Raw genomic sequence first — 53698 nt, 5'->3', positions numbered from 1 at the left:
ACCGTCGCCGGACGCTGCGGTATAGTTGGCCGCCTCTTTCCATTCATTGCCAGAGAGTCCCGATATGAAGGTCCGTACCGCCTTGTCCCTTGCCGCCGCCGTGCTTGCCGTGTCGGCGTGCGCCAACGTCAAAGACGTCCGCCAGCGTGATCCGGTGTTCTACGGCTCGACCCAGCGCACGGCCGAGGACTACACCAACTGCGTGGCCGACGCCTGGAAGAGCCTGGACGTGAATTTCGAACGCAAGACGGTGCGCAACGGCTTCGAGCTGATCCAGTCGGACAGCCTGGGCGTCGAGGCGGTGCTGACCACCACCACCTGGAAGGGCAAGACCGAGGCCCGCCTGTCGACCCGCATCGCGCGGCGCGACCAGACCTTGATCGAACCCGCCAACCTCTGCCTGCAACAGTGATGCCGCAACGCCGAGACATGCTGCGGCTGGGCCTGGCCGCGGCGGCGGTGTGCCTGGCGCTGCCGGCCCGCGCCAGACAGGCGCCCGCCGCGCAGGCGGGCGGCTACATCAGCCGCAAGCTCAATGCGCCGGTGCCGGGCGGCGTGGCCGTGCTGGCGCTGGGCGACGCCGCGACGGCGCCCGAGGTCACCTACCGCGACCGCCGCGTGCTGGTGGTGCGCGAAGACGGCAAGCAATGGATCGCCGTGGTCGGCATCCCGCTGGCGGTCAAGCCCGGCCCGCAGGAGGTCACCGTGCGCGACGCCGGCGGCTCGCGCCAGTTGCCCTTCACGGTGGGCGCCAAGGAATACGTGGCCCAGCACATCACGCTGAAGAACCCGCGCCAGGTCAATCCCGATCCCGACGACATGAAGCGCATCGAGCGCGAAATGGCCGAGCAGAGCGCGGCCAACCGCGCCTACCGCGCTGGCGTCACGCCCAGCAACGTGCTGCTGGACCGGCCGGTCAGCGGCGGCCGCCTGTCCAGTCCGTTCGGCCTGCGCCGCTTCTTCAACGGCGAAGAGCGCAATCCGCATTCCGGGCTGGATTTCGCGGTGCCGGCCGGCACGCCGATCAAGGCGCCGGCCGCGGGCGTGGTGTCGCTGGTGGGGGATTACTTCTTCAACGGCAAGACGGTCTTCCTGGACCATGGCCAGGGCTTCGTCAGCATGTTCTGCCACATGTCGGCGATCGACGTGAAGGTGGGCGATAGCGTCGCGCGCGGCGGCGTGGTCGGCAAGGTCGGGGCCACCGGCCGCGCCACGGGGCCGCACTTGCACTGGAATGTCAGCCTGAACGATGCGCGGGTCGATCCCGCGATCTTCATCGGCGCCTTCAAGCCCTGACGGGGGCGCCGTCCTCAGGCGGGGGCGGCGGCCTGCTCGGGCCGCAGCGCGGCGGCATCCTGCGACTGCTGCAGCGCGATGCGGTGCAGGATGTACTGGTGCATGCGCTCGGCGTAGCGCATCTTTTCCAGCATGTCGTGCAACTGCACTTCCTGGTCATCCAGGCAGTTGTCGTACTTGGTCTTGGCCTCGGCGTAGGTCAGGCCGGTATTGCGCAGGCTGTTGATGAACGCCTCGCGCGACTGATGCAGCAGGCGCAGGCCTTCTTCCCCCTTGGCGAAGCGTCTTCGCGTCAGGGAGAGCTGGTCGGCGGCTTCCTTCAGTTCCTGGGTCAGATCCATCTTGCTGCGTATGCGTTGCCGCCGGGCCGGGCGCCGGGCGGAGCGCCATTCTTTCACGAACCGGGGTCTTGCGCATTACTACGGCAGCGCGCGGGCGGGCTTAAGGCCGCGTGGCGCGCCAGGGCGGGGCGGAAGGCCGGCACATGCCGGCCCCGCGGTTTCTCAGCGGCGATGCTGCTGGGGACGGCTCGGGGCGGGGCCGCGCTCATCCTTGTGGCGGAAGTTGATGCGGCCCTTGGTCAGGTCGTACGGCGACATTTCCAGGGTGACGCGGTCACCGGCCAGGATGCGGATGCGGTGCTTGCGGATGCGGCCGGAGGCGTAGGCGCCCACTTCGATGCCGTTATCCAGGGTGACGCGGTAGCGGCTATCGGGCAGCACTTCGTCAACGATGCCATCCAGTTCGATGAGTTCTTCTTTAGCCATTCTCTACTCCTTGATCAATACGCGCCGCCATGCCGTCGGCATGGCGCGCCACCGGGGCGGCGAGCGCGTCGGACTCTGATAGCCAGGTCCAGCGGTTGAACGTAAAACGTCCGGGCAAGCGCGGGTATGGGCCATGGCATCCCGAGTGGATGTCTGAAATGACGGATACTCGCGCCGCGAGGGCAGTGTGCGCGCGATGCGCAGCTTGGTCGCGGGTTGGCGCTTGTGGCGCGTCGCCGGAAGAAGCGGGTTGGAGTGTCTGCTGCAACGGCGCGCGGCGCGGGTTGCGCCATGGGCCAGGGGCAGGTTTCACCCAAGAAAACCGGTTGCAGAGTCGCAGGTATGCCAGGCGAAAGTCCGGCATGGCCCGTAGTAACTGCGGGTAGGCGCTCGACGTGAACGAAGCCCGGTTTTTGCGGAAAAATCACGCACTTATGTTACTGCAAAGCGCAATGATTAGCCAGTTTTTATCCGGCTTCGTGGCGTGATAGTTGCTATTGAACGACTGACCGGCTTTTCATTGCGCGGGGATGCGCGCCTGGTAGTCGGCTTCCCAGCGCAACAGCGCCGACCAGAAGGGGCCCGGTTCGCGCCCCGCCAGGCGGGCCGACAGTACTCCCAGATGCGTATGCCAGCCGCCGGCCACGTCGATCATGCCGGCACGCGAAGCCAGTTTGCGATGGGTCAGCACCAGGCGGGTGTCGTCCCCTTGTGGGGACAGTTCGAACGTCACTTCGGACGGTTCGCCGGGCGAGCCTCCCCAGGTGAATGCCAACAGCCGCGGCGGCTCGCAACGCGTGATGACGCCGTGGGTGGTGACGCCGTTCTCGTACGGCCTGTATGGCTCGGGCGTGGGCTCGGCCACGGACGACAGGTCGGCATGGACGAAACGCAGCGTAACGCCGCCGCCTTCGCGCAATTCCATGTCGCCGGTCGCCAGCCACAGGCCGCGCTTGTCGGATTCGGTCAGGAAGGCCCAGACCCGTTCGACGCTGGCGGGCAGCACGCGGGTAAAGCAGAGGGACGTGGGGCTGGTGACGACACCGTATTCACTCATGTTGGCTCTCCGGGGGAGTCCGGCCGGGGCGCATGGGCGGCCAGCGCGGCTTCAAGCGCGTCCAGCCTGCCCGACCAGAAATGTTCGTAGAAACGCAGCCATTGCATGGCTTCGGCCATGGGGGCCGGCTCGAGGCTGCACACGTGGCTGCGGCCCTTGACGGTGCGCCGCAGCAGGCCGGCCCGTTCCAGCGCCTGCACGTGCTTGGAGGCGCCGGCGAAACTCATGCGCAGGGGCGCGGCCAGTTCACCGATGGTCCGGTCTCCGCCCGCCAGGCTTTGCAGCATGTCGCGGCGCGTGGGGTCGGCCAGCGCGCGAAAGACGGCATCGAGGGAGGAAGGCATTGATTCAACCATAGGGTTGAATATAGCCTGCCGTTCATATCGAATTCAACTGTTTGGTTGAATTTTATGTAACCGCGTGGGGCAAGGCCGCTTCGGCATCTTCATAGGCCCCCGGATAGCGCGGCAGGTTGTCGGTGATGTCGAACCACGGCGCCTTGCTGGCGACGTGGCAATGCGCGGCCGGCTTGATGCCCGGGTCGTCGTCCAGGGCGCCCAGCGGCAGGCCGTAGATGTCGGGCGTCTGGTCGAAGCGGCTGAGCAGCGGCGTGCCGCAGGCCTCGCAGAAGCCGCGGTAGTTACCGGGCGACGAGCAGTACCAGGTGACATGGTTTTCCCCCTTGGTCCAGGCGAAGTCGGCGGCCTGCACCGTGGCGCGGCTGCGGAACGCGGCGCCGTGCGACTTGCGGCACATGGCGCAATGGCAATTGAGGGCGTCGGTGAGCGGGCCGGTGATCTGGTAGGCAACGCGGCCGCAGAGGCAGGAACCGTTGAGCATGATGACCGCCTGTCGGGAAGAGGGGATGCCTTGAATATACCCGGGGCCCGCGACAGCGGCGCGGCCATATATGACGGATGTCTTTCAGTTGGTTGCCATGGCCCCTATTTTCCGCCAAATGATTCGATCCCCGGGTCATCGCGTTGTCATGCCGCGAAAACAGAATGCGCGAATGAACCAGACCAAGGGGATTCAACGATGACCTACGCCATCGAAGTACAGGGGCTGAGCAAGTCCTTCCATCCCGGCGCGCGGGCGCTGGACAACGTCGACCTGCGCGTGGCCGACGGCGAGATGGTGGCACTGCTGGGCGCCTCGGGCTCCGGCAAGTCCACTCTGCTGCGCCACCTGGCCGGCTTCGTGGTGGGCGACGCCGGGCAGGGCAGCGTTACCGTCAATGGCCAGCTGATCCAGCGCCACGGCCGCCTGTCGCGCAATGTGCGCGGCGCCCGCGCCGGCATCGGCTTCGTGTTCCAGCAATTCAACCTGGTGGGCCGCCTGCCGGTGATCACCAACGTGCTGACCGGCCTGCTGCCGCGCGTGCCGATGTGGCGCAGCCTGACGCGCGTGTTCCTGCGGGCCGAAGTGCGCCAGGGGCTCGACGCGCTTGCCCAGGTTGGTATAGACGACTACGCATTTCAGCGCGCTTCGACGCTGTCCGGCGGCCAGCAGCAGCGCGCCGCCATCGCCCGCACCCTGGTGCAGAACGCCCGCGTGATCCTGGCCGACGAGCCGATCGCCTCGCTCGATCCGGAATCGTCACGTCGCGTGATGGACACGCTGGCGCAGATCAATCGCAGCCGCAAGGTGGCCGTGGTGGTCTCGCTGCACCAGGTCGATGTCGCCCTGCGCTACTGCCCGCGGGTGGTGGCGCTGCGCCATGGCAAGGTGGTCTACGACGGTCCCTCGGCCGAGCTGACGCCGGCCATGCTGCGCGACCTGTACGGCTCGGAATTGAGCGAGCTGCTTCCCGAATACACGCCGCAGGTCCTGCCCATGCCGGGCCTGGCGCCGCTTTCCCGACAGGCCTGCGCGGCCTGACCTTACCCGTTCCCTACCCGGAGCTTTCCATGCTACGCAGAACCTTTGTTGCCCTGATCGCCGCTGCCGCCTTGTCCACGCAAGTCCATGCGCAAGAGGCCAAGCCGTTGAACTTCGGCATCATTTCGACGGAGTCGTCGACCAATCTGAAGTCGGTGTGGCAGCCCGTCATCGACGACCTGAGCCGCGCCATCGGCGTGCCGGTCAAGCCGTTCTTCGCTTCCGACTACGCCGGCATCATCGAAGGCATGCGCTTCAACAAGGTGCAGCTGGCCTGGTACGGCAACAAGTCGGCGATCGAAGCCGTGGACCGCGCCAGCGGCGAAGTGTTCGCCTCGGTGATCGACAAGGACGGCAACCCGGGCTACTGGTCGCTGCTGATCGTCAACAAGGACAGCGACATCAAGAGCCTGGACGACCTGCTCAAGCGCCGCGGCCAGCTGACCTACGGCGCCGGCGATCCCAACTCGACCTCGGGCACCGCCGTGCCCGGCTACTACCTGTGGGCCGCCAACAAGATCGAGCCCAAGACCTTCTTCAAGGCCGTGCGCGTCAGCAACCACGAGACCAACCTGCTGTCGGTGATCAACAAGCAGGTCGACGTGGCCGTGAACAATACCGAGGCGCTGGAGCGCTATCGCCTGAGCACCGGCAAGGACGCCAACGACAGCGTGCGCATCCTGTGGAAGTCGCCGCTGATCCCGGCCGATCCGCTGGTCATGCGCACCGACCTGCCGGCCGACATGAAGGCCAAGATCCGCGACTTCTTCGTCAACTACGGCAAGGGCAAGGACGCCGCGCGCGAGATGGCCAACCTGAAGGCGCTGACCTACCAGGGCTTCCGCGCCTCGGACAACCAGCAGTTGGTGCCGATCCGCCAGATCGAACTGGCGCGTGAAAAGGCCAAGATCGAGGCCGATGCCACCATCGGCCAGGCCGAGAAGCAGAAGCAGCTGGCCGAGCTGGACGCCAAGCTGGCCAGCCTGGGCCAGCCGACCGCCAAGCAGTAACGATGCCACGCGGCGCCAGCGCTTGCCCCTGAAGCGCCGGCGCCGCGTCCATCCGATTTTTCTATTCCGGAATCCCCATGACCCTGGCCGTGCCTTCTTCCCGTTCCCCCGCCGCGCCGCGCTCGTCGCTGCCGGTCCTGCTCGTATGGGCCTTCGTGCTGGCGCTGCTGGTGATGTCCTGGCGCGGCGCCGACATGCGGCCGCTGGACCTGTTGCGGGACTCGGGCAACATGGCCCAGTTCGCGGCCGACTTCTTTCCGCCCAATTTCCGCGACTGGCGCATGTACCTGGACGAGATGATCGTGACGGTGCAGATCGCGGTGTGGGGCACGTTCCTGGCGATCGTGGTGGCCGTGCCGCTGGGGCTGCTGTGTTCGTCGAACATGGTGCCGGCCTGGGTCTACCAGCCGATGCGGCGCCTGATGGACGCCTGCCGCGCCATCAATGAAATGGTGTTCGCGATGCTGTTCATCGTGGCGGTGGGCCTGGGGCCCTTCGCCGGCGTGCTGGCGTTGTGGGTGCACACCACCGGCGTGCTGGCCAAGTTGTTTTCCGAGGCGGTCGAGGCCATCGACCCGCGCCCGGTCGAGGGCGTGCGCGCCACCGGCGCCAACGCGCTCGAAGAGATCGTCTATGGCGTGATCCCGCAGGTGCTGCCGCTGTGGATCTCGTACTCGCTGTACCGCTTCGAGTCGAACGTGCGCTCGGCCTCGGTGGTGGGTATCGTCGGCGCCGGCGGCATCGGCACGGTGCTGTGGGAAATCATCCGCAGCTTCCGCTATGCCGAAACCTGCGCGGTGATGATCATCATCGTCGGCTTCGTGGTCGTGATCGACATGGCGTCGGCCCGCATCCGCCGCGCGTTGATCTGAACCACGGGCGCGCCGCGGCGCGCCCCTTTGGCTCAGTCGGCCGGCGTGAGCGCCAGGAAGGCGGGCAGGGCCAGCAGTCCCGCCAGCCGGGCGGCGGCGATGTCCGCCGGCGCCAGCGCCGCGCGCGGCATCAGGAAGTTGACGGTGCCCAGGCAGGCGCCGTCGAACACCACCGGCACGTTGATCACCGATTGCAGGCCGAGCGCCTGGATGGCGTCGTGATCGTCGAAGAACTCGCGGATCGCGTCGCTGCCCTCGCCGATGAAGACCTTGCGTTCGAGCAGGACGTGGCGGCCCCAGGCGGTGCCGCGCTTGTCCTTGCTGCCGCCGGGCGGATAGGCGGCGGGGTTCGAGCTGTACAGCCGCACCACCCGCATGCGTTCGGCGTCATGGCGGTTGATGGTGCACAGCGTGTGCCCCAGCGTGGCGTGGGCGTGCGCGTCGAGCGCGGCGAAGGCCGCCGGGGCCGAGGCCGCGTCATAGGCTTGCGCGAGGCGCTCGACGGTGTCGGACGTGATGCTCATTCGGCGGTGATTCCCAGTTCCTTGATGAGCTTGCCGTACTTGTCGGCATCGCGCGCCAGCACCTGGCCGAACTGCTCCGGCGTGGTGTCCAGCAGCAGCACGCCCATGTCGCCCATCTTCTTGACGACGTCGGGCCGCTTGAGAATCTTGTTGATCTCCTGGTTCAGCCGCGCCGTCAGTTCCGGCGGCATGCCGGCCGGGCCGAAGGCGCCGTACCAGACCGACAGTTCGTAGCCGGGCAGGGTCTCGGCCACGGTCGGCGCCTCGGGCAGCAGCGGCGAACGCTGTTCCTCGGTGACGGCCAGCAGCTTGAGCTTGCCGGTCTGCACGTGCGGCAGGGTCTGGGTGCCGGCGCTGAACAGCACCTGGGTGCGGCCGGCCACCGTGTCCAGCACCGCCGGCGCGCCGCCGCGGTAGGGAATGTGCATCATCTTCACGCCCGCGGCCTTCTCGAACAGTGCGGCGCTCAGGTGGTTGGTCGAACCCTGGCCGGCCGAGGCGTAGGCCACCTTGTCGGGGTTGGCCTTGACGTAGTCGATGAATTCCTTGACGTTGGCGGCCGGCACCGAGGGATGCACCACCATGGTGTTGGTGACCAGCGCCAGTTCGGCGATCGGCGTGAAGTCCTTGACGCCGTCGAACGGCATGTTGCCGTAGAGCGCCTGGTTCATGGTGTGGGTGCTCATCGAGCCGACCAGCAGCGTGTAGCCGTCGGGCTTGGCGCGCGCGACGAAAGTGCTGCCGATGTTGCCCGAGGCGCCCGAGCGGTTCTCGACGATGACGGGCTGGCCGAGCGATTGTGTCAGGCCTTCGGACAGCACGCGCGCCAGGATGTCGGTGGAGCCGCCGGCGGCCCACGGCACGATCAGCGTGATCGGCTTTTCGGGCCAGGCGGCCTGCGCCAGCGCGGGCGCGGCGCACGCCACGGTGAGGGCGCAGGCGCGCAACAGTCGTCGGATGGTTTTCATGGTGTTTACCCCTTGCGATAAGGCCGGTCTCGTCGCCGGCTGGATGGAAAATCGGTTCATCGGCCGACCGCGTAGCCCTGCATGCCGCGCGGGTTGGCGGCGGCGCGCAGCAGCAGGCCGCCGCCGGCCGCGGGCTCGCGGGTGCAGGCGCTGATGCGGCCTTCGGACCAGTCGGGGCCGACACGCAACTCATGGCCGGCCTCGCGCAGCGCTTGTTGCGTGGCTTCGGCCAGGCGGCCCTCGACCGTCAGGCGGTTCAGCGTCAGCGCGCGCGGCCAGAACGAGCCCGGGAAATGATCGATGTGCCAGGACGGCGCATCGATCGCCTCCTGCAGGTTCAGGCCCATGGCATGGCGCAGGAAGAAGGCCACCGTCCACTGGTCCTGCTGGTCGCCGCCGGGCGTGCCGAAGGCCATGTAGGGTTGGCCGTCGCGCAACACCAGGCCCGGCGACAACGTGGTGCAGGGCCGCTTGCCGGGTTGCAGCTGGCCGGGCACGCCGTCGTCCAGCCAGGTCATCTGCAATCGCGTGGTCAGCGGGAAGCCCAGCGCCGGCACCACCGGGCTGGACGACAGCCAACCGCCGGACGGCGTGGCCGCGACCATGTTGCCGTCGCGGTCGATGACGTCGATCTGGCAGGTATCGCCGACGAAGATCTCGCGCGCGGCCCATTCCGCCACCGGTGGCAGCGCCGCGAAGGTCGGCTCGCCCACGCCGAAGCGCGTGTCCGAGGCAGCCAGCGTGCGGGCGGCGGCCTCCAGGTCGGGCAGGCGCGGCGCCCGGCCCGCGGGAGAGCCGGGTTGCAGCGTGGCGGCGGCGCGGGGGCCGATGCCGCTGGCGCGCGCCCGGGCGTAGTCGTCGCTCAACAATGCGGCCAACGGCACGTCGACGAAATCGGGATCGCCGTACCAGGCGGCGCGGTCGGCGAAGGCCAGCTTGGCGGCTTCGGCCACGCGGTGCACGAACTGCGGCGAGGCCGGGTCCAGGCCGTCCATCTCCAGGTGGCGCAGCAGCGCCAGCTGTTGCAGGTGCACCGGGCCTTGCGACCACACGCCGCACTTGGCCACGGTGTAGCGGCCGTATTGCAGCGTGACGGGATCGTCGTAGCGCGCGCGCCAGTCGGCCAGGTCGGCCTTGCGCAGCAGGCCGCGATTGCGCTGGCCGGTGGTGTCGCGCACCGCTTCATGGGTGTAGTAGGCGTCTATCTCGTCGGCCACGAAACCGCGGTACCAGATGGCCAGCGCGGCGTCGATGCGGCCATTGCGGTCGGTTGCCGCCGCGTGCGCCTCGTCCAGGATGCGGGTGTAGGTGGTGGCGATGGCCGGCGTGCGCAGCAGCGCGCCGGGCGCGGGCACCTTGCCGTCGGGCAGCCAGACGGCGGCCGAGCTGGTCCATTCGTCGCGGAACAGGGCCTGCACCGCCAGGATGGCCTGCGAGATGCGGGGCACCAGCGGGAAGCCGTTGCGGGCGTAGTCGATGGCCGGGCGCAACACGTCGGCCAGTTCCCAGGTGCCGTAGTCGCGCAGCAGGGTCAGCCAGGCGCCGAACGCGCCGGGCACGGTGGCGGGCAACAGGCCGATGCCGGGCACCAGGTCCACGCCCAGCCCGCGAAAGTAGGCCGGCGTCGCCAGCACCGGCGCCGGTCCCTGGCCGCACAGGGCGCGCATGCGGCCTTCGCGTTCGCTCCACAGCAGGATTGGCACTTCGCCGCCGGGGCCGTTCAGGTGCGGCTCGACGATCTGCAGCGTGAAGCCGCCGGCCACCGCGGCGTCGAAGGCATTGCCGCCGCGCTCCAGCACGCCCATGGCGACCTGCGAGGCCAGCCAGTGGGTGGACGAGACGACGCCGAAGGTGCCGCGGATTTCCGGACGGGTGGTGAAGGTGGACATGGACGGTACGGGCAAGGATGGGTTTCGTCGCAGTATAGGAGCCTGAAATAACTCAGGAAGCCATTGTTGGCATAATTGAATAACCAATCAGTTATAGGAATGCGCCCGTGATCTGGGATGCCGCCCGACTTGCCAACCGCCTGCGTCAACGTCACCTGGTGCTGCTGGAAAACATCGCCCGCCACGGCACGCTGACGCGCGTGGCGGCGGCCACCGGCATCAGCCAGCCGGCGGCCACCAAGGCGCTGGCCGAGCTGGAGGCCATTTTCGGCGCGCCGCTGTTCCTGCGCACCGGGCGCGGCATGCAGCCCACGCCGCTGGGCGAACTGGCGCTGGTGCGCGCCCGGCGCATGCAGAGCGACCTGGACCTGTGGGCGCGCGAGGTCGAGGCGCTGCACGATGGCCGGGCCGCCCACCTGCACGTGGGCGTGGTGCCGTATGTATCGAGCGCGCTGCTGACCGCGGCCATTGGCCGGCTGCACCAGCGCCATGGCGTCACCCTGACGCTGCACCGGGCGACGACCGATCACCTGGTGCCGATGCTGCGGCGGCACGAACTCGACTGCATCATCAGCCGCGCCACGTCGACGATGGCGCAAGATGACCTGGACCATCGGGTGCTGTACCGGCAGCGGCCGCGCGTGATCGCGCACAGCCGCCTGGCGCAGCGCCTGGCGCGGCGGGCGCCGGACTGGGCGCAACTGGCGGGGATGGACTGGGTGCTGCCGGCGGTGAACACGCCGACGCGGCAATTGATCGTCGAACACTTCATCCGCGCCGGCCTGCGCTCGCCATCGCCGGTGCTGGAGGCCTATTCCACCGACGTGATCGAAGGCATGCTCAGCGCCAACCCCGCGCTGGTGTCGGTGGTGCCGGAAGACATCGCGCGCGAGCTGTGCCAGCGCGGCAAGCTCGGCATGGTGCCATGGGATTTCGGTTGGGAGCTGCCGCCCATCAACCTGATCCGCCGCCGGCGCGAGCAGGCGCTGGCGGCCGAGGAACGCTTTTCGGACATCCTGCTGGAGTTGTGCGCGGACCTTGGCCAGGACGCGCGGCCGCGGGCTTGAGGCGTGTGGCCGCGTCCGGGCTGCCTGGCGTTCCGCGCGGTCTATGCGATGAGGCGGCCGCGGGCGATATCCAGCAATTCGGCGGCGGCGGCTTCCGGCGCGCCGTTGTTGGCGACGCGCAGCAGGCGGCAACCGTCGGGGACGGGGAAGTCCTGCGCGGCGCGCAACAGGCGCTGGCTGATCTGTTCAGGGGATTCACGGCCGCGCGCCGCCAGCCGCTGCGCTAGCCGCGCGGGATCGACGGTGATCTCCACCGCCGTCAGCGCCGGATAGCGCCGGTGCGCTTCGGCCAGGTGGGCGCGCGAGCCGTTGACGATGACGGCCGCGCCGCCGTCCAGCCAGGTATCGACCTCGATGCCGATGCCGTAATGCAGGCCGTGGCTGGCCCAGCGCAGGGCGAAGCAGCCCAGCGCGGCGCGGCGCGCGAATTCATCGACGCTCAGGCGCAGCGCGTCTTCGCTGGCGCCGCTGTCGCGGGTGATGTAGCGGTGCGCCACCAGCACCGGTTCGTCGCCGCGCAGGCCGGCGCGCAGCAGCCGCAGCAGGGTGTCCTTGCCGCTGCCGGACGCGCCCATCAGGTAGACCAGGCGTTCGCCGCTGGCGGGAACGGGCGGGTTCATGCCGCGGCCGGTCCTTCCAGGTAGGCCGCGCCCGCCGCGTCGACGTGGCCGCCGTCGAAGCGGTAGTGGCGCGCCGCGATGAAGTCGGCGCCCGCTTCCGGCTGTACATACACGCTCACGCCGGGCACCGGCATGGACTGGCCGCGCAATGGGTCGGCGAAGGCGGCGATGCCTGCCCGGGCCTGTTCCAGCGCTTCGCCGTCGAGCTTGCCGGTCAGCGTGATGTGGAAGGTGAAGGTATCGAACACGTAGGGGTAGCCCCAGCGCGCCAGCATGGCCTGCTGTTCGGGCGATAGCGCATGCGCCTGGCGCCGGGCCAGTTCGTCGGCGCCGGGCGCGGCGCGCAGGTCGTCCAGGCCGCGCACGGCGGCGGCGGCCAGGGCGTTGATGCGGGCGCGGCCGTCGGCGTCGGAGGATGCGATGCGCCAGGCCAGGAAGCCGCGCAGCGGCTCGCATTCGAGCTGGATGCCGAAGGCGCTGTCGCCGGCGGCGAGGCGGCGCACGGCGGCGTCCACATCCCGCGGCGTGGCGCCGGCGCGCAGCCGGAAGGGCGGCTTCAGCGTGGCGTGCAGGCCGTAATGGCGCGGCGCCGCGGTCCAGTCGCGCGCGGCCTCGGGCTGGCCGGGCAGTGGCGGCAGGGCCGCGCCGGTGTCGGCGCAACGGCCCAGCCAGCGGCTGCCCAGCTCACGCCAGGGGCCGGTGGGGGCGAGATACAGCGCGTAGCGGTGGGCCGACGGCATGGTCAGGCCGCCATGCGCTGGTGGCGGTCGTCGCCGAAGGCGCGGGTGGCGTAGCGCAGCTCGCCGCCGACGATGGCGGCGCAGACGCGCGGCAGTCCGGGCACCTGGTCGTCGACCACGATGGCGTCGGCGATCAGGCCGGGCGCCAGCATGCCGCGATCCTGCAGGCCGGCGGCGCGCGCCGGGTTCAGCGACACCAGGTTCCAGGCCTGCTCCAGCGGCAGCACGCCGTCGTTCACCAGGCGCAGCGCCGCCGCCAGCGGCGCGGGGTAGTAATAGTCGGAGGCCAGGATGTCGCACAACCCGGCGCGGACCATTTCGGTGGCGCTGGGGGCGTTGGTGTGGCTGCCGCCGCGCACCACGTTGGGCGCGCCGAACACCACCGAGTTGCCCAGGTCGCGGGCCACGCTGGCGGCGTCGCGCGTCAGCGGGAATTCCGCCACGCCGCAACCGAGTTGGTGGTAGTAGCGGCGGGTGGCGGCGTCGGGATCGTCGTGCGAGGCGACCCGCAGTCCGGCCGCCTGCGCGCTGGCGGTCAGCTCGCGCATGGCGTCGGCCACCGAGTCGGCCGCGCCCATGGCGCGGCGGATGCGCTCCTGGAAGGTGTCCAGGTCGCATTCGGCGCGGTCGGCGTATTGCAGCAGCTTGCGGTCGTCGCCCAGGCGGCGCGCCATGCTGGGCAGGTGGTCATTGAGGGCGACGAAGCGCACGCGGCCGTCGCGGATCCATTGCTGGGCGGTCTCGACGCCGCCGACGTGGTGGGTCTCGAAGCGCAGATGCACGTAGTGGCGCGCGCCCATGAGGTGCCGCATGCGTTCGAGCGCGGCGAACATGCGCTCGGCGTAGGCCTCGCCGCGCAGGCCGCCTTCCCACGACAGCGTGACGCCGTGGAATTCGGTGGTGATGCCGTTGGCCAGCAACTGGCGGTCGACGTCGAACAGCGCGCCGTCGTAGGGGAAGGTGACGCTGGGGCGCGGCATGATGGCGCGCTCGAAGGCATCGCCGTGCAGGTCGACGATGCCGGGCAGCACCAGCAGGTCGCCGGCGTCGAACCAGGCCGCGCCGCGCGCGGGCGTGCCGCCGGCGTCGTCGATCAGTCCGGCGTGGAATCGCACGCTGGCGTGCTCGATGCCGCGCGGGGTCAGGATACGTTGGCCTGTGACACCGGCCAGGGGCGAGGGGGCGTGTGCTTGGTTCATGAAGGGAAGTTAGCGGTGTTGCATTACAACCAGATGTCTAGATGAGTGAAATCGCCGTGCCGCCCGCGCGGCCGCCGGAAAGCGGCCGCAGCCGCGCTCAACTGTCGTCCGCCACCATGAGTTGCACCAGGTCGCCCACGAAGCGGGTGATGCTGTATTGCAGCGGCGCGCCGGCCTGGTCGACGTTCAGGGCTTCCACCTGCAGGATCGGGCGTGTCTTGGGTTGGCCCAGGATGCGCGCCACCTCCGGCGACGGCAGGGTGGCGGTGATGCGCGACCACTTGCGGGTGTAGTCGCCGATGCCGTAATGGGCGTAGACCTTGGACACCGAGCGCAGGGTGTTCATGCGCTCGATGAAATCGGGGAAGCGCTTTTCGTCGAAGTAGTGTTCCGAGGCGCTGATGGGGCGGTTCTCGGCCTTGCCGACCATCTGCACCCGCAGCAGCGGGGCGTTGCGCGCCAGGCCCAGGTGCTTGGCGATCTCGGCCGCGCGCAGCGTCTGGCTGCCCAGCGCTTCGAGGTGGCCCAGCATGCCCTGGCTGCGCAGGTTCTCGGAAAAGCGCGTGCGCTTGCCGATGGCGTAGTCGATGGCGTGTTCCTGCACGAAGGTGCCGCGGCCCTGCTCGATGCGCACCAGTCCGCTCTGTTCCAGTTCGCCCATGGCGCGCCGGATGGTGTGGCGGTTGACGGAGAACTTGGCGGCCAGTTCCGGTTCGGAGGGCAGTTGTTCGCCCGCCGTGTACAGCTTGTTGCGGATGTCGTCCGCCAGGGACTCGCCAATCTGTCGCCACACGGCGATGCCGGAACCTCTTTCGACCATGGAATGTGCTCGTGCTGTCATATCAGCTTCATCAGGAATGGCTGTGATTGTGCACCAAGCGGCGGGCGGGGGATAGGCGATGCGTCCCTGCCGCAACTGTCATCAAAAATTCACGCCAGGCTGTTGAACTTGCTTCTGAACGCGATCATACTCCATCCAGTCGTCTAGACGTTTAGAGGAAATAATGGACCATCCACAAACAGCGCAGGGCGGAATCCAGGCGCAACGGACCGCCTGGATGCGGGTGTTGGCGCTGGCCGATCCGGCCATGCTGGAAGGGGCCTTCGGCTCGCTCGGCGGGCTGCCGCCGCACCAGATGCTGCGCCCGGCGCAGACCGGCATGGCCATGGTGCGGGCCCGCAGCGGCGGCACCGGAGCGCGTTTCAACCTGGGTGAAATGACGGTGACACGCTGCGCCGTCAGCCTGGACAACGGCGTGGTCGGCATTGCCTACGTGCAGGGCCGCTCGTTGCGCCATGCCGAGCAGGCCGCGGTGGCCGACGCGCTGCTGCAACTGCCCGACTGGCACGACACGGTGCAGGCGCAGCTGATCCAGCCGCTGGCGCGCGAACGCGCCGAGCGCATCGAGCGCCAGGCGCGCGTGGCGGCGCAGACCAAGGTCGAATTTTTCACGATGGTGCGAGGCGAGGACTGACATGCATCAAGAACTTCTTGGCGCCGCGGCCGCCAGCCGCCGGCTGTTGCCGGGCTTCGCGGATCCGGTGAACGATGCGCAGGCCACCTTCCGCACCGCGCTCGATGCCATGGCGCATCCGGGCCGCGTGTACGACGTGGCCGCCACCTGCGGCGTGCCGGCCGGCCTGTCGCCGGCGCTGACCGCGCTGTTGCTGACGCTGGTGGACGTGGACACGCCGCTGTGGCTGCCGCAGGGCCTGGACGCCGGCGTGCTGGACTTCCTGCGTTTCCATTGCGCCTGCCCGGTGGTGCCGTCGGCCTCGCTGGCGCGCTTTGCCGTGGTGCCGGCCGGTAGCGCGGCGCCGACGCTGGCGTCCTGCCACCCGGGCGACCCGGCCTATCCGGACCTGTCCACCACGCTGCTGATCGAGGTCGCATCGCTGGACGCCGGCGCCGAAGTCTCGCTGGCCGGTCCCGGCATCCAGGGCCGCCAGGCGTTGCGCGCCGCCGGCCTGCCGGAAGGCTTCTGGCGCGACTGGCGCATCAACCATCAACGTTTCCCGCTGGGCGTCGACGTGTTCCTGACGCACGGACGGCAACTGTGCGCGCTGCCCCGCAGCACGCGCGTGGAGAGCTGACATGTACGTGGCCGTCAAAGGTGGCGAACGCGCCATCCTCAATTCCTACCGCATGCTGGACGACTACCGGCGCGGCGACCGGGCCCTGCCCGAACTGAGCCTGGACCAGATCCGCGAACAGATGCCGCTGGCGGTGTCGCGCGTGATGGCGGAAGGCTCGCTCTACGATCCGCAACTGGCGGCGCTGGCGCTGAAACAGGCCGCCGGCGACGCGATCGAGGCGGTGTTCCTGCTGCGCGCCTATCGCACCACGCTGTCGCGCTATGGCTACACCCAGCCCATCGACACCGGCGCCATGCGCCTGCAACGCCGCATCTCGTCGACCTTCAAGGACGTGCCGGGCGGGCAGATTCTGGGGCCGACCTACGACTACACCCAGCGCCTGCTGGACTTCTCGCTGGAAGCCGAGCGCGAGGCCGACGCCCTGCCGGCGGCTGGCGAGCCGCTGGACAGCGCCATGCCGCGCGTGACGGACCTGCTGGCGCACGACGACCTGATCGACGCCGAGCCGGTGCCCGAAGGCGATCCCGAGCCCTTCGATCTGACGCGCCAGCCGCTGGACTTCCCGGCCTCGCGCGCGGCGCGCCTGCAGAACCTGGCGCGCGCCGACGAAGGCTTTCTCTTGTCGATGGGCTATTCCACGCAGCGCGGCTACGGCAACACGCATCCGTTCGCCGCCGAGATCCGCTACGGCTCCCTGGAAGTCGAGATGCACATCGAGGAACTGGGCTTCGCCGTGACGGTGGGCGAGATCGAGATCACCGAATGCCAGATGGTGAGCCAGTTCTCCGGCAATGCCGAGGAAGGCCCCAAGTTCACCCGCGGCTATGGCCTGACCTTCGGCTACGGCGAACGCAAGGCCATGTCGATGGCGCTGGTGGACCGCGCCCTGAAGGCGCGCGACCTGGGTGAACGCGCCGATGCGCCGGCCAACGACCATGAGTTCGTGCTGTACCACAGCGACAACGTCGAGGCCTCCGGCTTCGTGCAGCACTTGAAGCTGCCGCACTACGTGGACTTCCAGGCCAACCTGGAACTGCTGCGCCGCCTGCGCGCCGAACGCGCCGCGCCGGCCCCCGAGACAACCCGCCAGCTGGACGAGGCCGTTGCGCCATGAAAACTTCCCATACTCCCGGCGCCGCGGTCGAACGCGACGACCACTACAACTTCGCCTACCTCGACGAGTCCACCAAGCGCATGCTGCGCCGCGCGCTGCTCAAGGCGGTGGCGATTCCCGGCTACCAGGTGCCGTTCGGCAGCCGCGAGATGCCGCTGCCCTACGGCTGGGGCACGGGCGGCATCCAGGTGACCGCGTCGATCATCGGCCCGGGCGACGTGCTCAAGGTGATCGACCAGGGCTCGGACGACACCACCAACGCCATCAACATCCGCCGCTTCTTCGGCCGCGTGACCGGCGTGGCCACCACCGAATCGACCCGCGACGCCAGCATCGTGCAGACGCGCCACCGCATTCCGGAAACGCCGCTGCGGGCCGACCAGATCATGGTGTTCCAGGTGCCGATCCCCGAGCCGCTGCGCTGGCTCGAACCGAGCGAGACCGAGACCCGCACCATGCACGCGCTGGCCGAATACGGCGGCATGCACGTCAAGCTGTACGAGGACATCGCCCAGCACGGCCACATCGCCACCACCTACGACTATCCCGTGATCGTCAACGACCGCTACATGATGCGGCCGTCGCCGATCCCGAAGTTCGACAATCCCAAGCTCGACAACAGCCCGGCGCTGATGCTGTTCGGCGCGGGCCGCGAGAAGCGGGTCTATGCGGTGCCGCCGTACACCCGGGTCAAGAGCCTGGACTTCGAGGACCATCCCTTCACCGTGGAGAAGTGGTCGGAATGCTGCGACCTGTGCGGCTCGCGCGACAGCTTCCTGGACGAGATCATCCTGGACGACGCCGGCACGCGCCGCTTCGTCTGCTCCGATACCGAATACTGCAACGACCGCCAGGCCGCGCAAGCCGAAAAGGAAGCCACCGCATGAACGCCCAACCCTTGCTTTCCGTGCGCGGCATGACGCGCACCTGGGACGGCGTGCACGGTTGCCGCAACGTCAGTTTCGACCTGTTCCCCGGCGAGGTGCTGTGCGTGGTGGGCGAATCCGGTTCCGGCAAGAGCACGCTGCTGTCGGCCGTGTCGTACCAGACCGCGCCCGACGCCGGCAGCGTCTGGTACGACACCCGCGACCAGGGCTTCACCGACCTGGCCGCGCTGTCCGGCGCGCGCCTGCGGCTGCTGGCCCGCACCGACTGGGGCTTCGTGCGCCAGAACGCCCGCGACGGCCTGCGCATGCAGGTCAGCGCCGGCGCCAACATCGCCGAGCGCCTGATGGCGGTGGGCGACCGCCACTACGGCGAGTTGCGCCAGGCCGCGGGCAGCTGGCTGCAAAAGATGGAGATCGACGCCGGCCGCCTGGACGACGCGCCGGCCTCGTTCTCCGGCGGCATGCAGCAGCGCCTGCAGATCGCCCGCAATCTGGTGACCCATCCGCGCCTGGTGTTCATGGACGAGCCGACCGCGTCGCTCGACGTGTCGGTGCAGGCGCGCCTGCTGGACCTGCTGCGCCAGCTGGTGACCGACCTGGGCCTGGCCGCGATCGTGGTGACGCACGACCTGGCGGTGGCGCGCCTGCTGGCGCATCGCACGCTGGTGATGCGCGGCGGCGAGGTGGTCGAAAGCGGCCTGACCGACCAGATCCTCGACGACCCGCAGCATCCCTACACCCAGTTGCTGGTGTCTTCCATTTTGCAGAGCTGACCATGACCGTTGCGACTCCCATGATCGAGGTGCGGGGCCTCGGAAAGATGTTCACCCTGCACAACCAGGGCGGCATTCGCCTGCCGGTGCTGGAGGCGGTCGATTTCGACGCCGCCGCCGGCGACTGCCTGGTGCTGGCGGGCCCCTCGGGCACCGGCAAGAGCACCTTGCTGCGCTGTCTTTACGGCAACTACCTGGCCACCGAAGGCAGCATCCGCGTGCGCGCCGGGGACGACTGGGTCGAACTGGTCGGCGCGCCCGAGCAGCGCATCCTGGCGCTGCGGCGCGACGTCATCGGCTACGTCAGCCAGTTCCTGCGGGTGATCCCGCGCGTGTCGGCGCTGGACGTGGTGGCCGAGCCGCTGCGCATGGCCGGCATCGACGCCGGCGAGGCGCGCGGGCGCGCCGCCGCCATGCTGCGCCGCCTGAACGTGCCGCAGCGGCTGTGGGGGCTGGCGCCCGCCACCTTCTCGGGCGGCGAACAGCAACGGGTCAACATTGCCCGCGGCTTCATCGCCCGGCATCCCATCCTGCTGCTGGACGAGCCGACCGCGTCGCTGGATCCGGACAACCGCGCGGTGGTGGTGGCGCTGATCCGCGAAGCGCGCGCCGCCGGCCGCTGCCTGCTGGGCATCTTCCACGATGAAGAAGTGCGCGACGCGGTGGCGTCGCGGGTCCTGGCCCTGCGTCCCGCGCAGGCCGCCGTCGAATTGGAGTGAGCATGACCAGCACCTACCTGACCCACGCCCGCGTCGTCTTGCCCGACCGCGTGCTCGAAGACAGCGCCGTCCTGATCGACGACGGCGTCATCGCCGCCATCGCGCCCGATGGCGCCGCGGCCGACCGCGAGATCGACCTGCGCGGCCTGACGCTGGTGCCGGGCCTGGTCGACCTGCATTGCGATGCCATCGAAAAGGAAGCCGAGCCGCGCTCGAAAGTGCTGTTCCCGCTGGATTTCGCGGTGGCGCAGGTGGATCGCCGCAACGCCGCGGCCGGCATCACCACGCCCTACCATGCGCTGTCGTTCGCCAACAGCGAATGGGGCGTGCGCAACAACGACACCGCCGCGCAGGTGGTGCGCAGCGTGCGCGCCTTCCGCCAGCACAGCCTGGTCGACAACCGCGTGCACTGCCGCTACGAAGTGACCGACGCCACCTCGGTGCCGGTGTTGCGGCAGCTGATGGACGAGGGCGCGGTGGACCTGCTTTCGGTGATGGACCATTCGCCGGGCCAGGGCCAGTTCAAGACGCTGGAGTCATACCTGCAATACATGATCGGCAACCACGCCATGAGCCGCGAGCAGGCCGAGGAGGCCGCGCATGCCAAGGCGCGCGCCAAGGATGGCGCGGTGCAGCGTGTGGAAACGCTGCTGGCGCATGCGCGCGACCGGGGCATCCCCACCGCCAGCCATGACGACGATTCGATCCATCGCATCGCCACCATGCGCAACCTGGGCGTGGCGATGAGCGAGTTTCCGATCACGCTCGATACCGCCCGCGCCGCGGTTTCCTGCGGCCTGCCCACCATCCTGGGCGCGCCCAACGTGCTGCGCGGCAAGAGCCAGAGCGGTTCGATGCGCGCCATCGACGCGATCCGCGCGGGCGTGGCCAGCTGCCTGTGCTCGGACTACCAGCCCTCGACCCTGATCGCCGCGGCCTTCGCTGTGACGGCGCAGACCGACCTGACGCTGCCGCAGGCGATTGCGCTGGTGACGGCGAATCCGGCCGACGCCTGCGGCCTGGCCGATCGCGGCCGCATCGCGGTGGGCCAGCGCGCCGACCTGGTGGCCGTGGCGCAGGTTGGCGCGTTGCCGCTCATCAGCCATACCTGGAGCGCCGGCCGCCTGGTGTTCTCGACCCACTATGCGCCGGCGCGCGCGCCGACGCCCGCGCGCGCGGCCGAGGCCGACGGCCTGGTGGCGGCCTGAGGAAACCGCCAGACCTTGTCGCCGGACAAGCGGGCGGCACGCGCATCTGGTTAAATGGGCGGACGAGGACGCCGCCAGCGGGCGAGCGGCCCGTCTGCCTTATTTTCCGGAGCGCGTGATGGCACGATTCAATTTCACCCAGGACCCCGAAGAACCCGATCTCTGGGCCGCCGAAAACGTGCCCGTGGGCGAGGGGCGTCCGCCCATCCACGTCATGGTGCAGACCGACGGCGAGGAGCCCTCCGGCGCGGCGTCCAAGGTGGTCAAGGCCATCATCGACAACCTCGATGAGCAGGTCCTGGCCGCGGCCGACTTCCTGCTGGACAACTACTCGTACGAACACTACAAGAAGCTCGGCATCGAAGACGACCAGCTGCTGGGCGAGGAAACCGCCGAGGCGATGGCCGGGAAGGCCGTGCTGCGCGCCCTCTGGCTGTTCGACGAGGACGGCGACGGCTATGAACTGTGGTTCACGCTGCCCTGGGACCCGGTGCACACCTACGACGTGGAATTCGAGGACGGCGCGCCGGTGTCGTGTTCGGTCAACGACTGAATCCACGCGGCGGCCCCAGGCGGGCCGCGGGATCGGCCGACTCATGAAAAACGGGCCCCGCATTCATCGCGGGGCCCGTGCTTGCGGTTCTGGAACGAGTCGGCGCGCCTGGCTCAGGCCTCGCGAGAGGCCGTGCGCGGCGGCGCTGAAACCGCGCCGGTGGCAGTGTCGGCGGCGGCATCGGCGGCCGCCAGGTCCTCTTCCTTGCCTTCCATCTTGGCGATGACGGCGGTGGCCAGGCTGTTGCCGACGACGTTGGTGGCGGTGCGGCCCATGTCGAAGAACTGGTCGATGCCCATGATCAGCAGCAGGCCGGCCTCGGGCAGGTGGAACATCGGCAGCGTCGCCGCCACCACCACCAGCGAGGCGCGCGCCACGCCCGCCATGCCCTTGCTGGTCACCATCAGCACCAGCAGCAGCGTCAGTTGCTGCGAGAAGCTCATCTCGATGTTGTACGCCTGCGCGATGAACAGCACCGCGAACGACTGGTACATCATCGAGCCGTCCAGGTTGAACGAGTAGCCCAGCGGCAGCACGAAACCCGAAATGCGCTTGGACACGCCGAAACGCTCCAGCGCCTCGATGGTCTTGGGATAGGCCGATTCGCTGCTGGCGGTCGAGAAGGCCAGCAGGGTCGGTTCCTTGATCAGGCCGCCCAGGCGGAAGGTCGAACGGCCCAGGAACAGGTAGCCCACGCCGAACAGGATGGCCCACAGCAGCGCCAGCCCCAGGTAGAACTCGCCGATCAGCTTGCCGTAGCTGACCAGCACGCCCAGGCCCTCGGTGGTGATGGCGGCGGCCATGGCGGCGAACACGCCCAGCGGCGCGAAGCGCATCACGTAGTCGGTGACGCGGAACATGATCTTGGCCAGCTCGTCGATCATGTTGTAGATGGTGTTGTGGCCCTTGCCGCGGATGAACGACAGCGCCGCGCCGAAGAACAGCGAGAACACCAGGATCTGCAGGATCTCGTTGTTGGCCATGGCTTCGGCGATGCTCTTGGGGAACACGTGCGCGATGAAGGCCTTGAGGGTGAAGTCGCCGGTCTTCAGGCCGGCCGTGGCGGCCGCGTCGGGCAGCGCCAGGTTCAGGTGCGCGCCGGGCTGGAAGATGTTGACCAGCGCCAGGCCCAGCAGCAGCGAGATGGCAGAGGCCGCGATGAACCAGAACATGGCACGCAGGCCGATGCGGCCGACGGCGCTGGCATCGCTCATGCTGGCCAGGCCGGACACCAGGGTGGCGAATACCAGGGGCGCGATGATCATCTTGATCATGCGCAGGAAGATGTCGGTGATCAGGCTGAAGTACGAGGCGATTTCCTTGGCCTCTTGCGCGTTCTGCGCGTACTTGTTGCAGAAATAGCCCACCACGACGCCCAGCACCATGGCGATGCCGATGTAACGCGTCAGCTTCTTTGTATTCATCTTCAAAAACAGGAAAACGGGGATCGTCGCGGTCGGCCCGGGGGAAGGCCTTACCCGCCGGCATGGGGCGGGGCGGATCGGTCCAATGACGGATATGCCGGAGGGCAACCGGCGCGGGTTAACCCTTGGGGCGCGATGTTAACGCCGCCAACCTGACAGTTAGTTGTCAGGTTGGGGACGGGTCAACCCCGACTGCCGCCGCGCCGGCCTCATGACAAAATGGCCTGGCCCCGGGACGCCCAGGCGTTGCCCCGGGGCGGGCGCCATCCATACAGATATTGGGCCTGCCAGGCCCGCCGTCACCAATAAGGAGAAAGCCGTGGGAGACAAAGCCATGCCGCAACGCGAATTGTCCGTGCTGGCCTCGGGGTACACCTTCCTGGAGGGACTGCGCTGGCGCGACGGGCGCCTGTGGGCATCGGACTTCTATACAGGCAAGGTCATCGCCGTCGACCTGGAGGGTCGGGCGGAAGTCATCTGCCGGGTCCTGGAGCAGCCGTCCGGCCTGGGGTGGCTGCCGGACGGACGCCTGCTGATTTCCTCCATGAAGGATCGCAAGCTGCTGCGGCGCGAGCCCGACGGCCGGCTGGTCACGCATTGCGACCTGTCCGCCCTGACCGGCGGACCGGTCAACGACATGGTGGTCGACGAGCTGGGCCGCGCCTACGTGGGCAATTTCGGTTTCGACCTGATGGCCGGCGAGCCTTTCGCCACCACCACCCTGGTGCGGGTGGATCCGGACGGGGTGGCCCAGGTGGTGGCGGACGGATTGTGGTTTCCCAACGGTTCCTTCATCACCCCCGACGGCAAGACCCTGATCGTCAACGAGACCTTCGGCAACCGGATCTCGGAATTCGACATCCTGGCGGACGGGGCGCTGGGGCCGCGGCGCGACTGGGCCCACTTCGGCGCCCTGCCGGAGTCGGACGACCTGTCGGTGCTGATCGAAGCGTCGGCCATCGGGCCGGACGGCGGCGCGCTGGACGCCGAGGGCGCGCTGTGGGTGGCCGACGCGATCGGCAAGCGCATCGTGCGGCTGGCGCGCGGCGGCGAGATTCTGGAACAAATCGATACCGGCGAACTGGGCATCTTTGCGGCGGCGCTGGGCGGGCCGGACGGCAAGACGCTGTTCATGGCGGCGGCGCCCGATTTCATCGAGGCCAACCGCCGCGCCCGGCCCGAAGGGCGGATCCTGGTGACGCGGGTGGACGTGCCGCGCGCCGGCCGCCCCTAACGGCTGGCCTGCTTATGGGGGAGGCGCCCGGCCGCGGCTCGGGCGGCCGGTTTAGTCCTGGCGGATAGGGATACCCGTCGTTTCAAGACCTTTCTTCGAATCCCCCGTAAAATCTCACCATTCCGCTTGATTTCAACCATCTTTCAATCGACAGTACCTAAGGAGGACCACTCATGGCCCTAGTCTCCATGCGCCAGTTGCTCGACCACGCCGCCGAGCACGGCTACGGCATCCCGGCATTCAACGTCAACAACCTGGAACAGGTCCAGGCCATCATGGAAGCCGCGGCGGAGACCGACAGCCCGGTGATCATGCAGGCCTCGGCCGGCGCCCGCAAGTACGCCGGCGAAGGCTTCCTGAAGCACCTGATCCAGGCCGCCGTGGAGTCCTACCCGCACATCCCCGTGGTCATGCACCAGGACCACGGCCAGTCGCCCAAGGTCTGCCAGGGCGCCATCGACCTGGGCTTTTCCAGCGTCATGATGGACGGCTCGCTCAAGGAAGACGGCAAGACCATCGCCGACTACGACTACAACGTCGAGGTCACCAAGAAGGTGGTGGACGTGGCCCACAAGCTGGGCGTGACGGTCGAAGGCGAACTGGGCTGCCTGGGCTCGCTCGAAACCATGCAGGGCGACAAGGAAGACGGCCACGGCGCCGACGGCAAGCTGACCATGGACCAGCTGCTGACCGACCCGGAGCAGGCCGCCGACTTCGTGCGCCGCACCCAGCTCGACGCCCTGGCGATCGCCATCGGCACCAGCCACGGCGCCTACAAGTTCACGCGCAAGCCCACCGGCGACATCCTGTCGATCGCCCGCATCAAGGAAATCCACGCCCGCCTGCCCAACACCCACCTGGTGATGCACGGCAGCTCCAGCGTGCCGCAGGAACTGCTGGCCGAGATCCGTGAATTCGGCGGCAACATGAAGGAAACCTACGGCGTGCCGGTCGAGGAAATCCAGGAAGCCATCAAGTACGGCGTGCGCAAGATCAATATCGACACCGATATCCGCCTGGCCATGACCGGCGCCATCCGCCGCTTCTTCGCCGAGAACCCCGAGAAGTTCGACCCGCGCGAATACCTGAAGCCGGCCCGCGCCGCCGCCAAGGCGATCTGTGTGGCTCGCTACACCGAGTTCGGCACCGCCGGCAACGCCAGCAAGATCAAGGCGCTGCCGCTGACCGAGATCGCCGCCCAGTACGCCTCGGGCAAGCTGACCCAGGTGGTGCAGTAAGCCACCGGCCGCCTTCCCCGGGAGGCGGGCAGCAAAAAGGCGGACCCTGGCGGGTCCGCCTTTTTTTCTTTGCGCGCCGGCCCCGTCAGGCGGGCGGCGCGTTGCGGGGGAAATGCGGCACGGTCCTGTCCACGTGGTGCCAGGACGGGGCCGAGTCCGTCCACATGGTGACGCGGGTGTGGAAGGCCTCGGGGTCGTCCAGCGAACCGGCCCGCACCACCTCGTAGCCCATGCCCTCCGTGCCGCCGAACAGCGGCGTGCCGCAGTCGGCACAGAAGCTGCGCATCACGGTGTGGCCGGAATCGCCCTGGTAGCGGTGCTCGCGCGCCTTGCCGCGCAGCAGGGTGACCGAGCCGGCCGGCAGGATCAGCGCGTGGGCCGGCGCGCCGCCGCTGGAATACTGGCAATCGCGGCAATGACAGGTGGCCGCCATGATCGGCTCTTCGGTCACCGCGTAGCGCACCGCGCCGCATTGGCAGCCGCCGGTCAGGTGGACCTGCGCGTCGGCGTGCGGCGGGCGTTTCTGGGTTGCATCCTGCATACGACTCTGTCTCCTCCAGGGGTAAAGGGGGCGCCGTGACGCGGTGCGCGGCCGGCGCATTTTTTGGAATCCGGCCAGACTAACCCGGGGCCCGCCGCGCGGCAAGACGGGGCTATTTGCAGTAACCTATGCGCTTTGCGCGACCCCCATTTTTGCCATAGGCCATTTTTCCGTGACTTCTGCTTTGCATCAATCCAGCATCAAGTCCTTGCCGCTGCTGGGCCGCGGTAAGGTCCGCGACATGTACGCGGTGGGCGACGACAAGTTGCTGATCGTCGCGTCGGACCGCATCTCGGCGTTCGACGTCATCCTCGACGATCCCATTCCCGGCAAGGGGCAGGTGCTGACCGAACTGACCGAGTTCTGGCTGCAGAAGCTGGCCCACATCCTGCCGAACCACTCCACCGGCATCAAGGCCGAAGACGTGGTGGCGCCGGACGAAGTCGACCAGGTGCGCGGCCGCGCCGTGGTGGTCAAGCGCCTCAAGCCGATCCTGGTGGAAGCGGTGGCCCGCGGCTACCTGATCGGTTCCGGCTGGAAGGATTACCAGGCCACCGGCGCCGTCTGCGGCATCAAGCTGCCCGCCGGCCTGCAGCAGGCCAGCCAGCTGCCCGAGCCGATCTTCACGCCGGCGGCCAAGGCCGAATTCGGCATGCACGACGAAAACGTCGATTTCGCGCAGGTGGTCAAGGAAGTCGGCCAGGAAATGGCCGAGCGCATCCGCGACGTCACGCTCAAGCTGTATGCCGAGGCGGCCCGCTTCGCCGCCACCAAGGGCATCATCATCGCCGACACCAAGTTCGAGTTCGGCCTGGACGACGACGGCACGCTGTACCTGATGGACGAAGTGCTGACGCCCGACTCCTCGCGCTTCTGGCCGGCCGACGGCTACCGCGTCGGCATCAGCCCGCCTTCGTTCGACAAGCAGTTCGTGCGCGACTGGCTCGAGACCCAGACCTGGGACAAGACCCCGCCGGCGCCGCGCCTGCCGCAGGACGTGCTGGAAAAGACGGCCGCCAAGTATCGCGAAGCGCTCGACCGCCTGGTGGCCTGACGCGCCGCCCATTCGAAAGACCGCCCGATCGCCGGGCGGTTTTTTTTGCCCGGCGCAGACCGTTCGTCAGGGTAATCCCTGTTTTTCGGTAAGAATTATTGCGTATTGTTACGTTATACTCGCCGGCAACTTGCAACAGGAAGCCGTCGGCGCGCCCGCGCGGCTTTCTCTCTGTCAACTTGCCGGACGCGGCCCGCAGCCGCCGCCTGAGCCTGGCCGCCCACCGGATGCAGAAAGGAGCTGCGCATGATCATGATGTTGCCTTTCCTGACCGGACTGGTCGCCGTCTGGTTCGGCCTGCTGGGCAAGCGCCGTCCCTGCGTCGCTTTCTGGCTGATCACCCTGGCGGTGTTCGCCGCCTGGTGCCAGTTCCACATGACCAGCCCGCTGGCGCTGTCGCTGTAGGCCCCGCCGACATGATCTTTTCCCGCAATCCCGCGCGCGGCTCGCGCGTGCTCAACGCCCTGGCCCTGCTGGGCGTGACCGCCATCCTCGGGCTGGCCTTCGCCTGGCAATTCGCCTACGACGAATTGCCGTGCCCGCTCTGCCTGCTGCAACGCGTGGCCTTCATGCTGGCCGGGGTGGGGCTGCTGCTGAACCTGCGGCTGGGCCCGTCTCCCATGCACTACGCCATGACCATTGCCGCCTCGCTGGGCGGCATGGTGGCGTCGGGCCGCCAGGTGCTGTTGCACATCGCCCCGGGCGATGCCGGCTACGGCACGCCGTTCCTGGGCCTGCACTTCTATACCTGGGCCTTCATCGCCTTCGGCGCCCTGATCGTGTTCTGCGTGCTGATGCTGTCGGTGGACCGCAAATGGGGCGACAACATGCTCAAGCGGCCGGTGTCGGTGCTGGGCGTGGTCATCATGGCCCTGTTTTTCATCATGGTGCTCGCCAACCTGGGCAGCACCACGCTGCAATGCGGTTTCGGGCCCTGCCCGGACAATCCCGCCGGGTATCTCTGGCTGGGTTCGGGCAATACGCCATAGGGGTGGCGCCGGCGCCGGGTAAAATACCGGGTTTCGCGGCACGGCCGCGGCCTTTCAACGACTCGACACCGGTTATGACAGCCAAGACTTCCGCAGCGGCAGACGCCACCCCCGTGGTGGGCGTGATTATGGGTTCTTCCAGCGATTGGGAGGTCATGAAGCACGCCGTCACCATGCTCGAAGACTTCGGCGTGCCGTACGAGGCGCGCGTGATTTCCGCGCACCGCATGCCGCAGGACATGGCCGAGTACGGCGCCGCCGCGTTCGACCGCGGCCTGCGCGGCATCATCGCCGGCGCGGGCGGCGCGGCCCACCTGCCGGGCATGATGGCGGCCTTGACCGAGGTGCCGGTGTTCGGCGTGCCGGTGCCGTCCAAGTACCTGCGCGGCGAGGATTCGCTGCTGTCCATCGTGCAGATGCCCAAGGGCGTGCCGGTGGCCACCTTCGCCATCGGCGAGGCCGGCGCCGCCAACGCCGCGCTGCACCTGATCGCCACGCTGGCGGGCACCGATGCCGGCCTGCGCAAGAAGCTGGTGGCGTTCCGCGCGCGCCAGACGCAGGCCGCGCGCGACATGAAGGTTCCGCCCGAGGCCTGATCCCCATGACGCAATCGACTGCTTTCACCATTGCCCCCGGCGGCTGGCTCGGCCTGCTGGGCGGCGGCCAGCTGGGCCGCATGTTCTGCCACGCGGCGCAAAGCCTGGGCTACAAGGTCGCGGTGCTGGACCCGGCCGCCGAATGCCCGGCGGGCATGGTGGCGGACCTGCACATCCAGGCCGCCTATGACGACGAAGACGGCCTGGCGCGCCTGGCGCAGACCTGTCAGGCCGTCACCACCGAATTCGAGAACGTGCCGGCCGACAGCCTGCGCGCGCTGGCGGCGCGTTGCCGCGTCAGCCCGGCCGCCGACGCGGTCGCCATCGTGCAGGACCGCATCGCCGAGAAGGCCTTCATCGCCAGCCAGGGCATCCCGGTCGCGCCGCACGCCGCCATCCGCAGCGAGGCCGACCTGCGCGCCGCGCCCGACAGCCTGTTCCCCGGCATCCTGAAGGTCGCGCGCCTGGGCTACGACGGCAAGGGCCAGGCCCGCATCGATTCGCGCGAGGCCGCGCTGGCCGCGTTCGCCGAGTTCGGCGGCGTGGCCTGCGTGCTGGAAGCGCTGATGCCGCTGGACTATGAGATCTCGGTCGTGATCGCGCGCGGTTTCGACGGCGCCAGCGTGGTGTTCCCGGTGGCGCGCAACGTGCACCGCGACGGCATCCTGGCCGTGTCGACGGCGGCGCCGGTCAAGCTTGACGCCGCCCACGCCGAACGCCAGGCGCAGGCCACCGCGGCCGCGCAGGCCATCGCGCAGGGCCTGGGCTACCACGGCGTGCTGTGCGTGGAATTCTTCGTGCTCCAGGACGGCAGCCTGATCGTCAACGAGATCGCGCCGCGTCCGCACAACAGCGGCCACTACACCATGGACGCCTGCGTCACCAGCCAGTTCGAGCAGCAGGCGCGCGCCATGGCCGGCCTGCCGCTGGGCAGCACCGACCTGCTGGCGCCGGCCGTGATGCTGAACCTGCTGGGCGACATCTGGTATCCGTCGGCTACCGGCGACACGCAGCGCGAGCCCGACTGGGCCGCCGCGCTGGCGGTGCCCACGGCCAAGCTGCACCTGTACGGCAAGCGCGAGGCGCGCCGCGGCCGCAAGATGGGCCACGTCACCATCGTCGCGCCGACGCTGCAACAGGCCCAGGCCGACGCGGCGCGTGTCGCCGCCGCGCTGGGCATGCAGGCGCCCGAGTAACGCCATGTCCGCTTCGTCCGTCTCCGCCAGCGCCGCGGACATCGCCGACGCCGCCCGGCGCCTGCTGGCCGGCGAGCTGGTCGCGTTCCCGACCGAAACCGTCTACGGCCTGGGCGCGGACGCCGAGAACCCGCGGGCGGTGGGCAGCATCTACGCCGCCAAGGGCCGGCCGTCGAACCACCCGGTGATCGTGCACATCGCGCCGCAGGGCGACCTGTCGTACTGGGCGGCCGAGGTGCCGCCCGAGGCGCGCCTGTTGATCGACGCCTTCTGGCCCGGTCCGCTGACGCTGATCCTCAAGCGCGCGCCGCATATCGCCGACACGGTCAGCGGCGGCCAGGACAGCATCGGCATCCGCTGCCCCTCGCATCCGGTGGCGCAGGCGCTGCTGGCGGCGTTCGCGGCCGGCAAGCCGAACGGGCAGGGCGGCGTGGCCGCGCCGTCGGCCAACAAGTTCGGCCAGGTTTCGCCGACCCGCGCCGACCACGTGCGCGGTGAATTTCCCGACGAGGTCGCGGCCGGCATGCCGGTGCTGGAAGGCGGCGCCTCCGAGGTCGGCATCGAATCCACCATCCTGGACCTGTCGCGCCTGGATCGCGGCGCCGGCCCGGTGCTGCTGCGCCCGGGCCACATCAGCGCGGCGCAGATCGAGGCCGTGCTGGGCGTGCAGGTGTTCGCGCCCGACGCCGCCGCGCCGCGCGCCTCGGGCACGCTGAAGGCGCACTATGCGCCGCGCACCGCGCTGGAACTGGCGTCCGACGCGCGCCTGCAAGCCGCGCTGCAGGGCCGCGGCCTGCCGCCGGGCAAGGTCGTGGTGGTGGCCTACACGCCGCCGCCCGCGGCCTGCGACGCGCGCATCCAGTGGCAGCAGGTGCCGGCCGATCCGGCGCGCTATGCCCAGGCGCTGTATGCCTTGCTGCGCGACCTGGATGGCCAGGGCTTCGCGCGCATCATCGTGCAGGCGCCGCCGGACAGCGAGGCCTGGCACGCGGTCAACGACCGCATCGGCCGCGCGGCCGCCGCGTTCACGCTGGATACGACCGACCTCTAGGACGGGGGGCGGCGGCTCAGGCCGCCAGGAATTCCCCGATCCTGGCCACCGCCTGGCGCATCGGCGCCAGGAACTCCCCCGTCAGCCGCTCCAGCGGCACCCGCGCCGCCTTGACGCTGACGTTGACCGCGCCGCAGGCCTTGCCGCTGGCCGAGCGCACCGGCACCGAGATGGCGCGCACATTCAATTCCAGTTCCTGGTCGACCACCGCGTAGTCCTGCTCGCGGATGCGCGCCAGCTCGGCCCGCAGGCGCGCCTCGGTGGTGATGGTGAACTCGGTGTAGGGCTGCAGTTCGATGGCGGCGAAGTAGCGCGCCAGCGCCGGCTCGGACAGCTGCGCCAGCAGCACGCGGCCGATCGACGTGCAGTAGGCCGGCAGCCGGCTGCCCAGCCCCATCGAGGTGGCCAGCAGCCGGTTCACTTCCGAGCGCGCCAGGTACAGCATCTCGTGCCCTTCCATGATGGCCAGCGCGCAGGTCTCGTTGACCGTGGCGCTCAGTTCCTCCAGCACCGGTTGCGCCAGCGAGACGAACGGCGTCGACGAGAAGTAGGCGTAGCCCAGCCCCAGGATGCGCGGGGTCAGGATGTACTGGCGGCCATGCTGTTCGGCGATGCCCAGCAGGATCAGGGTGTGCAGGCAGCGCTGCACCACCGCGCGCGGCAGGCCGGCGCGGCGCGCCAGCTCGGCCGCCGTCTGCGGATGGCGGCGCGTGCCGAAGGCACGGATCACGTGCAGGCCGCGCGCCAGCGTCAGCATGTAGTCGGGATCACCGCGCAGCTGGTCGGGGTGGTCCTCGGGGGCGAGGGGCGCGGCGTAGCCGGGCGGGGGAAGGTTGGGCAGCATCAGCCTGCGCGCAGCGGCGCGCCGGTGCGCGCCTGCAGCGCTGTCAATGTCATGCCGTCGATCATATCCCGGACCCGCAGGCCGTCGGGCGTGACGTCGATCACGGCCAGGTCGGTGTAGATGCGGTCGACCACGCCGGCGCCGGTCAGCGGATAGGTGCAGCGCTCGACGATCTTGGGCGAGCCGTCCTTGCTGTTGTGTTCCATCAGGATGTAGACGCTGCGCGCGCCCACCGCCAGGTCCATGGCGCCGCCCACGGCCGGCGCTTCGCCCGGCTTGTTGAGGGACCAGTTGGCCAGGTCGCCGTTGGCCGCGACCTGCATGCCGCCCATGACGCAGATGTCCAGGTGGCCGCCGCGCATCATGGCGAAGGAATCGGCGTGGTGGAAATAGGCGCCGCCTTCGAGCAGCGTCACCGGCTGCTTGCCGGCGTTGATCAGGTCCAGGTCGATGTCGTCCTCGGCCGGCGGCGGGCCCATGCCGAGAATGCCGTTTTCACTGTGCAGCACGATTTCGCGGCCGGCGGGCAAATGGGCGGCCACCAGCACCGGCATGCCGATGCCCAGGTTGACGTAGCTGCCGTCGGGAATGTCCTGGGCCAGGCGTCGCGCCATGGCTTCGCGGGTAAGGGGAGTGGGCATGGGAATCCTTCAGCTGGAGAACGCGGAGTGGGCCACCTGGGTGACGCGCTTGACGAAGATGCCCGGCGTCACCACGGCCTCGGGCGACAGCTCGCCCAACGCCACCTTGGCGCGCACCTGCACGATGGTGGTCTTCGCGGCCATGCACATGATGGGGCCGAAGTTGCGGGCGCTCTTGCGGTAGGTCAGGTTGCCCCAGCGGTCGGCCAGATCGGCCTTGACCAGGGCGAAGTCGCCGTGCAGCGGCGTCTCGAATACATGGCCGCGGCCATCGATGATGCGGGTTTCCTTGCCGGCGGCCAGTTCGGTGCCGTAGGCCGTGGGGGTGAAGAAGCCGCCCAGGCCGGCGCCGGCGGCACGCAGCCGTTCGGCGATGGTGCCCTGCGGCACGCATTCCAGCTCGATGCCGCCGCGCCGGTACAGGTCGTCGAAGACCCACGAATGCGAGGCCTTGGGAAACGAGCAGATCACCTTGCGCACCCGGCCGGCCTTTATCAGGGCCGCCAGGCCGGTCTCGTGGTTGCCTGCGTTGTTGCTGACCACGGTGAGTTCGCGCGCGCCCTGCTCGATCAGGGCGTGCAGCAGTTCGGTGGGCATGCCGGCGCCGCCGAAGCCGCTGACCAGCACGGTGGCGCCGTCGTGGATGTCGGCCACGGCGGCCGCGGGAGTGTCGATGAACTTGTCGATCATGGTTGTTGCTTCCGATGGGGCGCGCGCGGCGCGCCCCGTGTTGCTCAATCCACCGTGATGCGGGCCTGCTGGATGATCCCGGCGTAGCGCGCCGAGTCCTGCCTCATCAGTTCGGCGAACTGCGCGGAGGTGCCGCTGGCCGGCAGGAAGCCGGCATCCAGGAATTTCTGGCGCACGTCCGGTTCCTGCACGATTTCGCTGATCTCGCGCGCCATGCGTTCGATGATCGGCCTGGGCGTGTTGGCCGGCGCCATCAGGCCGGCCCAGGAGCCGGTGACGAAGCCCGGCATGCCGGCCTCTTCCATGGTCGGAATCGACGGCTCGGTGGGCCAGCGCTGCTTGCCGGTGAAGCCCAGCGCCTTCAGGCGGTTCTGCTTGACGTACTGCATCGGCACCAGGATCGGGTCGAACACCATCGACACCCGGCCGCCCAGCAGGTCGGTCAGGATCGGCGCGCTGCCCTTGTAGGCCACGTGCGTCATGGTGATCTTGTTGCGCAGCGCGAAGTCGGCGCCGGTCAGGTGCGCGCTGGAACCGTTGCCGCTGGAGGCATAGGTGAGCTTGTCGGGATGCTTGCGGGCGTATTCCACCAGCTCGGCCACGCTGTTGACGGGCAGGTCCTGCGAGACGAACAGGAACAGCGGCAGGTCGGCCATCTGCGCCACCGGCGTCAGGTCCTCGGGCTTGTAGCCCAGCTTGTAGAGGTGGAAGTTGATGATGTAGGCCGGCAGGATCGACAGGAAGGTGTAGCCGTCCGGGTCGGCCTTGGCCGCGATCGCCGAGCCCACGCTGCTGTTGGCGCCCGGGCGGTTTTCGACAATGATGGTCTGCTTCAGGCGCGGGCCGAGCTTTTCCATCACGATGCGGGTGACGATGTCGGTGGAGCCGCCCGGCGTGTAGGGCACGATGATCTTGATGGGTTTGCTGGGCCAGTCATCCGCCTGGGCGGGGCCGGCGGCCAGGCCGAGGGCGGCCAGGGCGGTGCACAACAGGGTCTTGAGGGCGTGGCGGCGATACCTTGCCGCGGGGCTGCGGAGCTGCGGTTTCCTTGCGAGTGCCATGGATTTGTCTCCTCCATGAATCGGCCGAATGCCGGCGCGCGTCCCGCGGTTTTTGTTGTGGCGCGGCCGGTTTTTCTGTGGGTTGGTGATCGCGCCGTCCAGCGGACAGGGCGCGAAAAAAGTATGGCACGCAGGGCCGCGCCAACCGGGGCGCGCAGCTGCCAATAAAGTTCGATCACCGGACTTCCTGCGCTCGTCCGCATCCATTTGCTACTCGGGTTTCCACTAGGCCGGTGTGCGTTGTTCACGCCGTGGACATGGCGTAATCTGGCGGCCGGCCCGCAAAGCATGGGCTTGGTTTCAGCCGCCGCGGGCCTACAGGCCGGCGCGGGCATCTAATTCAGGAGAAGCAATAATGAAGCGGTTGATTTCGTTTGCTGCCGGCGCGCTTGCCCTGGCGTGCGCATCCCAGGCGGCGGTGGCCGGCCCCACGCTGGATGCGGTCAAGAAGAAGGGTTACGTGCAGTGCGGCCTGACCGACGGCGTTTCGGGCTTCTCGGCCACCAACAGCAAGGGCGAATGGGAAGGCATGGACGTGGACATCTGCCGCGCCGTCGCCGCCGCCGTGTTCGGCGACCCGACCAAGTTCAAGGGCACCGCGCTGTCGACCCAGCAACGCTTCACCGCGCTGCAATCGGGCGAAGTCGACGTGCTGCTGCGCACCGTCACCCTGACGCAGACGCGCGACACCTCGCTGGGCCTGTCGGCCGTGGCGGCCAGCTTCTATGACGGCCAGGGCATCCTGGTGAACAAGAAGCTGGGCGTGAAAAGCGCCAAGGAACTGAACGGCGCCACCGTCTGCGTGCAGCCGGGCACCACCACCGAACTGAACCTGGCCGACTGGTTCCGCGCCAACAATATCGAATTCAAGCCGGTCGTGATCGACAAGGTCACCGAAGTCGTGCGCGCCTTCGAATCGGGCCGTTGCGACGCCTTCACCGACGACGCCTCGCAACTGGCCGCGGTGCGCGCCACGCAGGTCGCCAAGCCGGACGACTACGAGATCCTGCCGGAGCGTTTCTCCAAGGAGCCGCTCGGCCCCATGGTGCGCCAGGGCGACGAGAACTGGCTGGGCATCGTCCGCTGGACGCTGTTCGCGCTGCTGGAAGCCGAGGAATACGGCATCACGCAGAAGAACGTGGACGAGATGCTCAAGAGCAACAACCCCAACATCTCGCGCATCCTGGGCGTGACGCCGGGCGCCGGCAAGAACATGGGCCTGGACGAGAAGTGGGCCTACAACGCCATCAAGGCCGTGGGCAACTACAGCGAAGTGTTCGAGCGCAACGTCGGCAAGGACAGCAAGCTGGGCCTGCAACGCGGCACCAACGCGTTGTGGAGCAAGGGCGGCGCGATGTATCCGTGGCCGATCCGCTGAACGTGACGGCATGAGCCCGGAACGGCCCGCGCAAGCGGGCCGTTCTGTTTTCGGCGCTTGCCGGCGCCGCGGGCGCCCTGGAAATTCCGGCTGCCGGAACCCCTGAAATGGTTCCATGCCGGGCGCCGCAAATGGCTCTAGCCGGTTTGCGTTACCCTCCCTATGATTGCCGGGGAAGGGCGCGCAGCCGCTTGCGCCCGCCCGATACAAAACAACCAGGGAAACACGATGAACGGCGCTGATAGTCTTTGCGATACCCTTCTGGCCAATGATGTGGACGTCTGCTTCGCCAACCCGGGCACGTCCGAGATGCACTTCGTCGCGGCGCTGGATCGCAAACCGAAGATGCGCTGCGTGCTGGGCCTGTTCGAAGGCGTGGTGACGGGCGCGGCCGACGGCTATGCGCGCATGGCCGACAAGCCGGCCGCCACGCTGCTGCACCTGGGCCCGGGCCTGGGCAACGGCCTGGCCAACCTGCACAACGCCAAGCGCGCGCGCACGCCGATGGTCAACATCGTCGGCGACCACGCCACCTATCACGTGCAATACGACGCGCCGCTGACCAGCGACGTCGAAGGCGTGGCGCGCCCCATGTCGCATTGGGTCAAGCGCGGCATGTCGGCCGAATCGATGTCGGCCGACGCCGCCGAGGCCATCGCCGTGGCGCGCCGCCATCCGGGCAACATCGCCACCCTGATCCTGCCGGCCAACTCCGCCTGGACCGAGCTGCCGGCCGACACCGCGGTGGCCAAGGTGGTCGACGAGGCCGTGCCGCACACCACCATCGAGGCGGTGCGCGCCGCCGCCAAGGCGATCCGCTCCGGCGAAACCACCACCCTGCTGCTGGGCAGTACCGCCCTGCGCGAACGCGCGCTCAAGGCCGCCGGCCGCATCGCCCGCGCCACCGGCGTGCGGCTGCTGTCCGAAACCTCCAACCGCCGCATCGAGCGCGGCGGCGACCGCACGCCGGTGGACCGGCTGCCCTATCCGATCGACCTGGCCGTGGCCAAGCTCAAGGACGTGCGCCACCTGGTGCTGGTCGGCGCCAAGGCCCCGGTGGGCTTTTTCGCCTATCCCGGCAAGCCCAGCCTGCTGGCGCCCGTGGATTGCGAGAAGATCGTGCTGGCCACCGTCGAGCAGGACCTGGCGCACGCGCTGGAATGGCTGGCCGACGAACTCGGCATCGCCGCCGACGCGCCGCGCCTGGCCGCGCCGGCGCCGGCCTACGAGGTGCCGGCCAGCGGCAAGCTGACCGGCGCCGCCGTCAACATCCTGGTGGCGCACCACCTGCCCGACAACGCCATCGTCTGCGACGAGTCCATCACCCAGGGCCGTGAATTCCCGATCTACAGCGCCAGCAGCGCGCCGCACGACTGGCTGATGCTGACCGGCGGCGCCATCGGCATCGGCCTGCCGCTGGCGGCCGGCGCGGCGGTGGCCTGCCCGGACCGCAAGGTCATCACCCTGCAGGCCGATGGCAGCGGCATGTACACCTTGCAGGCGCTGTGGACGCAGGCGCGCGAAAACCTGGACTGCCTGACGGTGATCCTGGCCAACCGTTCCTACGCCACGCTGCACGGCGAGATGAAGAACGTGGGCGTGCAGGAGCCGGGCCGCAACGCGCGCCGCATGCTCGACCTGGAAGAGCCGTACCTGGACTGGGCTCATCTGGCGCGCGGCATGGGCGTGGAGGCGGTCAGCGTCGATACCGTGGAAGGCTTTGCCCGCGCCTTGCAGGACGGCCTGAAGCGCCGCGGCCCGTTCCTGATCGAAGCGTTGATCTGACGCTTTTGCCCCGTGCTGCAAGGAGCAGGCGCGGGGCGATCAGACGCCCAGGTAGCGCGTCAGTTGTTCCGGCGCGGCGGCCAGCGCCGCGCTGTCGCCGTCCCGCACGATCAATCCCTTTTCCATCACCAGGCAGCGGTCGGTGTGCGCCAGCACGGCGCGGTAGTTGCGGTCGACGATCAGCGTCGACATGCCGGTGGCGCGGATCTGCCGGATGATCTTCCAGATCTCGGCCACGATCAGCGGCGCCAGGCCTTCGGTGGCTTCGTCCAGGATCAGCAGGTCGGGGTTGGTCATCAGCGCCCGGCCGATCGCCAGCATTTGCTGTTCGCCGCCCGACAATTGCTGGCCGCCATGGCCTAGCCGTTCCGTCAGGCGCGGGAAGGTCTCCAGCACCCGCGCATAGGTCCAGTCGCGCCGCCCCTGTTCGCCGGCGCGCGCCGCCACCAGCAGGTTCTCGCGCACGCTCAGGTTGGGGAAGATGCCGCGGCCTTCGGGTACGTAGGCCACGCCCAGTTGCGCGATCGCGTGCGGCCTTGCGCGGGTGCAGTCGGCGCCGCGCACCGCCACGCGGCCCTGCGCGCTGCGCACTTGGCCGACCAGGCTGCGGATCAGGGTGGTCTTGCCCATGCCGTTGCGGCCCACCAGTCCGACGGACTCGCCGGCGCCGATGCGCAGGCCGACGCCGCGCAGCACGTGGCTGGCGCCGTAGTACACGTGCAGGCCGTCGGCCTCGATCAGTGCGCGCATGTGAACTCTCCGTCCAGGTCTTCGCCCAGGTAGGCGGTGCGCACCTCGGCATTGGCGCGGATCCGCGCTGGATCGCCGCTGGCGATGCTGCTGCCGTTGACCATCACGGTGATGGTGTCGGCGATGCGGAACACCGCGTCCATGTCGTGCTCCACCAGCAGGATGGCGTGGCTGGCCTTGAGCGTGCGCAGCAGCGCCAGGATGCGGTCGGTTTCCTCCGGGCCCATGCCGGCCAGCGGTTCGTCCAGCAGCAGCACCTGCGGTTCGCCGGCCAGGCACATGGCGATCTCGAGCTGGCGCTTGCGGCCATGCGGCAGCAGGCCCGCCGGCCGCGCGGCGTCGGCCGCCAGGCCGGTGCGCTCCAGCGCCTGCGCGGCCAGGTCGGCGCTGACCGCGCAGGCCGAGGCCGGCCGCCACCAGTGCCAGAAGCGCTGGCGCCGCGCCTGCGCCGCCAGCCGGCAGTTCTCGAACACGCTCAGTTCGGGAAACAGGGTCGAGCGCTGGTAGCTTCGGCCCACGCCGGCGCGGGCGCGCTCGGGCTGGCCCCAGGCGGTGATGTCGCGCCCGCCCAGCGACACCTGGCCGCTGCTGGGCGCCAGTTCGCCGGACAGGATGTTGATCAGGGTCGACTTGCCCGCGCCATTGGTGCCGATGACGGCATGCACTTCGCCGCGTCGCAACGCCAGCGACACGCCGTTGACGGCGGTCAGGCCGCCGAAGCGCCGGGTGACCGCGTCGGCGGTCAGCAGGGGATCAGGCATGAGGCTCTCCTTGGATCGGCAGGGGCAGCGGTTTGGCGGCGGGCGATGCGGCAGGCGCGTTCGGGGCGTGGCGCGCGCGACGCCGGCGCCACTGCGCCGGCAGGCCGGCCAGGCCGTCGGGCAGCAGCGCCACCAGCGCGATGATGGCCAGGCCCAGCAGCAGATGCCAATGGCGCGCGTAGTCGCCGAACAGCGCCTGCGACTGGAACAGCTCCTGCAACAGCACCAGCGTGGCCGTGCCCAGTACCGCGCCGCCCAGGCTGCCCATGCCGCCCAGGATCACCATCAGCAGCACCAGCCCCGACTGTTCCCAGGCCAGCAGCTCGGGCGTGACGAAGCCGTCCTTGAGCGCGAACAGGAAGCCGGCCAGGCCGGCCAGCGCGGCGCCGATGACGTAGGCCGCCAGTTTGTAGGGATAGGTGGAATAGCCGGCCGCCCGCATGCGCTGTTCGTTGATGCGGATGCCGGCCAGCGCCGCGCCGAACGGCGAGCGCCGCAGCAGGGCCAGGAAGCCCCAGGTCAGCGCCAGGCAGGCCAGCACGAAGAAGTAGTAGGCGTTGCCCTGGTCCAGGTCGAACGGCAGCCAGCCGCCGATCTCGGCCCGCGGCCGGAAATACAGGTAGATGCCGTCGCTGCCGCCGCCGACCTTGGTGTCATGGAACACGTAGTACGCCATCTGGGCGAAGGCCAGCGTCACCATGATGAAGTACACGCCGCGCGTGCGCAGCGCCAGCGCGCCGGTCAGCGCGGCGTAGGCGGCCGCGGCCAGCAGCGCCGCCGGCAGCAGCCACCACAGGCTGGCCGCTTCCGAGGACGGCGACAGCAGCGCGGCGGCATAGGCGCCGATGCCGAAGAACGCCGCATGGCCCAGGCTGACCAGCCCCGCGCCGCCCACCAGCAACTGCAGGCTGAGCGCGAACACCGCGTAGATCATGATCTTCACGGCCAGGCCGGTGTAATAGTCGCTGCCGCTCCAGGCGAAGGCGGCCAGCGCCAGCAGGGTCGCGACAGGCAGGAGTCGATTCACATTCATGGTCAGCCCTGTTTGAACAGCCCTTCGGGCTTGCACAGCAGAATCGCGGCCATCAGCACGTACACCAGCACGCCGGCGGCGGCGGGGAACAGCACCTGGCCGAAGGTCTCGACCACGCCCACCAGCATCGCCGCCAGGAACGCGCCGCGGATCGAGCCGATGCCGCCGATCACCACCACCACGAAACAGATGATCAGCACGCCGTTGCCCATGCCCGGATACACCGACGACACCGGCGCGGCGATGCTGCCGGCCAGCGCCGCCAGCGCCACGCCGGCGGCGAACACCAGCCGGTACAGCTTGTTGACGTCGATGCCCAGCGACCCGGTCATCTCGCGGTTGCTGGCGCCGGCGCGCAGCATCATGCCCAGCCGCGTGCGCGCGATGACCCAGTACAGCAGCAGCGCCACCGCGATGCCCACCGCCGAGATGAACAGCCGGTACACCGGGTAGGTCATCACGTCGCCCAGCGCGATGCTGCCCTGCAGCCAGGACGGCAGCGGCACGCCGTGCACGTCGTTGCCCACCAGGATGCTGCGCAGTTCCTCGAACACCAGGATCAGGCCGTAGGTCATCAACACCTGCTGCAGGTGGTTGCGGCGATACAGGTAGCTGAAGAACGCCGCCTCCAGCAGGTAGCCGAGCGCTGCGGCGGCCAGCACGCACACCGCCAGGGTGGCGACGAAGCCGCCGCCGAGCCAGCGGTCCACCGCCGGCCCCAGCGCGAACGCCATGTAGGCGCCGATCATGTAGAAGCTGCCGTGCGCCAGGTTGATGATCCCCATGATGCCGAAGATCAGCGTGAGCCCGCTGGCCACCAGGAACAGCAACAAGCCGTACTGGAAGGCGTTCAGGCTCTGGATGAGCAGGATGCCGAGGTCCATGGGGACTCTCCGGTCCTAGAGCTTGCAGCCGCGGGCCGGGTCGGCCAGCTTGCGCACGGCCACGTCGACCACCTTGTTCTCCAGGCCGTCGACGCGGCGCAGGTAGATGTCCTGCACCGGGTTGCCGGCCTTGGACAGCGTGAATGCGCCGCGCGGGCTGTCGACCGTGGCGCCGCGCATGGCTTCGCGGAATTCGGCCTTCTTGCCGAAGTCGCCCTTGACCGCCGCCAGCCCCGACTGCATCAGTTGCGCGGCGTCGTAGCCTTGCACCGCGTAGACGTCAGGCTGCATGTTGTAGGTCTTGCCGTAGTCGGCGCGGAAGGCGTTGTCGCGCGGCGTGTTCAGGCCGTCGGCATAGTGCAGCGTGGTCAGCAGCCCCTGTGCCGTCGCGCCCTGCGCCTGCAGCGTGCCGTCGGTGAGAAAGCCCGAGCCGTACAGCGGGATGGTCTTGTCCAGTCCCGCGGCGTGATAGTCCTGCACGAATTTCACCGCGCCGCCGCCGGCGAAGAAAGTGAACACCATATCGGGCTTGAGCGCGGCGATCTCGGTCAGGAGCGACTGGAATTCGACGTTGGGGAAGGGCAGGCTCAGTTCCTTGACCACCTTGCCGCCGGCCTGCTCGAAGCCTTCCTTGAAGCCGCCGATGGCCTCGTCGCCGGCCGCGTACTTCCAGGTGATGGTGACCGCCGTCTTGTGGCCGCGCGCCTTGGCCACCGGGCCCATGGCGTAGGCCGGCTGCCAGTTGGTGAACGAGGTGCGGAAGATGCCGGGGCCGCACAGCGGGCCGGTGATGGCGTTGGCGCCGGCGTTGGTCACGATCAGGGTGGTGTCGGCGTCCTTGGCGGCCTTGGCCAGCGCCATCGCCACGCCCGAGTGCACGGTGCCGATCAGCACGTCGACCTGGTCGCGCTTGATCAGGCGGTTGGCGTTCTCGGCGGCCTTGGACGGATTGGATTCGTCGTCCACCTTGAAGTATTCGATTTCGCGCCCGCCGAGCTTGCCGCCCTGCTCGGCCACATACAGCTTGAAGCCGTTCTCGATGGCGTTGCCGAGCGCGGCGTAGGTGCCGCTGTAGGGCAGCATGAAACCGACTTTGAGCTTGTCGGCGGCCAGGGCGCCGCTTGCGGCCAGCATCAGCGCCGCGCTCAGCGCGGCCCGGGTCAGGGCGTGGGTCATGGTGGTGTCTCCGTGCTTGTCATGGGCTGCCGCTGGGGCGGCCGGGTTGGTCCAGCGCGCCGACGAAGCCGGCGATGGCCTGGATTACGGTGGCGGGCTGGTCCTTGTGCGGCGAATGGCGGCAGTCGGGAATTTCCAGCAGCCGCGTCTGCGGCGCGGCGCGCCGGATACCGCGTATCTGTTCGAGCGTGCCGTACTCATCGTCCACGCCCTGCATCGCCAGCACCGGGCAGGCGATGGCGCGCAGGTGATCCTCGATGTTCCAGCTGCGGAAGGCGGGGTCCAGCCAGACGTCGTTCCAGCCACGGAAGGCCGAGTCGACGTCGTCGTGATGGCGCGCCAGTCGCGCGCGCAGGTCGGTGTCGCGGTAGGCCTGGCGCGCCTGTTCGATATGCGCCACGGTGCGGTCCTCGACGAAGATGTGCGGCGCGGCCACCACCACGCCCGCGACTGCGTCCGGCTGCATGGCGGCGTAAAGCAGGGCGATGGAGCCGCCATCGCTGTGGCCGAACAGGATGGGGCGATCCCGCTTGGCATCGATACCGAGCGCGGCGAGCAGCGCCGGCAGCGCGTCGGCGGCCTCGCGGTGCATGAAGTCGACCGCACGCCTTTCGCCGGTGGCCAGCGGCGTGGAGCGGCCATAGCCGTAACGCGAATAGACCAGCCCGCGGCAGCCAGCGGCTTCACAAGCTTGCCTTGGCCAGTCCTTCCACATCGACACCGAGCCCAGGCCTTCGTGCAGGAACACCAGCAATGGCGCGCCCTGGCGCGACGCCGCGATCCACTGGTATTCCAGGCGCAGGTCGCGGCCCGCCGCGCGCACGTCGGCCAGGGCAGCGGGCTCGGGAGCGGGCACGGCGCTCATGGCGTGACCTGTTCCAGCTGGCGCAGGCGGAATCGCTGGATCTTGCCGGTGGCGGTCTTGGGCAGTTCATCGGTGAAGTCGATCTGGCGCGGATACTTGAAGGGCGCCAGGTGCTGCTTCACATAGCGCTGCAGGTCGGCGCCGGTGTTCGCGTCCGGCGCGTAGCCCGGGCGCAGCACCACGTAGGCCTTGGTCTTGACCAGGCCGTCGTGGTCCGGCACGCCGATCACGGCGGCTTCGAGCACCGCCTCGTGCTGCACCAGCACGTTCTCCACTTCCACCGGCGACACGTACTGGCCGCTGACCTTGATCATGTCGTCGCTGCGGCCGGCATAGGTGTAGTAGCCGTCAGCGTCGCAGATGTACTTGTCGCCGCTCTTGAGCCAGTCGCCCAGGAAGCACTGGCGCGTCTTGTCGCGGTTGTTCCAGTACATCAGCGCGGCGCTCGGGCCCTTGATGTAGAGGTCGCCAATCGTGCCAGCGGCCACCGGCGCGCCATTGTCATCGCGCAGTTGCACCTCGTAGCCGGGCACCGGCTTGCCGGTGGTGCCGTAGCGCAACTGGCCGGCGCGGTTCGACAGGAAGATGTGCAGCATCTCGGTCGAACCGATGCCGTCCAGGATGTCACAGCCGAAATGGCGCTGGAAGCGTTCGCCGATGTCGCGCGGCAGGGCCTCGCCGGCCGAGGTGCACACGCGCATCGCCACCTGTTCGCGCGGCGGCAGGTCGGGCGCGGCCAGCATGCTGGCGTACAGCGTCGGCACGCCGTAGAACACGGTCGGGCGGTGCAGCACCAGGCGCTGGAACACGGCCTGCGGCGTCGGCCGCTCGGCCATCAGCACGACGGTGGCGCCCACCGACAGCGGAAAGGTCAGGCCGTTGCCCAGCCCGTAGGCGAAGAACAGCTTGGCGGCGGAGAATGCAATATCGTCCTCGCGGATGCCCAGCACCGGCTTGGCGTACAGCTCGGCGGTGTGCCACAGGTTGCCATGGGTGTGGACCACGCCCTTGGGCTTGCCGGTGGAGCCCGACGAATACAGCCAGAAGGCGATCTCATCGGACAGCGTGCGCGCGGCCGGTGTCAGCGGGGCGGCGGCCAGCAGCGCGTCGAGTTCGTGCGCGCCGGCGGGCAGCGCCGCCGCGGGGCGTGACACCACCAGGTGTTCGACCTCGCCGGGCGCTTGCGCCAGCGCGGCCTGCAAGGTCGGCAGCAGGCTCTCGGAGACGAAGGCGGCGCGCACGCGGCTGTGGTTGAGGATGTAGGCGTAATCGTCCGGCGTCAGCAGGGTGTTCACGGCCACGGGCACCACGCCCGCGTGCAGCGCGCCCAGGAACACCACCGGCCAGTCGGCCGTGTCCTGCATCAGCAGCAGGATGCGTTCCTCGCGCCGCAGTCCCAGCTGGCGCAGCGCGCCCGCCATGCGCGCCACGCGCTCGGCCAGTTCGCCGTAGGTGAGCTGGCGGGTGTCGTCGATGTAGGCCAGCTTGGCGGCGCGCGGCGCGTTCAAGGCGGCCAGGTGGCTGGCGAAGTTCAGTTCGGCGGGGCAGGCATTCACGGTTGTCTCCTGGTGTCCTGGCGGGCGGGGGCTGTCCGGCGGTCCGCAAGCGTCTGGCGGCTTGTCGTGACCGGCGGCAGGGCGTGGCTCAGCCCGCGCCGGCGGCCGGCCGGCCGCGCGGGGAGCGACCGGGGCGATGGGGAAGGGCGAGGCGCGGATTCATGCGCGGGTGAACTCGATGGCGCCGCCCGGCAGCAGGTACAGCACCAGCGCGCGGCCCTGCGTCACGGTGGGGCGGTGGGCGCTGCCGGGGCCATAGACCAGCCAGCCAGCGCCGTGGCCGTCGAAGCGCGCCGCGTCGGTCAGCGGCATGATCATGTCGACTTCGCCGTTGGGATGCGCGTGGTGCGGGCCGGCCAGATCGTCCATGTCGACCACGTCGACCGAACAGCCGCCCAGGTCCTCGGCCGGCTTGATGACGCGGCCGTAGCGGATGCCGCCGCCTTCGCGGTTGCACATCCAGCCGTCGGCCACTCCCTGCCTACAGGTGGCGAAGATGTCGGCGTACAGCGCGCTGTCGGGGCCGGCCTCCTGGTTCAGGCGCTGCTGCAAGGCGCTGTCCAGCGCCTGGCCGGCCATCAGGCCCGTCACCTGGCGCATCAGCGCGTGGAATCGTTCTGGCGTGCTCACCCGGTCTCCTCCTATACACTGTCGGCGCTTCAGCGGCGGATGCAATCCAGTGCTGTTTTGTCGCACCTGACACGCTGTTGAAGCTGTTGAAGGAAAAATAGTGCTTCCATTGATGTGGGTCAAGCACTATAGTGCATAAATCAGGTGTTATCAGGGTTTTTGCGGAGTCAGCTACACCATGAACCAAGCGCTAGAAGACGCGGCGCCAACCGAACCCAGGCGGGAAGCTTTCCTGGTGGCATTGGGCGAACGGGTGCGCCGCCTGCGCGCTATCCGCGGCATGACGCGCAAGGGCCTGTCGCAGGTGACCGGCGTGTCCGAACGGCACCTGGCCAATCTCGAGCACGGCGTGGGCAATGCCTCGATCCTGGTGCTGCTGCAGATCGCCAAGGCCTTCAATTGCGCGCTGGCCGAGCTGGTCGGCGACGTCACCACCGAGTCGCCCGACTGGCTGCTGATCCGCGAACTGCTCAGCGGCCGCACCGAGTCCGACCTGCAGCGCGCGCGCGAGGCGCTGACCCAGCTGTTCGGCGTGGGGGCCGGCGCGCAGCGCCCCAACCGTACCCAGCGCATCGCGCTGATCGGCCTGCGCGGCGCGGGCAAGTCCACGTTGGGCCAGATGCTGGCCGATGACTTGGGCTACCCGTTCGTCGAGCTGAACCGCGAGATCGAGCGGGTGGCCGGTTGCAGCATCCTGGAGATCCACAACCTGTACGGGCCCAACGCCTACCGCCGCTACGAGCGCCGCGCGCTGGAAGAGGCGGTGCAGATCTATCCGGAAATGGTGCTGGCCACACCCGGCGGTTTGGTGTCGGAGCCCGCCACGCTCAACCTGCTGCTGGCGCACTGCTACACGGTCTGGCTGCGGGCCACGCCCGAGGAGCACATGGGCCGGGTGATGGCGCAGGGCGATTTCCGGCCGATGTCCGGCAACAACGAAGCCATGGCCGACCTGAAGCGCATCCTGGCCGGGCGCGAGGCTTTCTATGCCAAGGCCGACCTGACCTGGGTCACCAGCCACCTGGAGGTGCAGGAGAGCTTCGCCGGCCTGCGTACCCAGGTGCGCAAGGCTTGCGGTCTGCCGCTGTAGCGCCCGCGTCTTTCGCCGACCGCCAGGGCCGCCCGTTGAGGCGGCCTTTTCTTTGGCGGGGCCTCGGCCTGTCCGTTCGGAGAGCGGGCTTCATTGAAGGACGCTTTGATGGGCCCCTTGGTGACCTGCACTTTTGTGCATCTTTTGCTTGACGCTGATTTTCACCTGCACTAATCTGCATAATAATTCATGTCGTGCAGTATTTTTCCTGTCAGATCAGGGCATCAGGAGACAAGCGATGAGCAGCACCGCCAGCAAGGTCGATTTTCGGACCGATCCCACCCAGTATCGTCATTGGCGCCTGTCGTTCGATGGCCCGGTCGCCACGCTGGCGATGGACGTGGCCGAGGACGGCGGCCTGCGCCCCGGCTACAAGCTCAAGCTCAATTCCTACGACCTGGGCGTGGACATCGAGCTGCACGACGCGCTGCAACGCATCCGCTTCGAGCATCCCGAGGTGCGCAGCGTGGTCGTCACCAGCATGAAGGACCGCATCTTCTGTTCGGGCGCCAACATCTTCATGCTGGGCCTGTCCTCGCACGCCTGGAAGGTGAACTTCTGCAAGTTCACCAACGAAACCCGCAACGGCATCGAGGACTCCAGCCGCAACAGCGGGCTGAAGTTCATCGCCGCGCTCAACGGCGCCTGCGCCGGCGGCGGCTACGAGCTGGCGCTGGCCTGCGACGAGATCCTGCTGATCGACGATCGCTCGTCCTCGGTCGCGTTGCCCGAAGTGCCGCTGCTGGGCGTGCTGCCCGGCACCGGCGGCCTGACCCGCGTCACCGACAAGCGCCGCGTGCGCCACGATCACGCCGACATCTTCTGCACCCTGGTCGAAGGCGTGCGCGGCCAGCGCGCCAAGGACTGGCGCCTGGTCGATGACGTGGTCAAGCCGGCGCAGTTCGAGGCCGCGGTGCGCGAGCGCGCGCTGGCGCTGGCCGAGGGCAGCCACCGTCCGGCCGGCGAGGCCGGCGTGACGCTCACCCCGCTGGCGCGCGAGGAAAGCGCCGATGCCTTGTCCTACCGCTACGTCGACGTGCGCCTGGACCGCGAGAAGCGCCAGGCCACCTGGACCGTGCGCGCGCCGCAGGGGCCGGTGCAATCGGAGCTGGCCGACATTCTGGCCGCCGGCGCGGCCTGGTGGCCGTTGCAGATGGCGCGCGAACTGGACGACGCCATCCTGTCGCTGCGCACCAACGAGCTGGACATCGGCACCTGGATCTTCAAGACCGAGGGCGACGCGCAGGCCGTGCTGGCCGCGGACGCTTCGCTGCAACGCCATGCCGGCCACTGGTTCGTGCGCGAGACCGCCGGCCTGCTGCGCCGCACGCTGGCGCGCCTGGACGTGACCTCGCGCAGCCTGTTCGCGCTGGTCGAGCCGGGTTCGTGCTTTGCCGGCACGCTTCTGGAACTGGCGCTGGCCGCCGACCGCAGCTACATGCTGGACAGCGAAGGCGAGGAACACGACCCGGCCCAACTGATCGTGGGCGAGGCCAACTTCGGCGCCTACCCGATGGTCAACGGCCAGAGCCGCCTGCAACGCCGCTTCCACGAGGAAACCGCGCCCCTTGAAGCGGTGCGGGCCCGCGCCGGCCAGCCGTTGGCCGCGCGCGAGGCGCTGGCGCTGGGGCTGGTGACCTACGCGCCCGACAGCATCGACTGGGACGACGAGGTGCGCATGATGCTCGAAGAGCGCCGCGCGCTGTCGCCGGACGCGCTCACCGGCCTGGAAGCCAACCTGCGCTTCGGCGGCCGCGAAACCATGGAAACGCGCATCTTCGGCCGCCTGACCGCCTGGCAGAACTGGATCTTCAACCGACCCAACGCGGCGGGCGAGAAGGGCGCGCTCAAGCTCTACGGCAAGGGCGAACAGGCGACGTTCGACTGGAACCGCGTCTAGCGCGGCCCGCGCGGCAATTCCCCATACACGGCGCCGGCCCGCGCAGCGCGGCCGGGCGCCCCAAGACCCGACGCCGCCCCGACGCGGCCGTCCATCCAGGAGCAGAGACAATGTCAGGCATCAACTACAGCGACAAGATCCCCAATAACGTCAACCTGTCCGGCGACCGCACGTTGCAGCGCGCGCTGGAACACTGGCAGCCCAATTACCTGCAATGGTGGCAGGACATGGGTCCGGACGGCTCGCATGGCTTCGACGTCTACCTGCGCACCGCCGTCAGCGTCGAGCCCGACGGCTGGGCCCACTTCAATCACGTGCGCATGCCCGACTACCGCTGGGGCATCTTCCTGGCGCCGCAGGACGGCCAGCGCAAGATCCACTTCGGCGAGAACATGGGCCGCGACGTGTGGCAGGACGTTCCCGGCGAACACCGCGCCAACCTGCGCCGCATCATCGTCACGCAGGGCGACACCGAGCCGGCGTCGATCGAGCAGCAGCGCCACCTGGGCCTGACGGCGCCGTCGCAGTACGACCTGCGCAACCTGTTCCAGATCAACGTCGAGGAAGGCCGCCACCTGTGGGCCATGGTCTACCTGCTGCACCGCTACTTCGGCCGCGATGGCCGCGAAGAGGCCGACGCGCTGCTGCAGCGCACCTCCGGCGATTCCGACAACCCGCGCATCCTCGGCGCCTTCAACGAGAAGACGCCGGACTGGCTGGCGTTCTACATGTTCACCTACTTCACCGATCGCGACGGCAAGTTCCAGTTGTGCGCGCTGGCCGAATCCAGCTTCGACCCGCTGGCCCGCACCACCAAGTTCATGCTGACCGAAGAGGCGCACCACATGTTCGTGGGCGAATCCGGCATCTCGCGCGTGATCCAGCGCACCTGCGAAGTGATGAACCAGTTGAAGACCGACGACCCGGCCGCCGTGCGTGCCGCCGGCGTCATCGATCTGCCGACGATCCAGCGCTACCTGAACTTCCACTACAGCGTCACCATCGATCTGTTCGGCGCCGACCAATCGTCCAACGCCGCCATCTTCTACGGCTCGGGCCTGAAGGGCCGCTACGAAGAAAGCAAGCGCAACGACGACCACCAGCTCAAGAACGACACCTACCGCGTGCTGTCGGTCGACAACGGCAGGCTGCGCGAGGTCGAGGTGCCGATGCTGAACGCGTTGAACGAGGTGCTGCGCGACGACTTCATCCGCGACTCTGTGGCCGGCATCGGCCGCTGGAACAAGGTCATCGAAAAGAGCGGCATCGCCTTCCGCCTGCAGGTGCCGCACAAGGCCTTCAACCGCCAGATCGGCACGCTGGCCGGCATCCGCATGTCGCCCGAGGGCGAGATCCTGTCCGAAGCGCAATGGCAGGCGCACCGCCACCAATGGCTGCCCACGCCGGAGGACCGTGAGTTCGTCGCCTCGCTGATGGGCCGCGTGACCGAGCCCGGCAAGTTCGCCAACTGGATCGCGCCGCCGGTCATGGGCATCAACCGCCAGCCCGTGAACTTCGAGTACGTTCGTTTCAACTAAGGCCCCGCGGCGGCGCCATGCGCCGCCGCGCCGCGCATTCGGATGACCGCGATGAACGCCGCCCTGCCCATGGAAGTCCTGAAGCAGCACCTGATCGATCCCGAGATCTGCATTCGCTGCAACACCTGCGAAGAAACCTGTCCGATCGACGCGATCACGCACGACAGCAACAACTACGTGGTCGACCCGGACATCTGCAACGGCTGCATGGCCTGCGTGCCGCCGTGCCCCACCGGCTCGATCGACAATTGGCGATTGGTGCTGCGCAGCGACGCCTATTCGGTGCAGGACCAGCTGGGCTGGGACGAACTGCCGCGCGAGCAGCCCCTGCCGGAAGCCGCGGCGATCGTGGATGAGGCGGCGAACGCGGTCGTCGAGCCGGTGTCGTCCGCCGCTGTGGCGGCCATGCCGTCCGTGACGCCCGGCGCCAGCGTGCCGCCGTGGTCCGCCGCGCATCCCTACGTCAACCTCTACACCCACAAGACGCCGGTGACCGCCACCGTGGTCGGCAACTACCGCGTCACCGGCGCCGACACCGACAGCGACATCCACCACATCGTGCTGGACTTCGGCGAACTGCCGTTCCCGGTGCTGGAAGGCCAGTCCATCGGCATCCTGCCGCCCGGCACCGATGCCCAGGGCCGGCCGCACCACGCGCGCCAGTATTCGTTGGCCAGCCCGCGCGATGGCGAGCGCGCCGGCTACAACAACCTGTCGCTGACAGTGAAGCGCGTCACCGAAGACCACCAGGGCCAGTCGGTCAATGGCGTCTGCTCCAATTACCTGTGCGACCTGGCCAGGAACGACACCGTGCAGGTCATCGGGCCGTTCGGCCACACCTTCCTGATGCCGAACCACCCGCGCGCCAACCTCATCATGATCTGCACCGGCACCGGCTCGGCGCCGATGCGCGCCATGACCGAGCGCTACCGCCGCCGCATCGAGACCGGCGAGAACGGTCGGCTGATGCTGTTCTTCGGCGCGCGCACCGAACGCGAGCTGCCGTACTTCGGGCCGTTGATGAAACTGCCGCGCGACTTCATCGACATCAATCTGGCGTTGTCGCGCGAAGCGGACCGGCCCAGGCGCTATGTGCAGGACCTGATCCGCGAACGCGCCGCCGACGTGCGGGGCCTGCTGGCCGATCGCAACACCTGCATCTACGTCTGCGGCCTGAAAGGCATGGAAGTCGGCGTGCTGGACGCCCTGCGCGAGGTGACGGTGCAAGCGGGGCAGGATTGGACTATCCTGCACGATGTGTTGCGCCGCGAGGGGCGGCTGCACTTCGAGACCTATTGAACCGGCGGCCGCCGCGAAGGACGCCGTCGATCGGTCACCTACGCGAGGGGAAGTCCACCAATGAAGTTCGCTGATTTCAAGGACGGCATGCTGATCAAGGCCGGCCCGGTCACCATCACGGAAGCCGAAATCCTCGAGTTCGCCCGCAAGTACGACCCGCAGTGGTTCCACACCGATCTCAAGCGCGCCGCCGAAGGCCGCTGGGGCGGCCTCATCGCCAGCGGCTGGCACACCTGCGCGCTGGCCATGCGCATGGCGGTGGACTCGGCGCTGCACGATTCCGAATCGTTCGGCTCGCCCGGCCTGGGCGAGGTGCGCTGGCGCACGCCGGTGCGGCCCGGCGATCAGTTGCGCCTGGAAGCCCGGGTGCAGGGCGCGCGCACCTCCTCGTCGCGCCCGGACCTGGGCATCATCACTTGGGCCTGGACGGTGATCAACCAGCACGACGAAGCCGTGCTGGAACTGGACGCGACCAGCCTGTTCGACCTGTCGGGGGAATGAACCCTGCCCGGCGCCGGGCGCACCAAGCGCCGCCTGGCCCGGCCCCATGTCGCAGTTGGCTTGTCCGCGAGGCCGCGCACCCGTAAGATGATTCCGTCGTGGGGCCATTGCGTCCAGCGATTCCGCTAGCCCGCCCGGTGATCCGAGCGGGCTTTTTGCATTGGTCCGCCCACATCCAGGCCCGCCGGCAATCGCCGGCGGGCCTTTTGTCTTGTGGCGCCCACATCGTTTTCATCGAGGCCCCTCATGCAATCCCTGAAACCCATCAACGTCGGCCATGCGCCGAACGACCAGACCGGCGATACGCTGCGTGACGCCATGGCGGTCGTGAACGAGAACTTCGCCAAGACCCGCTTCGGCGTGGAGGCGGTCGAAGTGTCCGCCGCCGCCGCCCAGCGCAAGGCGGACGCCGCCGTGCCGGCATCGGAAAAGGGCGCCGCGGGCGGCGTGACGCCGCTGGACGCGGCAGGCAAGGTGCCTGCCGCGCATCTGCCTCCGCCGGCCGTGCCGCTGTCGCAGAAATCGGCGCCTGGCGGCGTCGCGCCGCTGGATGACGCGGGTCGCGTGCCTGTCGATCATCTGCCGATCCCGGTGCCTGCCGTGCCGCTGGCGGAAAAGGGCCAGCCGAACGGCGTCGCCACGCTGGCCGCGGACGGCAAGATCACGCCGGTGCAATTGCCCGATCTGATCCCCGCCGCTGAAAAGGCCCGGCCCAATGGCGTCGCGACCCTGGCGGCCGACGGCCGCATCGTTCCCGGCCAATTGCCGGCGCTGATTCCCGCCGCCGACAAGGGCCGCCCGGGCGGCGTGCCCACGCTCGATGCCGACGGGCGCGTCCCCGCCGCGCAACTGCCCGCGGTGCAGGATGCCGTGCCGTTGGCGGAAAAGGGCCAGGCGGGCGGTGTCGCCACCTTGGGCGGCGACGGCAAGGTGCCGGCCGGCCAGTTGCCGGTGATCGACAGCATTCCGCTGGGCTTCGTGTCCTGGTGGCCGAGCCGCGCCGCGATTCCCGCGGGTTGGGCGCCGCTGGATGGCCAGACGATCAGCCGGGCCGCATTCCCGGATATCTGGGCCATCTTGGAGGCGGGGAAATTTCCGTTGGTGCCTGAAGCCAGCTGGCAAAGCGATGTGATGGCGCGCGCAAGCTACACGGCAGGGGATGGCGCAACCACGCTGCGTCTGCCTGACTTGAACGGCAAGTCGGCCGGTTCGTTGGGTGCGGTGATGCTGCGCGGCGATGGCGCGTTGTCCAGCGGCGTTGCCGGGCAGATACAACGCGATGCCATGCAGGCAATGATGGGAGAGCAGGCGCTGACCTACGGTGTCATCACAGGCCCCGGCTCGGGTCCCTTTGCCGGAAGCCGACAGGGAGACCGCGTGCCGCGCACCTCGCCTTCCTACCCGGCAAGTGTCGGGGGCGATACGCTGAGGTTCGACAACTCCGCCAGCGTGCGGACGGCTGTGGAAAATCGCCCCTTGAACGCCACCGGCTGCTGGGTGGTGAAGCTTGCCGGCATGGCGATCAACGCGGGCAAGCTGGATGCCTTGCAATTGGCCTCCGATCTGGCGAGCGTGAACGCGGAGATGCAGGCGCTGCGAAGCCAGTTGGCCAGTGTCCTGGGCATCGGACAGACGCTGCAGGATGTGACCGCGCAGCGGGCCCTGGCAACCAATTACACGAATCCGACAACGCGTCCCATCGTCGTGTACGGCGCCGGCACATCCGCGCTGGCGGGGGCAAGCATGGCGCTGGTGGTCAATGGAACGGTCGTATCGACTAGCACCTATGCGGGCACCGGCGCCGAGTTCGGCGTGTCGAGTATCGTACCGTCGGGGGCGTCCTACTGGATCGTCGCGTCAGGCCTGACCAACGGGAACACGCCGAAGAAGTGGATGGAATACCGCTGATCGGGCTTGCCTCGGCCGGGCCCTCGCGCCTGCGCAAGGGCCCGCGCGGCATCACGGCCTCCGCATCGCCTTCAGGATATTCACTCCGTCAGTCCCCGCCGCGGCCTCCCATTGCTTCACCGAGTCCGCCGCCGCTTTTTTCAGCGCCTGGCGCACCGGCATCGGCACCGCGGTATCGATGGTCACGCCGTTCTTGCGCATGTTGGCGTAGTTCTGCTGCAACCGGCCTTCGATGCGTTTCCACTGCTCGGCCTCGGTCTGCGCCGCGGCCTGGTCGATCGCCTTGCGCGATTTCGCGTCCAGCGCCTGATAGGCCTTCAGGTTCATCGTCGCCACCGAGATCGGCATGGCATAGTTGATCTCGGCGAAGCGCGGCAGGTGTTCCCACAGCTTGCGGCCGGCGCCGCCGTCGCCGGAGGACAACACCGCGTTGACCTCGCCCGAGGCGATGCGCGGCATGGCGTCGGCGAACGAAATGTTCTGCGCGCGCGCGCCGGCTTTCTGCATCACGTCCTGCGAGGTCGCGTCATAGGTGCGGATGCTCAAGGCCTTCAGGGCGGCGACACTGTCCACCTTGTCCTTGGACCAGATGCCCGAGGCCGGCCAGGGGGTGGTGTAGAGCAGCTTCTGGCCGTGCGCGGCCAGCAGTTTCTCGTAGGCGGGGCGGGCCGATTTGTTGAGCGCGCGCGCCTTGGACAGCGAATCGGCCAGGAACGGCAGCGAGGACACGCCAAACAGCGGGTACTTGGCCGCCAGCGCGCCGGCGAAGGCATCGCCGGCATCGACCTTGCGTGTCTCGACCGCGTCGATCATGTCACCCGACTTGATGCCCTTGGCGGCGTCG

58 protein-coding genes (2 of these 58 running past the window's edge) are annotated in these 53698 nt (G+C 68.8%); 31 read left to right on the top strand and 27 right to left on the bottom strand.

The features are described 5' to 3' along the window. The 3 genes in view from mog to ACVN9Z_RS01070 are tightly spaced (at most 39 nt apart) and all read left to right on the top strand, a layout consistent with a single transcriptional unit that may run on beyond the window. Positions 1-25, top strand: the 3' portion of a protein-coding gene (mog, locus tag ACVN9Z_RS01080; RefSeq protein ID WP_107316774.1) for a molybdopterin adenylyltransferase. 623 nt of this gene lie to the left of the window's left edge; the window shows 25 of its 648 coding nt (coding positions 624-648); its start codon lies off the left edge, out of view; its stop codon occupies positions 23-25. A gap of 39 nt (positions 26-64) precedes the next feature. Beyond that, positions 65-412, top strand: coding sequence for a hypothetical protein (locus ACVN9Z_RS01075; RefSeq protein WP_006385587.1), 348 nt, complete (start codon positions 65-67; stop codon positions 410-412). Further along, a complete protein-coding gene (locus ACVN9Z_RS01070; protein ID WP_172561412.1) occupies positions 412-1296 on the top strand; it encodes a peptidoglycan DD-metalloendopeptidase family protein in 885 nt (294 codons plus the stop codon). Before ACVN9Z_RS01075 ends, ACVN9Z_RS01070 begins: the two co-directional genes overlap by 1 nt. Before the next feature lie 14 nt (positions 1297-1310). Here ACVN9Z_RS01070 and ACVN9Z_RS01065 read toward each other — a convergent pair whose 3' ends face one another. From ACVN9Z_RS01065 to ACVN9Z_RS01045, 5 genes are all read right to left on the bottom strand, one after another. Beyond that, complete coding sequence (locus ACVN9Z_RS01065) at positions 1311-1637, bottom strand: hypothetical protein (RefSeq protein WP_006385585.1); 327 nt, start codon at positions 1635-1637, stop codon at positions 1311-1313. A gap of 162 nt (positions 1638-1799) precedes the next feature. Further along, positions 1800-2063, bottom strand: coding sequence for a translation initiation factor IF-1 (infA, locus tag ACVN9Z_RS01060; protein ID WP_006385584.1), 264 nt, complete (start codon positions 2061-2063; stop codon positions 1800-1802). A 517-nt stretch (positions 2064-2580) separates the two neighbouring features. Then, positions 2581-3120, bottom strand: coding sequence for an SRPBCC family protein (locus ACVN9Z_RS01055; RefSeq protein ID WP_006385583.1), 540 nt, complete (start codon positions 3118-3120; stop codon positions 2581-2583). Next, positions 3117-3476, bottom strand: coding sequence for an ArsR/SmtB family transcription factor (locus ACVN9Z_RS01050; RefSeq protein WP_006385582.1), 360 nt, complete (start codon positions 3474-3476; stop codon positions 3117-3119). The genes ACVN9Z_RS01055 and ACVN9Z_RS01050 overlap by 4 nt, the downstream gene beginning before the upstream one ends. Positions 3477-3528: 52 nt before the next feature. Beyond that, positions 3529-3960: a GFA family protein gene (locus ACVN9Z_RS01045; protein WP_049054896.1), complete on the bottom strand. Its 432-nt coding sequence runs from the start codon at positions 3958-3960 to the stop codon at positions 3529-3531. A 198-nt stretch (positions 3961-4158) separates the two neighbouring features. Between ACVN9Z_RS01045 and phnC the strand changes: the two genes are divergently transcribed. From phnC to phnE, 3 genes are all read left to right on the top strand, one after another. Next, on the top strand, positions 4159-5001 hold the full coding sequence (gene phnC / locus ACVN9Z_RS01040; RefSeq protein ID WP_006385580.1) for a phosphonate ABC transporter ATP-binding protein: 843 nt from the start codon (positions 4159-4161) through the stop codon (positions 4999-5001). Positions 5002-5030: 29 nt separating this feature from the next. Then, positions 5031-6011 carry a phosphonate ABC transporter substrate-binding protein gene (gene phnD, locus ACVN9Z_RS01035; protein WP_006385579.1) on the top strand — a complete coding sequence of 327 codons (981 nt, stop codon included), beginning with the start codon at positions 5031-5033 and terminating at the stop codon, positions 6009-6011. A 77-nt stretch (positions 6012-6088) separates the two neighbouring features. Next, entirely contained in the window at positions 6089-6883 is a 795-nt protein-coding gene (gene phnE, locus ACVN9Z_RS01030; protein ID WP_020926712.1) for a phosphonate ABC transporter, permease protein PhnE, read from the top strand. A gap of 32 nt (positions 6884-6915) precedes the next feature. Here phnE and ACVN9Z_RS01025 read toward each other — a convergent pair whose 3' ends face one another. From ACVN9Z_RS01025 to ACVN9Z_RS01015, 3 genes are read right to left on the bottom strand one after another with little or no spacing between them, the layout of a single operon-like run. Further along, the gene (locus ACVN9Z_RS01025; RefSeq protein ID WP_200221755.1) at positions 6916-7407 is read right to left on the bottom strand and encodes a GAF domain-containing protein; all 492 of its coding nucleotides are present in this window, start codon (positions 7405-7407) and stop codon (positions 6916-6918) included. Beyond that, positions 7404-8375 carry a Bug family tripartite tricarboxylate transporter substrate binding protein gene (locus tag ACVN9Z_RS01020; protein WP_200221754.1) on the bottom strand — a complete coding sequence of 324 codons (972 nt, stop codon included), beginning with the start codon at positions 8373-8375 and terminating at the stop codon, positions 7404-7406. The genes ACVN9Z_RS01025 and ACVN9Z_RS01020 overlap by 4 nt, the downstream gene beginning before the upstream one ends. A 56-nt stretch (positions 8376-8431) precedes the next feature. After that, positions 8432-10264: a gamma-glutamyltransferase family protein gene (locus tag ACVN9Z_RS01015; RefSeq protein WP_458213496.1), complete on the bottom strand. Its 1833-nt coding sequence runs from the start codon at positions 10262-10264 to the stop codon at positions 8432-8434. Positions 10265-10371: 107 nt separating this feature from the next. Here ACVN9Z_RS01015 and ACVN9Z_RS01010 point away from each other — a divergent pair, with 107 nt between their 5' ends. After that, complete coding sequence (locus ACVN9Z_RS01010; protein ID WP_006385573.1) at positions 10372-11331, top strand: LysR family transcriptional regulator; 960 nt, start codon at positions 10372-10374, stop codon at positions 11329-11331. A gap of 41 nt (positions 11332-11372) precedes the next feature. On the opposite strand, the gene phnN is transcribed toward ACVN9Z_RS01010, so the two are convergent. The 4 genes from phnN to phnF form a co-directional block, all read right to left on the bottom strand. Next, a complete protein-coding gene (phnN, locus tag ACVN9Z_RS01005; RefSeq protein WP_006385572.1) occupies positions 11373-11951 on the bottom strand; it encodes a phosphonate metabolism protein/1,5-bisphosphokinase (PRPP-forming) PhnN in 579 nt (192 codons plus the stop codon). Continuing rightward, a complete protein-coding gene (locus tag ACVN9Z_RS01000; RefSeq protein WP_054473308.1) occupies positions 11948-12691 on the bottom strand; it encodes a DUF1045 domain-containing protein in 744 nt (247 codons plus the stop codon). Before ACVN9Z_RS01000 ends, phnN begins: the two co-directional genes overlap by 4 nt. A 2-nt stretch (positions 12692-12693) precedes the next feature. Then, positions 12694-13890 carry an alpha-D-ribose 1-methylphosphonate 5-triphosphate diphosphatase gene (locus ACVN9Z_RS00995; protein WP_458212994.1) on the bottom strand — a complete coding sequence of 399 codons (1197 nt, stop codon included), beginning with the start codon at positions 13888-13890 and terminating at the stop codon, positions 12694-12696. A gap of 97 nt (positions 13891-13987) precedes the next feature. Next, positions 13988-14710 (bottom strand): phosphonate metabolism transcriptional regulator PhnF, encoded by a 723-nt coding sequence (phnF, locus tag ACVN9Z_RS00990; protein ID WP_006385569.1) that lies wholly within the window; start codon positions 14708-14710, stop codon positions 13988-13990. A 184-nt stretch (positions 14711-14894) separates the two neighbouring features. Between phnF and phnG the strand changes: the two genes are divergently transcribed. The 8 genes from phnG to ACVN9Z_RS00950 all read left to right on the top strand — a co-directional run bounded on the left by phnG (position 14895) and on the right by ACVN9Z_RS00950 (position 21241). Then, a complete protein-coding gene (phnG, locus tag ACVN9Z_RS00985; protein ID WP_054438527.1) occupies positions 14895-15365 on the top strand; it encodes a phosphonate C-P lyase system protein PhnG in 471 nt (156 codons plus the stop codon). A 1-nt stretch (position 15366) separates the two neighbouring features. Then, positions 15367-15984 carry a phosphonate C-P lyase system protein PhnH gene (phnH, locus tag ACVN9Z_RS00980; protein WP_049054887.1) on the top strand — a complete coding sequence of 206 codons (618 nt, stop codon included), beginning with the start codon at positions 15367-15369 and terminating at the stop codon, positions 15982-15984. Between the two features lies 1 nt (position 15985). Beyond that, positions 15986-17101: a carbon-phosphorus lyase complex subunit PhnI gene (locus tag ACVN9Z_RS00975; protein ID WP_006385566.1), complete on the top strand. Its 1116-nt coding sequence runs from the start codon at positions 15986-15988 to the stop codon at positions 17099-17101. Next, on the top strand, positions 17098-17988 hold the full coding sequence (locus ACVN9Z_RS00970; RefSeq protein ID WP_024070138.1) for an alpha-D-ribose 1-methylphosphonate 5-phosphate C-P-lyase PhnJ: 891 nt from the start codon (positions 17098-17100) through the stop codon (positions 17986-17988). The genes ACVN9Z_RS00975 and ACVN9Z_RS00970 overlap by 4 nt, the downstream gene beginning before the upstream one ends. After that, entirely contained in the window at positions 17985-18761 is a 777-nt protein-coding gene (gene phnK / locus ACVN9Z_RS00965) for a phosphonate C-P lyase system protein PhnK (protein WP_006385564.1), read from the top strand. Before ACVN9Z_RS00970 ends, phnK begins: the two co-directional genes overlap by 4 nt. 2 nt (positions 18762-18763) lie before the next feature. Further along, positions 18764-19480: a phosphonate C-P lyase system protein PhnL gene (gene phnL, locus ACVN9Z_RS00960; protein ID WP_054498088.1), complete on the top strand. Its 717-nt coding sequence runs from the start codon at positions 18764-18766 to the stop codon at positions 19478-19480. A gap of 2 nt (positions 19481-19482) precedes the next feature. After that, positions 19483-20688: an alpha-D-ribose 1-methylphosphonate 5-triphosphate diphosphatase gene (locus ACVN9Z_RS00955; RefSeq protein WP_020926724.1), complete on the top strand. Its 1206-nt coding sequence runs from the start codon at positions 19483-19485 to the stop codon at positions 20686-20688. 118 nt (positions 20689-20806) lie between these two features. Next, positions 20807-21241 carry a hypothetical protein gene (locus ACVN9Z_RS00950; RefSeq protein WP_006385561.1) on the top strand — a complete coding sequence of 145 codons (435 nt, stop codon included), beginning with the start codon at positions 20807-20809 and terminating at the stop codon, positions 21239-21241. 113 nt (positions 21242-21354) lie between these two features. Here ACVN9Z_RS00950 and ACVN9Z_RS00945 read toward each other — a convergent pair whose 3' ends face one another. Continuing rightward, positions 21355-22665 carry a dicarboxylate/amino acid:cation symporter gene (locus ACVN9Z_RS00945; RefSeq protein WP_006385560.1) on the bottom strand — a complete coding sequence of 437 codons (1311 nt, stop codon included), beginning with the start codon at positions 22663-22665 and terminating at the stop codon, positions 21355-21357. Between the two features lie 334 nt (positions 22666-22999). Here ACVN9Z_RS00945 and ACVN9Z_RS00940 point away from each other — a divergent pair, with 334 nt between their 5' ends. Together ACVN9Z_RS00940 and fba are read left to right on the top strand one after the other, a co-directional pair. Further along, complete coding sequence (locus tag ACVN9Z_RS00940) at positions 23000-23899, top strand: SMP-30/gluconolactonase/LRE family protein (RefSeq protein WP_035181935.1); 900 nt, start codon at positions 23000-23002, stop codon at positions 23897-23899. 173 nt (positions 23900-24072) lie between these two features. Then, positions 24073-25137, top strand: coding sequence for a class II fructose-bisphosphate aldolase (fba, locus tag ACVN9Z_RS00935; protein ID WP_006385558.1), 1065 nt, complete (start codon positions 24073-24075; stop codon positions 25135-25137). A gap of 85 nt (positions 25138-25222) precedes the next feature. On the opposite strand, the gene ACVN9Z_RS00930 is transcribed toward fba, so the two are convergent. Then, positions 25223-25678, bottom strand: coding sequence for a GFA family protein (locus ACVN9Z_RS00930; RefSeq protein WP_006385557.1), 456 nt, complete (start codon positions 25676-25678; stop codon positions 25223-25225). A gap of 172 nt (positions 25679-25850) precedes the next feature. Between ACVN9Z_RS00930 and ACVN9Z_RS00925 the strand changes: the two genes are divergently transcribed. From ACVN9Z_RS00925 to ACVN9Z_RS00900, 6 genes are all read left to right on the top strand, one after another. Beyond that, positions 25851-26732, top strand: coding sequence for a phosphoribosylaminoimidazolesuccinocarboxamide synthase (locus ACVN9Z_RS00925; protein ID WP_458212993.1), 882 nt, complete (start codon positions 25851-25853; stop codon positions 26730-26732). Between the two features lie 246 nt (positions 26733-26978). Then, positions 26979-27137 (top strand): DUF5993 family protein, encoded by a 159-nt coding sequence (locus tag ACVN9Z_RS00920; RefSeq protein ID WP_006385555.1) that lies wholly within the window; start codon positions 26979-26981, stop codon positions 27135-27137. Between the two features lie 11 nt (positions 27138-27148). Further along, positions 27149-27721 (top strand): disulfide bond formation protein B, encoded by a 573-nt coding sequence (locus ACVN9Z_RS00915; protein WP_006385554.1) that lies wholly within the window; start codon positions 27149-27151, stop codon positions 27719-27721. 74 nt (positions 27722-27795) lie between these two features. Beyond that, a complete protein-coding gene (gene purE / locus ACVN9Z_RS00910; protein WP_053497327.1) occupies positions 27796-28317 on the top strand; it encodes a 5-(carboxyamino)imidazole ribonucleotide mutase in 522 nt (173 codons plus the stop codon). Positions 28318-28322: 5 nt separating this feature from the next. Continuing rightward, positions 28323-29513, top strand: coding sequence for a 5-(carboxyamino)imidazole ribonucleotide synthase (locus ACVN9Z_RS00905; protein WP_006385552.1), 1191 nt, complete (start codon positions 28323-28325; stop codon positions 29511-29513). Between the two features lie 4 nt (positions 29514-29517). Continuing rightward, positions 29518-30564, top strand: coding sequence for an L-threonylcarbamoyladenylate synthase (locus tag ACVN9Z_RS00900; RefSeq protein WP_054442912.1), 1047 nt, complete (start codon positions 29518-29520; stop codon positions 30562-30564). Positions 30565-30580: 16 nt separating this feature from the next. On the opposite strand, the gene ACVN9Z_RS00895 is transcribed toward ACVN9Z_RS00900, so the two are convergent. The 4 genes from ACVN9Z_RS00895 to ACVN9Z_RS00880 are packed head-to-tail and all read right to left on the bottom strand — an operon-like array spanning position 30581 to position 33800. Continuing rightward, a complete protein-coding gene (locus ACVN9Z_RS00895; RefSeq protein ID WP_006385550.1) occupies positions 30581-31408 on the bottom strand; it encodes an IclR family transcriptional regulator domain-containing protein in 828 nt (275 codons plus the stop codon). Further along, positions 31408-32049: a 3-oxoacid CoA-transferase subunit B gene (locus tag ACVN9Z_RS00890; protein WP_006385549.1), complete on the bottom strand. Its 642-nt coding sequence runs from the start codon at positions 32047-32049 to the stop codon at positions 31408-31410. Before ACVN9Z_RS00890 ends, ACVN9Z_RS00895 begins: the two co-directional genes overlap by 1 nt. Before the next feature lie 9 nt (positions 32050-32058). Then, positions 32059-32739, bottom strand: coding sequence for a 3-oxoacid CoA-transferase subunit A (locus ACVN9Z_RS00885; protein ID WP_006385548.1), 681 nt, complete (start codon positions 32737-32739; stop codon positions 32059-32061). A gap of 44 nt (positions 32740-32783) precedes the next feature. Beyond that, complete coding sequence (locus tag ACVN9Z_RS00880) at positions 32784-33800, bottom strand: Bug family tripartite tricarboxylate transporter substrate binding protein (RefSeq protein ID WP_024070129.1); 1017 nt, start codon at positions 33798-33800, stop codon at positions 32784-32786. A gap of 355 nt (positions 33801-34155) precedes the next feature. On the opposite strand from ACVN9Z_RS00880, the gene ACVN9Z_RS00875 reads away from it, so the two are divergent. Both ACVN9Z_RS00875 and ACVN9Z_RS00870 read left to right on the top strand, forming a co-directional pair. Next, positions 34156-35178, top strand: coding sequence for an amino acid ABC transporter substrate-binding protein (locus ACVN9Z_RS00875; protein ID WP_006385546.1), 1023 nt, complete (start codon positions 34156-34158; stop codon positions 35176-35178). Between the two features lie 228 nt (positions 35179-35406). After that, positions 35407-36963: an acetolactate synthase large subunit gene (locus tag ACVN9Z_RS00870; protein ID WP_458212992.1), complete on the top strand. Its 1557-nt coding sequence runs from the start codon at positions 35407-35409 to the stop codon at positions 36961-36963. A 39-nt stretch (positions 36964-37002) separates the two neighbouring features. Here the strand turns inward: ACVN9Z_RS00870 and ACVN9Z_RS00865 are convergent, their stop codons facing one another. The 8 genes from ACVN9Z_RS00865 to ACVN9Z_RS00830 all read right to left on the bottom strand — a co-directional run bounded on the left by ACVN9Z_RS00865 (position 37003) and on the right by ACVN9Z_RS00830 (position 44618). Further along, on the bottom strand, positions 37003-37713 hold the full coding sequence (locus tag ACVN9Z_RS00865) for an ABC transporter ATP-binding protein (RefSeq protein WP_049050926.1): 711 nt from the start codon (positions 37711-37713) through the stop codon (positions 37003-37005). Further along, positions 37701-38474 carry an ABC transporter ATP-binding protein gene (locus ACVN9Z_RS00860; RefSeq protein ID WP_458212991.1) on the bottom strand — a complete coding sequence of 258 codons (774 nt, stop codon included), beginning with the start codon at positions 38472-38474 and terminating at the stop codon, positions 37701-37703. The genes ACVN9Z_RS00865 and ACVN9Z_RS00860 overlap by 13 nt, the downstream gene beginning before the upstream one ends. Beyond that, a complete protein-coding gene (locus ACVN9Z_RS00855) occupies positions 38467-39507 on the bottom strand; it encodes a branched-chain amino acid ABC transporter permease (protein WP_458212990.1) in 1041 nt (346 codons plus the stop codon). Before ACVN9Z_RS00855 ends, ACVN9Z_RS00860 begins: the two co-directional genes overlap by 8 nt. A 2-nt stretch (positions 39508-39509) precedes the next feature. Then, positions 39510-40391: a branched-chain amino acid ABC transporter permease gene (locus ACVN9Z_RS00850; RefSeq protein WP_006385541.1), complete on the bottom strand. Its 882-nt coding sequence runs from the start codon at positions 40389-40391 to the stop codon at positions 39510-39512. Positions 40392-40406: 15 nt separating this feature from the next. Continuing rightward, positions 40407-41567, bottom strand: a complete 1161-nt coding sequence (locus tag ACVN9Z_RS00845; RefSeq protein ID WP_458212989.1) for an ABC transporter substrate-binding protein — start codon at positions 41565-41567, stop codon at positions 40407-40409. A gap of 19 nt (positions 41568-41586) precedes the next feature. Continuing rightward, on the bottom strand, positions 41587-42432 hold the full coding sequence (locus ACVN9Z_RS00840; protein WP_110134862.1) for an alpha/beta fold hydrolase: 846 nt from the start codon (positions 42430-42432) through the stop codon (positions 41587-41589). After that, positions 42429-43988 carry a benzoate-CoA ligase family protein gene (locus ACVN9Z_RS00835; RefSeq protein WP_458212988.1) on the bottom strand — a complete coding sequence of 520 codons (1560 nt, stop codon included), beginning with the start codon at positions 43986-43988 and terminating at the stop codon, positions 42429-42431. Before ACVN9Z_RS00835 ends, ACVN9Z_RS00840 begins: the two co-directional genes overlap by 4 nt. 159 nt (positions 43989-44147) lie before the next feature. Beyond that, a complete protein-coding gene (locus ACVN9Z_RS00830; protein WP_006385537.1) occupies positions 44148-44618 on the bottom strand; it encodes a DUF4863 family protein in 471 nt (156 codons plus the stop codon). Positions 44619-44796: 178 nt separating this feature from the next. Between ACVN9Z_RS00830 and ACVN9Z_RS00825 the strand changes: the two genes are divergently transcribed. The 6 genes from ACVN9Z_RS00825 (at position 44797) to ACVN9Z_RS00800 (ending at position 52854) form a co-directional block, all read left to right on the top strand. Continuing rightward, on the top strand, positions 44797-45708 hold the full coding sequence (locus tag ACVN9Z_RS00825) for a helix-turn-helix transcriptional regulator (RefSeq protein ID WP_006385536.1): 912 nt from the start codon (positions 44797-44799) through the stop codon (positions 45706-45708). A gap of 238 nt (positions 45709-45946) precedes the next feature. Further along, positions 45947-47608, top strand: coding sequence for a 2,3-epoxybenzoyl-CoA dihydrolase (gene boxC / locus ACVN9Z_RS00820; RefSeq protein ID WP_458212987.1), 1662 nt, complete (start codon positions 45947-45949; stop codon positions 47606-47608). A 110-nt stretch (positions 47609-47718) separates the two neighbouring features. Further along, complete coding sequence (gene boxB, locus ACVN9Z_RS00815; RefSeq protein ID WP_006385534.1) at positions 47719-49146, top strand: benzoyl-CoA 2,3-epoxidase subunit BoxB; 1428 nt, start codon at positions 47719-47721, stop codon at positions 49144-49146. A 51-nt stretch (positions 49147-49197) separates the two neighbouring features. After that, positions 49198-50445 (top strand): benzoyl-CoA 2,3-epoxidase subunit BoxA, encoded by a 1248-nt coding sequence (boxA, locus tag ACVN9Z_RS00810; RefSeq protein ID WP_024070122.1) that lies wholly within the window; start codon positions 49198-49200, stop codon positions 50443-50445. A 60-nt stretch (positions 50446-50505) separates the two neighbouring features. Next, positions 50506-50946 carry a MaoC family dehydratase gene (locus ACVN9Z_RS00805; RefSeq protein ID WP_020926747.1) on the top strand — a complete coding sequence of 147 codons (441 nt, stop codon included), beginning with the start codon at positions 50506-50508 and terminating at the stop codon, positions 50944-50946. Between the two features lie 246 nt (positions 50947-51192). Further along, positions 51193-52854, top strand: coding sequence for a phage tail protein (locus tag ACVN9Z_RS00800; protein WP_020926748.1), 1662 nt, complete (start codon positions 51193-51195; stop codon positions 52852-52854). 51 nt (positions 52855-52905) lie between these two features. On the opposite strand, the gene ACVN9Z_RS00795 is transcribed toward ACVN9Z_RS00800, so the two are convergent. Then, positions 52906-53698 carry the 3' portion of a TRAP transporter substrate-binding protein gene (locus ACVN9Z_RS00795; protein ID WP_054516094.1) on the bottom strand. 194 nt of this gene lie beyond the right edge of the window, so only the last 793 of its 987 coding nucleotides appear in the window; the start codon falls outside the window, past its right edge — the gene reads right to left on this strand; the stop codon is at positions 52906-52908.

It is taken from the genome of Achromobacter sp. KK8, from assembly GCF_054188005.1.
This window is presented reverse-complemented; position numbering and strand designations above follow the sequence as displayed.

Coding starts and splice junctions, on each gene's coding strand:
- ACVN9Z_RS01050 (WP_006385582.1), bottom strand. CDS start 3,476: ATGGTTGAATCAATGCCTTCCTCCCTCGATGCCGTCTTTCGCGCGCTG.
- boxA (WP_024070122.1), top strand. CDS start 49,198: ATGAACGCCGCCCTGCCCATGGAAGTCCTGAAGCAGCACCTGATCGAT.
- fba (WP_006385558.1), top strand. CDS start 24,073: ATGGCCCTAGTCTCCATGCGCCAGTTGCTCGACCACGCCGCCGAGCAC.
- ACVN9Z_RS01070 (WP_172561412.1), top strand. CDS start 412: ATGCCGCAACGCCGAGACATGCTGCGGCTGGGCCTGGCCGCGGCGGCG.
- ACVN9Z_RS01065 (WP_006385585.1), bottom strand. CDS start 1,637: ATGGATCTGACCCAGGAACTGAAGGAAGCCGCCGACCAGCTCTCCCTG.
- ACVN9Z_RS00930 (WP_006385557.1), bottom strand. CDS start 25,678: ATGCAGGATGCAACCCAGAAACGCCCGCCGCACGCCGACGCGCAGGTC.
- ACVN9Z_RS00940 (WP_035181935.1), top strand. CDS start 23,000: ATGCCGCAACGCGAATTGTCCGTGCTGGCCTCGGGGTACACCTTCCTG.
- ACVN9Z_RS00800 (WP_020926748.1), top strand. CDS start 51,193: ATGCAATCCCTGAAACCCATCAACGTCGGCCATGCGCCGAACGACCAG.
- ACVN9Z_RS01015 (WP_458213496.1), bottom strand. CDS start 10,264: ATGTCCACCTTCACCACCCGTCCGGAAATCCGCGGCACCTTCGGCGTC.
- ACVN9Z_RS01020 (WP_200221754.1), bottom strand. CDS start 8,375: ATGAAAACCATCCGACGACTGTTGCGCGCCTGCGCCCTCACCGTGGCG.
- ACVN9Z_RS00970 (WP_024070138.1), top strand. CDS start 17,098: ATGAAAACTTCCCATACTCCCGGCGCCGCGGTCGAACGCGACGACCAC.
- ACVN9Z_RS00945 (WP_006385560.1), bottom strand. CDS start 22,665: ATGAATACAAAGAAGCTGACGCGTTACATCGGCATCGCCATGGTGCTG.
- boxC (WP_458212987.1), top strand. CDS start 45,947: ATGAGCAGCACCGCCAGCAAGGTCGATTTTCGGACCGATCCCACCCAG.
- ACVN9Z_RS01000 (WP_054473308.1), bottom strand. CDS start 12,691: ATGCCGTCGGCCCACCGCTACGCGCTGTATCTCGCCCCCACCGGCCCC.
- ACVN9Z_RS00825 (WP_006385536.1), top strand. CDS start 44,797: ATGAACCAAGCGCTAGAAGACGCGGCGCCAACCGAACCCAGGCGGGAA.
- ACVN9Z_RS00865 (WP_049050926.1), bottom strand. CDS start 37,713: ATGCGCGCACTGATCGAGGCCGACGGCCTGCACGTGTACTACGGCGCC.
- ACVN9Z_RS00840 (WP_110134862.1), bottom strand. CDS start 42,432: ATGAGCGCCGTGCCCGCTCCCGAGCCCGCTGCCCTGGCCGACGTGCGC.
- ACVN9Z_RS00995 (WP_458212994.1), bottom strand. CDS start 13,890: ATGAACCAAGCACACGCCCCCTCGCCCCTGGCCGGTGTCACAGGCCAA.
- phnL (WP_054498088.1), top strand. CDS start 18,764: ATGACCGTTGCGACTCCCATGATCGAGGTGCGGGGCCTCGGAAAGATG.
- ACVN9Z_RS00905 (WP_006385552.1), top strand. CDS start 28,323: ATGACGCAATCGACTGCTTTCACCATTGCCCCCGGCGGCTGGCTCGGC.
- ACVN9Z_RS00875 (WP_006385546.1), top strand. CDS start 34,156: ATGAAGCGGTTGATTTCGTTTGCTGCCGGCGCGCTTGCCCTGGCGTGC.
- ACVN9Z_RS00920 (WP_006385555.1), top strand. CDS start 26,979: ATGATCATGATGTTGCCTTTCCTGACCGGACTGGTCGCCGTCTGGTTC.
- ACVN9Z_RS01055 (WP_006385583.1), bottom strand. CDS start 3,120: ATGAGTGAATACGGTGTCGTCACCAGCCCCACGTCCCTCTGCTTTACC.
- ACVN9Z_RS01045 (WP_049054896.1), bottom strand. CDS start 3,960: ATGCTCAACGGTTCCTGCCTCTGCGGCCGCGTTGCCTACCAGATCACC.
- ACVN9Z_RS00885 (WP_006385548.1), bottom strand. CDS start 32,739: ATGATCGACAAGTTCATCGACACTCCCGCGGCCGCCGTGGCCGACATC.
- phnD (WP_006385579.1), top strand. CDS start 5,031: ATGCTACGCAGAACCTTTGTTGCCCTGATCGCCGCTGCCGCCTTGTCC.
- ACVN9Z_RS00880 (WP_024070129.1), bottom strand. CDS start 33,800: ATGGCACTCGCAAGGAAACCGCAGCTCCGCAGCCCCGCGGCAAGGTAT.
- ACVN9Z_RS00950 (WP_006385561.1), top strand. CDS start 20,807: ATGGCACGATTCAATTTCACCCAGGACCCCGAAGAACCCGATCTCTGG.
- ACVN9Z_RS01025 (WP_200221755.1), bottom strand. CDS start 7,407: ATGAGCATCACGTCCGACACCGTCGAGCGCCTCGCGCAAGCCTATGAC.
- boxB (WP_006385534.1), top strand. CDS start 47,719: ATGTCAGGCATCAACTACAGCGACAAGATCCCCAATAACGTCAACCTG.
- purE (WP_053497327.1), top strand. CDS start 27,796: ATGACAGCCAAGACTTCCGCAGCGGCAGACGCCACCCCCGTGGTGGGC.
- infA (WP_006385584.1), bottom strand. CDS start 2,063: ATGGCTAAAGAAGAACTCATCGAACTGGATGGCATCGTTGACGAAGTG.
- ACVN9Z_RS00870 (WP_458212992.1), top strand. CDS start 35,407: ATGAACGGCGCTGATAGTCTTTGCGATACCCTTCTGGCCAATGATGTG.
- phnC (WP_006385580.1), top strand. CDS start 4,159: ATGACCTACGCCATCGAAGTACAGGGGCTGAGCAAGTCCTTCCATCCC.
- ACVN9Z_RS00900 (WP_054442912.1), top strand. CDS start 29,518: ATGTCCGCTTCGTCCGTCTCCGCCAGCGCCGCGGACATCGCCGACGCC.
- phnF (WP_006385569.1), bottom strand. CDS start 14,710: ATGGTCGAAAGAGGTTCCGGCATCGCCGTGTGGCGACAGATTGGCGAG.
- ACVN9Z_RS00895 (WP_006385550.1), bottom strand. CDS start 31,408: ATGCTGCCCAACCTTCCCCCGCCCGGCTACGCCGCGCCCCTCGCCCCC.
- phnH (WP_049054887.1), top strand. CDS start 15,367: ATGCATCAAGAACTTCTTGGCGCCGCGGCCGCCAGCCGCCGGCTGTTG.
- ACVN9Z_RS00915 (WP_006385554.1), top strand. CDS start 27,149: ATGATCTTTTCCCGCAATCCCGCGCGCGGCTCGCGCGTGCTCAACGCC.
- phnE (WP_020926712.1), top strand. CDS start 6,089: ATGACCCTGGCCGTGCCTTCTTCCCGTTCCCCCGCCGCGCCGCGCTCG.
- ACVN9Z_RS00955 (WP_020926724.1), top strand. CDS start 19,483: ATGACCAGCACCTACCTGACCCACGCCCGCGTCGTCTTGCCCGACCGC.
- phnN (WP_006385572.1), bottom strand. CDS start 11,951: ATGAACCCGCCCGTTCCCGCCAGCGGCGAACGCCTGGTCTACCTGATG.
- ACVN9Z_RS00845 (WP_458212989.1), bottom strand. CDS start 41,567: ATGACCCACGCCCTGACCCGGGCCGCGCTGAGCGCGGCGCTGATGCTG.
- phnK (WP_006385564.1), top strand. CDS start 17,985: ATGAACGCCCAACCCTTGCTTTCCGTGCGCGGCATGACGCGCACCTGG.
- ACVN9Z_RS00890 (WP_006385549.1), bottom strand. CDS start 32,049: ATGCCCACTCCCCTTACCCGCGAAGCCATGGCGCGACGCCTGGCCCAG.
- phnG (WP_054438527.1), top strand. CDS start 14,895: ATGGACCATCCACAAACAGCGCAGGGCGGAATCCAGGCGCAACGGACC.
- ACVN9Z_RS00855 (WP_458212990.1), bottom strand. CDS start 39,507: ATGAATGTGAATCGACTCCTGCCTGTCGCGACCCTGCTGGCGCTGGCC.
- ACVN9Z_RS00860 (WP_458212991.1), bottom strand. CDS start 38,474: ATGCCTGATCCCCTGCTGACCGCCGACGCGGTCACCCGGCGCTTCGGC.
- ACVN9Z_RS00975 (WP_006385566.1), top strand. CDS start 15,986: ATGTACGTGGCCGTCAAAGGTGGCGAACGCGCCATCCTCAATTCCTAC.
- ACVN9Z_RS00850 (WP_006385541.1), bottom strand. CDS start 40,391: ATGGACCTCGGCATCCTGCTCATCCAGAGCCTGAACGCCTTCCAGTAC.
- ACVN9Z_RS00805 (WP_020926747.1), top strand. CDS start 50,506: ATGAAGTTCGCTGATTTCAAGGACGGCATGCTGATCAAGGCCGGCCCG.
- ACVN9Z_RS01075 (WP_006385587.1), top strand. CDS start 65: ATGAAGGTCCGTACCGCCTTGTCCCTTGCCGCCGCCGTGCTTGCCGTG.